The organism is Croceicoccus ponticola (genome assembly GCF_004004515.1).
GTDB classification, from domain to species: Bacteria; Pseudomonadota; Alphaproteobacteria; order Sphingomonadales; family Sphingomonadaceae; genus Croceicoccus; species Croceicoccus ponticola.
On the sequence record NZ_RXOL01000009.1, the window covers coordinates 1 to 57,671 of the forward strand.

At 61.3% G+C, this 57,671-nt stretch carries 48 protein-coding genes and 8 pseudogenes (1 of these 56 running past the window's edge); 21 read left to right on the forward strand and 35 right to left on the reverse strand.

The window, feature by feature from the left end; genetic code table 11:
* Window positions 1-21: 21 nt before the first annotated feature.
* The 3 genes and pseudogenes from EKN06_RS13980 to EKN06_RS16105 form a co-directional block, all read right to left on the reverse strand.
* Complete coding sequence (locus EKN06_RS13980; protein WP_127613541.1) at window positions 22-783, reverse strand: 3-hydroxyacyl-CoA dehydrogenase; 762 nt, start codon at window positions 781-783, stop codon at window positions 22-24.
* A gap of 106 nt (window positions 784-889) precedes the next feature.
* Window positions 890-1,390: pseudogene (locus EKN06_RS13985) on the reverse strand (acyl-CoA dehydrogenase family protein); the annotation flags it as partial.
* 166 nt (window positions 1,391-1,556) lie between these two features.
* A complete protein-coding gene (locus EKN06_RS16105) occupies window positions 1,557-1,655 on the reverse strand; it encodes an acyl-CoA dehydrogenase family protein (protein ID WP_276317290.1) in 99 nt (32 codons plus the stop codon).
* Between the two features lie 139 nt (window positions 1,656-1,794).
* Between EKN06_RS16105 and EKN06_RS15740 the strand changes: the two genes are divergently transcribed.
* The gene (locus tag EKN06_RS15740; RefSeq protein WP_164844085.1) at window positions 1,795-2,712 is read left to right on the forward strand and encodes a hypothetical protein; all 918 of its coding nucleotides are present in this window, start codon (window positions 1,795-1,797) and stop codon (window positions 2,710-2,712) included.
* A 364-nt stretch (window positions 2,713-3,076) separates the two neighbouring features.
* On the forward strand, window positions 3,077-4,657 hold the full coding sequence (locus EKN06_RS14005; protein WP_164844086.1) for a winged helix-turn-helix domain-containing protein: 1,581 nt from the start codon (window positions 3,077-3,079) through the stop codon (window positions 4,655-4,657).
* Window positions 4,658-4,664: 7 nt separating this feature from the next.
* Here the strand turns inward: EKN06_RS14005 and EKN06_RS14010 are convergent, their stop codons facing one another.
* From EKN06_RS14010 to EKN06_RS14035, 6 genes are all read right to left on the reverse strand, one after another.
* On the reverse strand, window positions 4,665-6,659 hold the full coding sequence (locus EKN06_RS14010; protein WP_164844087.1) for a TonB-dependent receptor: 1,995 nt from the start codon (window positions 6,657-6,659) through the stop codon (window positions 4,665-4,667).
* Between the two features lie 438 nt (window positions 6,660-7,097).
* A complete protein-coding gene (locus tag EKN06_RS14015) occupies window positions 7,098-9,428 on the reverse strand; it encodes a TonB-dependent receptor (RefSeq protein ID WP_240654994.1) in 2,331 nt (776 codons plus the stop codon).
* Window positions 9,429-9,610: 182 nt separating this feature from the next.
* On the reverse strand, window positions 9,611-11,128 hold the full coding sequence (locus tag EKN06_RS14020) for a tetratricopeptide repeat-containing sulfotransferase family protein (RefSeq protein ID WP_420810799.1): 1,518 nt from the start codon (window positions 11,126-11,128) through the stop codon (window positions 9,611-9,613).
* A gap of 279 nt (window positions 11,129-11,407) precedes the next feature.
* Entirely contained in the window at window positions 11,408-12,958 is a 1,551-nt protein-coding gene (locus EKN06_RS14025) for a hypothetical protein (RefSeq protein ID WP_127613548.1), read from the reverse strand.
* Window positions 12,959-13,227: 269 nt separating this feature from the next.
* Window positions 13,228-13,962 carry an anti-sigma factor gene (locus tag EKN06_RS14030; protein WP_127613549.1) on the reverse strand — a complete coding sequence of 245 codons (735 nt, stop codon included), beginning with the start codon at window positions 13,960-13,962 and terminating at the stop codon, window positions 13,228-13,230.
* Window positions 13,955-14,527, reverse strand: coding sequence for a sigma-70 family RNA polymerase sigma factor (locus EKN06_RS14035; protein ID WP_127613550.1), 573 nt, complete (start codon window positions 14,525-14,527; stop codon window positions 13,955-13,957). The genes EKN06_RS14030 and EKN06_RS14035 overlap by 8 nt, the downstream gene beginning before the upstream one ends.
* Before the next feature lie 142 nt (window positions 14,528-14,669).
* Here EKN06_RS14035 and EKN06_RS14040 point away from each other — a divergent pair, with 142 nt between their 5' ends.
* The 4 genes from EKN06_RS14040 to EKN06_RS14055 all read left to right on the forward strand — a co-directional run bounded on the left by EKN06_RS14040 (window position 14,670) and on the right by EKN06_RS14055 (window position 18,637).
* Complete coding sequence (locus EKN06_RS14040; protein ID WP_127613551.1) at window positions 14,670-15,431, forward strand: DUF4331 family protein; 762 nt, start codon at window positions 14,670-14,672, stop codon at window positions 15,429-15,431.
* Window positions 15,431-16,156 (forward strand): DUF4331 family protein, encoded by a 726-nt coding sequence (locus tag EKN06_RS14045; protein ID WP_240654995.1) that lies wholly within the window; start codon window positions 15,431-15,433, stop codon window positions 16,154-16,156. The genes EKN06_RS14040 and EKN06_RS14045 overlap by 1 nt, the downstream gene beginning before the upstream one ends.
* A 116-nt stretch (window positions 16,157-16,272) precedes the next feature.
* A complete protein-coding gene (locus EKN06_RS14050; protein WP_164844088.1) occupies window positions 16,273-17,595 on the forward strand; it encodes a tetratricopeptide repeat protein in 1,323 nt (440 codons plus the stop codon).
* The gene (locus EKN06_RS14055) at window positions 17,588-18,637 is read left to right on the forward strand and encodes a HupE/UreJ family protein (protein ID WP_164844089.1); all 1,050 of its coding nucleotides are present in this window, start codon (window positions 17,588-17,590) and stop codon (window positions 18,635-18,637) included. The genes EKN06_RS14050 and EKN06_RS14055 overlap by 8 nt, the downstream gene beginning before the upstream one ends.
* A gap of 99 nt (window positions 18,638-18,736) precedes the next feature.
* Here the strand turns inward: EKN06_RS14055 and EKN06_RS14060 are convergent, their stop codons facing one another.
* The 8 genes and pseudogenes from EKN06_RS14060 to EKN06_RS14095 all read right to left on the reverse strand — a co-directional run bounded on the left by EKN06_RS14060 (window position 18,737) and on the right by EKN06_RS14095 (window position 29,495).
* A complete protein-coding gene (locus EKN06_RS14060) occupies window positions 18,737-19,201 on the reverse strand; it encodes a hypothetical protein (protein WP_127613554.1) in 465 nt (154 codons plus the stop codon).
* Between the two features lie 41 nt (window positions 19,202-19,242).
* The gene (locus EKN06_RS14065; RefSeq protein ID WP_205693909.1) at window positions 19,243-20,664 is read right to left on the reverse strand and encodes an alkaline phosphatase PhoX; all 1,422 of its coding nucleotides are present in this window, start codon (window positions 20,662-20,664) and stop codon (window positions 19,243-19,245) included.
* Between the two features lie 253 nt (window positions 20,665-20,917).
* Window positions 20,918-21,480 (reverse strand): annotated as a pseudogene (locus EKN06_RS16195) (IS6 family transposase); the annotation flags it as partial.
* Between the two features lie 66 nt (window positions 21,481-21,546).
* Entirely contained in the window at window positions 21,547-23,343 is a 1,797-nt protein-coding gene (gene atzF, locus EKN06_RS14075) for an allophanate hydrolase (RefSeq protein ID WP_127613556.1), read from the reverse strand.
* Window positions 23,344-23,346: 3 nt separating this feature from the next.
* Window positions 23,347-24,963: a hypothetical protein gene (locus EKN06_RS14080; protein WP_205693910.1), complete on the reverse strand. Its 1,617-nt coding sequence runs from the start codon at window positions 24,961-24,963 to the stop codon at window positions 23,347-23,349.
* A gap of 41 nt (window positions 24,964-25,004) precedes the next feature.
* Window positions 25,005-26,405: an AtzE family amidohydrolase gene (locus EKN06_RS14085; RefSeq protein WP_127613557.1), complete on the reverse strand. Its 1,401-nt coding sequence runs from the start codon at window positions 26,403-26,405 to the stop codon at window positions 25,005-25,007.
* Window positions 26,402-26,998, reverse strand: a complete 597-nt coding sequence (locus tag EKN06_RS14090) for an AtzH-like domain-containing protein (RefSeq protein WP_127613558.1) — start codon at window positions 26,996-26,998, stop codon at window positions 26,402-26,404. The genes EKN06_RS14085 and EKN06_RS14090 overlap by 4 nt, the downstream gene beginning before the upstream one ends.
* Before the next feature lie 34 nt (window positions 26,999-27,032).
* A complete protein-coding gene (locus EKN06_RS14095; protein ID WP_127613559.1) occupies window positions 27,033-29,495 on the reverse strand; it encodes a TonB-dependent siderophore receptor in 2,463 nt (820 codons plus the stop codon).
* A gap of 205 nt (window positions 29,496-29,700) precedes the next feature.
* On the opposite strand from EKN06_RS14095, the gene EKN06_RS14100 reads away from it, so the two are divergent.
* Window positions 29,701-30,339, forward strand: coding sequence for a GntR family transcriptional regulator (locus tag EKN06_RS14100; RefSeq protein ID WP_205693911.1), 639 nt, complete (start codon window positions 29,701-29,703; stop codon window positions 30,337-30,339).
* Window positions 30,340-30,537: 198 nt separating this feature from the next.
* Here the strand turns inward: EKN06_RS14100 and EKN06_RS16010 are convergent, their stop codons facing one another.
* The 5 genes from EKN06_RS16010 to EKN06_RS14120 all read right to left on the reverse strand — a co-directional run bounded on the left by EKN06_RS16010 (window position 30,538) and on the right by EKN06_RS14120 (window position 35,185).
* On the reverse strand, window positions 30,538-30,738 hold the full coding sequence (locus tag EKN06_RS16010; RefSeq protein ID WP_240654998.1) for a transposase: 201 nt from the start codon (window positions 30,736-30,738) through the stop codon (window positions 30,538-30,540).
* 393 nt (window positions 30,739-31,131) lie between these two features.
* Window positions 31,132-31,287 carry a hypothetical protein gene (locus tag EKN06_RS15745; protein ID WP_164844090.1) on the reverse strand — a complete coding sequence of 52 codons (156 nt, stop codon included), beginning with the start codon at window positions 31,285-31,287 and terminating at the stop codon, window positions 31,132-31,134.
* Between the two features lie 468 nt (window positions 31,288-31,755).
* Window positions 31,756-33,099, reverse strand: coding sequence for a surface lipoprotein assembly modifier (locus tag EKN06_RS14110; RefSeq protein WP_127613560.1), 1,344 nt, complete (start codon window positions 33,097-33,099; stop codon window positions 31,756-31,758).
* Complete coding sequence (locus tag EKN06_RS14115) at window positions 33,100-34,218, reverse strand: HupA family protein (protein WP_127613561.1); 1,119 nt, start codon at window positions 34,216-34,218, stop codon at window positions 33,100-33,102.
* 112 nt (window positions 34,219-34,330) lie between these two features.
* The gene (locus EKN06_RS14120) at window positions 34,331-35,185 is read right to left on the reverse strand and encodes a hypothetical protein (protein WP_127613562.1); all 855 of its coding nucleotides are present in this window, start codon (window positions 35,183-35,185) and stop codon (window positions 34,331-34,333) included.
* Between the two features lie 296 nt (window positions 35,186-35,481).
* Here EKN06_RS14120 and EKN06_RS16015 point away from each other — a divergent pair.
* Window positions 35,482-36,075, forward strand: a pseudogene (locus EKN06_RS16015) (IS6 family transposase); the annotation flags it as partial.
* Between the two features lie 234 nt (window positions 36,076-36,309).
* Here EKN06_RS16015 and EKN06_RS16020 read toward each other — a convergent pair.
* A pseudogene (locus tag EKN06_RS16020) lies at window positions 36,310-36,525 on the reverse strand (IS110 family transposase); the annotation flags it as partial.
* Window positions 36,526-36,556: 31 nt separating this feature from the next.
* On the opposite strand from EKN06_RS16020, the gene EKN06_RS14135 reads away from it, so the two are divergent.
* From EKN06_RS14135 to EKN06_RS16025, 9 genes and pseudogenes are all read left to right on the forward strand, one after another.
* On the forward strand, window positions 36,557-36,778 hold the full coding sequence (locus EKN06_RS14135; RefSeq protein ID WP_240655001.1) for an SDR family oxidoreductase: 222 nt from the start codon (window positions 36,557-36,559) through the stop codon (window positions 36,776-36,778).
* 10 nt (window positions 36,779-36,788) lie between these two features.
* Complete coding sequence (locus tag EKN06_RS14140) at window positions 36,789-37,811, forward strand: MDR family NADP-dependent oxidoreductase (protein WP_240655003.1); 1,023 nt, start codon at window positions 36,789-36,791, stop codon at window positions 37,809-37,811.
* 115 nt (window positions 37,812-37,926) lie between these two features.
* The gene (locus EKN06_RS14145; RefSeq protein WP_240655006.1) at window positions 37,927-38,607 is read left to right on the forward strand and encodes an aromatic ring-hydroxylating oxygenase subunit alpha; all 681 of its coding nucleotides are present in this window, start codon (window positions 37,927-37,929) and stop codon (window positions 38,605-38,607) included.
* Between the two features lie 243 nt (window positions 38,608-38,850).
* Window positions 38,851-39,198, forward strand: coding sequence for a transposase (locus EKN06_RS14150; protein WP_276317291.1), 348 nt, complete (start codon window positions 38,851-38,853; stop codon window positions 39,196-39,198).
* Window positions 39,171-39,995: an IS3 family transposase gene (locus EKN06_RS14155; RefSeq protein ID WP_240655019.1), complete on the forward strand. Its 825-nt coding sequence runs from the start codon at window positions 39,171-39,173 to the stop codon at window positions 39,993-39,995. Before EKN06_RS14150 ends, EKN06_RS14155 begins: the two co-directional genes overlap by 28 nt.
* Before the next feature lie 61 nt (window positions 39,996-40,056).
* Window positions 40,057-40,901 (forward strand): annotated as a pseudogene (locus tag EKN06_RS14160) (IS110 family RNA-guided transposase); the annotation flags it as partial.
* Window positions 40,902-41,378: 477 nt separating this feature from the next.
* Window positions 41,379-41,867, forward strand: a complete 489-nt coding sequence (locus EKN06_RS14165; RefSeq protein WP_127613565.1) for a VOC family protein — start codon at window positions 41,379-41,381, stop codon at window positions 41,865-41,867.
* Entirely contained in the window at window positions 41,864-42,697 is an 834-nt protein-coding gene (locus EKN06_RS14170; RefSeq protein WP_127613566.1) for a sugar phosphate isomerase/epimerase family protein, read from the forward strand. Before EKN06_RS14165 ends, EKN06_RS14170 begins: the two co-directional genes overlap by 4 nt.
* 469 nt (window positions 42,698-43,166) lie before the next feature.
* Window positions 43,167-43,801: pseudogene (locus EKN06_RS16025) on the forward strand (transposase); the annotation flags it as partial.
* Here the strand turns inward: EKN06_RS16025 and EKN06_RS14180 are convergent.
* Window positions 43,787-44,272: pseudogene (locus EKN06_RS14180) on the reverse strand (IS630 family transposase); the annotation flags it as partial. The pseudogenes EKN06_RS16025 and EKN06_RS14180 sit on opposite strands and share 15 nt — an antisense overlap.
* 282 nt (window positions 44,273-44,554) lie before the next feature.
* Between EKN06_RS14180 and EKN06_RS14185 the strand changes: the two are divergent.
* Window positions 44,555-44,728, forward strand: a pseudogene (locus tag EKN06_RS14185) (transposase); the annotation flags it as partial.
* 65 nt (window positions 44,729-44,793) lie between these two features.
* Here the strand turns inward: EKN06_RS14185 and EKN06_RS14190 are convergent.
* From EKN06_RS14190 to EKN06_RS14225, 8 genes are all read right to left on the reverse strand, one after another.
* Entirely contained in the window at window positions 44,794-46,752 is a 1,959-nt protein-coding gene (locus tag EKN06_RS14190) for an oxidoreductase (RefSeq protein ID WP_127613567.1), read from the reverse strand.
* Window positions 46,753-46,821: 69 nt separating this feature from the next.
* The gene (locus EKN06_RS14195; protein WP_127613568.1) at window positions 46,822-47,382 is read right to left on the reverse strand and encodes a VOC family protein; all 561 of its coding nucleotides are present in this window, start codon (window positions 47,380-47,382) and stop codon (window positions 46,822-46,824) included.
* A 165-nt stretch (window positions 47,383-47,547) separates the two neighbouring features.
* Window positions 47,548-48,147, reverse strand: coding sequence for a TetR/AcrR family transcriptional regulator (locus EKN06_RS14200; RefSeq protein ID WP_127613569.1), 600 nt, complete (start codon window positions 48,145-48,147; stop codon window positions 47,548-47,550).
* A 97-nt stretch (window positions 48,148-48,244) separates the two neighbouring features.
* Window positions 48,245-48,940 carry an SDR family oxidoreductase gene (locus EKN06_RS14205; RefSeq protein ID WP_127613570.1) on the reverse strand — a complete coding sequence of 232 codons (696 nt, stop codon included), beginning with the start codon at window positions 48,938-48,940 and terminating at the stop codon, window positions 48,245-48,247.
* A 2-nt stretch (window positions 48,941-48,942) separates the two neighbouring features.
* Window positions 48,943-50,346, reverse strand: a complete 1,404-nt coding sequence (locus tag EKN06_RS14210; protein ID WP_127613571.1) for an aromatic ring-hydroxylating oxygenase subunit alpha — start codon at window positions 50,344-50,346, stop codon at window positions 48,943-48,945.
* 52 nt (window positions 50,347-50,398) lie between these two features.
* A complete protein-coding gene (locus tag EKN06_RS14215) occupies window positions 50,399-50,740 on the reverse strand; it encodes a hypothetical protein (protein WP_127613572.1) in 342 nt (113 codons plus the stop codon).
* 20 nt (window positions 50,741-50,760) lie between these two features.
* A complete protein-coding gene (locus EKN06_RS14220) occupies window positions 50,761-51,522 on the reverse strand; it encodes an SDR family NAD(P)-dependent oxidoreductase (RefSeq protein WP_164844091.1) in 762 nt (253 codons plus the stop codon).
* A 90-nt stretch (window positions 51,523-51,612) separates the two neighbouring features.
* A complete protein-coding gene (locus EKN06_RS14225) occupies window positions 51,613-52,437 on the reverse strand; it encodes an SDR family NAD(P)-dependent oxidoreductase (RefSeq protein ID WP_338068109.1) in 825 nt (274 codons plus the stop codon).
* 54 nt (window positions 52,438-52,491) lie between these two features.
* On the opposite strand from EKN06_RS14225, the gene EKN06_RS14230 reads away from it, so the two are divergent.
* A complete protein-coding gene (locus EKN06_RS14230; RefSeq protein ID WP_127613575.1) occupies window positions 52,492-53,694 on the forward strand; it encodes an alpha-hydroxy acid oxidase in 1,203 nt (400 codons plus the stop codon).
* 18 nt (window positions 53,695-53,712) lie between these two features.
* Here the strand turns inward: EKN06_RS14230 and EKN06_RS14235 are convergent, their stop codons facing one another.
* Window positions 53,713-54,522: an SDR family NAD(P)-dependent oxidoreductase gene (locus EKN06_RS14235; RefSeq protein ID WP_127613576.1), complete on the reverse strand. Its 810-nt coding sequence runs from the start codon at window positions 54,520-54,522 to the stop codon at window positions 53,713-53,715.
* Between the two features lie 96 nt (window positions 54,523-54,618).
* Between EKN06_RS14235 and EKN06_RS14240 the strand changes: the two genes are divergently transcribed.
* Both EKN06_RS14240 and EKN06_RS14245 read left to right on the forward strand, forming a co-directional pair.
* Window positions 54,619-56,007 (forward strand): aromatic ring-hydroxylating oxygenase subunit alpha, encoded by a 1,389-nt coding sequence (locus EKN06_RS14240; protein WP_127613577.1) that lies wholly within the window; start codon window positions 54,619-54,621, stop codon window positions 56,005-56,007.
* Entirely contained in the window at window positions 56,000-56,908 is a 909-nt protein-coding gene (locus EKN06_RS14245; RefSeq protein ID WP_205693917.1) for an MBL fold metallo-hydrolase, read from the forward strand. Before EKN06_RS14240 ends, EKN06_RS14245 begins: the two co-directional genes overlap by 8 nt.
* 3 nt (window positions 56,909-56,911) lie before the next feature.
* Here EKN06_RS14245 and EKN06_RS14250 read toward each other — a convergent pair whose 3' ends face one another.
* Window positions 56,912-57,256: a putative quinol monooxygenase gene (locus EKN06_RS14250; RefSeq protein WP_127613578.1), complete on the reverse strand. Its 345-nt coding sequence runs from the start codon at window positions 57,254-57,256 to the stop codon at window positions 56,912-56,914.
* Window positions 57,250-57,671 carry the final stretch of an amidohydrolase family protein gene (locus EKN06_RS14255; protein WP_164844092.1) on the reverse strand. 478 nt of this gene lie beyond the right edge of the window, so the window shows 422 of its 900 coding nt (coding positions 479-900); its start codon lies beyond the right edge, outside the window — the gene reads right to left on this strand; its stop codon occupies window positions 57,250-57,252. The genes EKN06_RS14250 and EKN06_RS14255 overlap by 7 nt, the downstream gene beginning before the upstream one ends.

The window sequence follows — 57,671 nt, forward strand, 5'->3', positions numbered from 1 at the left end:
GTTCCGATATCTCGGGGAAATTCATTTCGGGGCCATCCTGATTGCTCCATCCAGACGGATCGTCTCGCCATTCAGCATCGGATTGGAAACTATCATTTCAACCATCTGAGCATATTCGTCAGGGTGGCCGAGCCGGCTGGGGAACGGAACCTGCTGGCCCAGCGAATCCTGCGCCTCTTGCGGCAGCGACGCCAGAAGCGGGGTCAGGAACAGGCCCGGCGCGATGGTCATGACGCGAATGCCGTGGCGCGCGAATTCCCGCGCGACGGGCAGCGTCATGCCGACGATCCCGCCTTTCGACGCGGCATAGGCGGCCTGCCCGATCTGCCCTTCGAATGCCGCCACGCTGGCGGTGTTGACGATGACGCCGCGTTCCTCACCGATGCGCTCGGCATCGATCAGGCGGGCGGCGAACTTCGACAGGACATTGAAGCTGCCGATAAGGTTGATGGTCACGATCTTGCTGAAATCGGCCAGCGGGATCGGGTTGCCGTCGCGATCGATCACCTTGGCCGGAGGACCGATGCCCGCGCAGTTGACGAGTATGCGGGCCTTGCCGTTCAGCGCCTCCGCCTGCTCCAGCGCGTCTGCGACCTGTGCCTCGTCGGTCACGTCCACCTTGAAGAAGCTGCCGCCGATGGCAGCGGCATGTTCGTTGCCGAGCGTTTCGTTGAGATCGAAGATCGCGACTTTCGCCCCCGCCTTCGCCAGCCGAGCAGCAGTCGCCCCGCCAAGACCCGAAGCCCCGCCGGTCACGATCGCCGGCAATCCGTTAATGTTCATCCTTGGACCTTTCGCATCTTGGCTATTCATCAATCCGGTTTCACAGAGCGCGGGCAATCACCATGCGCTAAATGTCGGAGGTTCCTTCGTAGATCTGGCAAGCCAGCACATCGCGGTAAATCTTCGCGATGCCGATGGCTTGCGCCGCGATACCGACGAGCCCGACCTCAAGATTCGATAGCGCAAGACCGTAACCTGCTCCCTCTGCTCCCAAACGCAAGTCATCGGGTACGAACAGGTCTTCGAACCGGATGGCGTAAGTGTCGGACGCGCCTTGCCCCAGCTTGTGCTCGACCTTGTCGACCGAATAGCCCTTGCTGTCGGTGGGCACGATGAAACTATTCTGGATCGAAATGATGGTCGAAAGCGCGCCGTCGGCTGCCGCGATCTCGATCAGTGCCAGCGCATAGGAAACGAAATCCGCCTCCGCTCCGCCGAATTGCGACGGAGCCGTCATTCCCATGAGACCAAGTTCGGCCAGTTCTTCGAAAAGACCGCACCGATAACCGCCAGCCCCTTCGGACGCGGCGGAGTTGGGCCGGATGCGATCCTGTGCAAAGGCGCGCACCGCGTCCTGTATCGCAACCTGCGTCCCATCGAGAATCATCTGGCACAAACCTTTGTATACTGATGAGTAGGTATTGTTCTTATAAGTACGGCGTCAAGCAGAAATCGTCGTGCAATCCTCTGCACCGTCCAACCTATGCCCCGGAGAAGAGGTCGGTGCGCGAGGCACAGTCCGATCATTTTCACGAAGATTCGGAGGTGCCACCTCACCATAGTTCCGCTGTCTGCGCGTCGCGCCACAGCCGGGCGATCGCGTACCGGTTCATGTAAGCCGCTCTGCCATGCAGCTGCAGGCAACCTGCCAACGTGAATGAAAGGCCGGAGATGATTTTTCCGAAGACTTTCCGTGGGGGGGGGGGGGGGTCAAATCATCGGCAAATCATCGCCTGATCATCATGGCCAAAGACGCGGGCCTGGGTTCTGATCGCGCAGGAGGCAGACGCCATGACCCAAGCGATCCCAAACGCAAGTATCCTGATACTCACGCTCGCCCTCGCAGCTTGTGGTGGCGGTTCTTCGGGCAGTTCGGAACCGCCGGTGCAAGTGCCAACCCCGACGCCCACGCCGTCGCCCACAGCCACGCCAACGCCAATAGCGACGGACCCGATCATCTATAACGCGACGACGAGCACCAATTTTGCTTCAGAAGGCAGGTATTATTCCGATGGCGGCCTGAATTTCCACTACAATGCAAACACCAAGGGCTATTATGCCACCACGCCTGACAATTCGACTTTCGAACCCCTGCAACGCGACCCGAACTACACTCCGCTTCCCGGGGCTCCATGGTTGAACTTTTTCCTCCCCGGCAGCCGCACCTACGTCCTGATGCGCGCATCGGGCGAGGCGATCGACCCCGATTATCGCTACTTCTATTCCAATCTCGCAGCCTGGGGTTACAACGATTCCATCCTGAGGGGAGCGACTGCCTTCGGCATCCCAGCACCGTTCGGAAGCGGCCCGACCGGGACGGTGGTGAGATATATCGGCCTGTTCGAGGGCAGGACCGACGAACAATACGACTTCGAAGACGAGCGCCCTTATGGTTCCGTCAGCTTTGCCATCACCATGACATTCGACCCGGCTACCGGCTCGGCTCGGTTCCAGGGCAGGCCCATCGTTTCGCTTCTCGAAACGCATCTGCTGGAACCACTGCTGCTGGACGACATCGAATGGACGGCGGGATATCATGCTTTCTATCGCCCGGTGCCTGGCGAGCCTGACAACAAGAACTATCCACTCAGCGGTCAATTTGCCGGTCCCGCCGCCGACGAATTGATCGGGGGGCTGCGCTTTTCATACGTCTCGCCTCTCGACGGTACCACCCAGGAAGCAAGAGGCGCGTTCATCGCCAAGCGATGACGGCACATGCTTATACCCGCAGTCTAGGTTGCAGTGCCTTGCCCACGCGGGAAAAGCGACACCGACCTGCGGACCCGACCCGTGGCCATCTTATCGATCGTTTTGGCATGACCGGCCGAAATTGGCAGGTCGAGCGCCAGAGCATCCGAACCATTGCACATAGAAGGAAGGACAGAACCAGCAGAATACCGGTTGCTGTCGGTGCCCGGCGCATGCGCCAGCGTCGGAGCAAGTTGCCAACCGAAGGCGACCACCGCATTTGCTGCAATAACCGCCTCGCACCCATGTCTTGCCCTCCATCATTCATTTAGGCTCGAAAGACTGCTACGCTCGCGGGGCCAAGCGAATGATGGAGCGCTTATCTTTGGCCGATGAATCGCCAAGCAGGATAGAAGGATCGGCGGATCATCGGCCGGATGTGCATTTGCTCGCCCATCGCGCCGATTTTCGGCTTGGCGAGGCGAAGATCCGTCCATCGGTCCGCATGGTCGAAGGGCCGGACGGCAAAGTTGCTGTCGAACCGCGCGTCATGCAGGTCCTTTTGGCGCTGGCCGACGCGCAAGGGGCTGTGCTGACACGTGATGACTTGCTCGAAATATGCTGGCAGGGCCGGATCGTCGGCGACGATGCGGTAAACCGCACCATTTCCGCCGTGCGACGGATCGCGACGGAAACGGCCGCCGGCTTCGAGGTCGAGACGATCCCACGCATCGGCTATCGTCTGTCCATCGATACCATCGAAACCGGCCAGTCGCCTCGCAAACTCACTCGCCATCACCTTTCGCGCCGGGCGGTCATAGCCTCGACCGGAGCTCTGGCGTTCGTGGGCGCAAGCGGTGGCTGGCTGTGGACACGGTCGAACCAAGGCCGAGAATATGCGGCCCGCATCAAAGAAGCGCGCCGCACCCTGTCTGGCAGCGACGGGCACCGAGCCGCCGTGCCAATGCTCGAAAAGCTGGTCGCCCACGATCCTACCCGTGCCGAAGGCTGGGGCCTGCTTGCACATGCACGCTACCGCGAAGGGGAACTGGCCCCCAAAGAGTTCACGGCAAGCTCTATCGACCGCAGCGAGGCCGCCGCCCGCAAGGCGCTGGCCATCGACCCGCAGCAGACTGACGCGCTCTTTGCGCAGGCGTTGCTTCGCTCTGGGCTCGACGACTGGTTCGTTACGGAACGGCGCTTGCACCACGTCCTCGAGCTAGCCCCGCGCCATGTCGGTGCGCTGGGGGTGTTAACCATCATGCTGCAGTCGGTAGGGCGCTGCACGGAGTCGCGCGCGATGCTAGAGAGAGCTGCTGCCATCGAACCCGCCAATCCTTCGCTGCAGTTCAAGCGTGCATTGAAATTCTGGATCTTTGGCGAGATCGATCGGGCTGACCGCACGATTGATCGGGCGCGCCAGCTCTGGCCCCGCGACGAATGGGTCTGGAGCGCGCGCCTGATGATCTATGCCTTTACTGGACGACCCAAGGCCGCGCTGGCCATGATCGATACCGTCGCGGGTTGGCCCGCCACGCTTCAGGCGACGACCGCGACGGTCTGGCGCAAAGGCCTTCTGGCGCTTGATAGTCGCAATCCGGACGACATCGCCGGCGCACGCATTGCGGTTCTGGATTCGGCACCGAAAGGCCCTTCCAATGCGGGGAACGGAGTGATGCTGTTGTCCGCACTTGGCCAACTGGATGCAGCCTTCGCCGTCACGGACAGCCTGCTCCTGCGGCGCGGTAAGTATATTGACGATCCGCGTGTCAGCAACGACGGTCGGCTCATCAACAGCGAAGGTTGGCGGAGAACGCAATGGCTGTTCATCCCGGCGACCGAAGCGCTGCGAGGCGATCCACGTTTCGTGACCCTGTGCCGCGATCTCGGCCTGATCGATTACTGGCGCAAAAGCGGTCAGCAGCCTGATGCGTTCATACGCGGCGCCTTGCCCGCGAAGTTCTGATCCCGCATCAGAATCGCCCCTCGATCCCGATGCCCAGCTCGCGCGGGTCCTCTGCCGTGGCAAGACGCGAAAATTCGGAATAGCGATGGGTCAGGTTGAACGCATTGAACATATTGCGGGCATATGCGGTCAGGCGCGCCGGACCGATATCGAAGGCGACATTCGCATCTACCGTCAGCGCTCCGGGAACGCGCATGGCAGCGGTCTCGGCATCGTCGCTGAAATAGGGGCTATGGCCACGCATCTGCAAGTTCAGCAACAGGCTCTCGCTTGGATTCCAGCGAGCCGAAAACGAACTCGTCAGGTGCGGAGAGCGCTGGAACTGCTTGCCAAGGATCGGGTCGGATGGCGACAGCGTGCGGGTGATCCGCGTATCGAGCAGCCCGAGCGCTGCGTCGAGCGCCAACCGCGCCGTCATCGACCATGCGATCGACACTTCCGCTCCCCGCGACCAAGCCCGCGGCGCATTATCCGTCTCGGCGATCACCGCCGTCGTGCCATCGGGACCGACGAAGTCGCGCAGCAACCGGCGCTGGGCGTTGCGGATATCATAGCGAAACACGTTCGCACTGATCTTCACACCGCCGTCAGCCAGTTGCGCCCGTGCAAAGACCTCATAGTCCCACAGCGTTTCCGCTGCGAACGCATCGGGAGTGCCAGAGGGAAGCGCGATGGTTGTGCCGCCGGGATTATACGCTTTTTGCGCGAGGGCTCCCAACCGCACTCCGTCATGCACGTCCCATGCGACCGAAACCTTGGGAAGAAATGCGGAAAACGTACGATCATAGTCGAGAGTGATCAGGCCTGAGGCAAGCGTCCCGGCGCGGTCCTGCCGGTCTTCCTGCCAGCGCAGACCCGCCCCCAGTTCCAAACCGTTCGCCAGTGTCTGAGTTACTTCGGCGAAAAGGCCAAGGCTCCGTTGCCTGTCGTCGAAGCGGCCAAGGCCCGCCCCTGCGGAGGACACGTCAATCGACTGGTGCGTGTCGGTCATCACTCCGCTGATGCCGGCAAGCACGCGCAGACCCCTTGCCGGTCGCCAGCGGACCACGATTTCGCCTGATCGATCCGTCGCGTTCGTGTCGGCCTCACCCCAGCCCTTGCGCGCGTGGCGCACAATATGTGCGTCGCCAATGCTTGCGCTGGCGTCGATCGAAAAGTTCGACCCAGCTTCCGTCGAGATGCGAGCGGTCAGCGCATCGACCCGGACGTCAAAATAACCGTAATTGCCGACTTTGTCCTGCCGATCCCGGAATGGCGTCGAGACAGCCACGATCTGAGGCATTTGCGAACGGACATGCTGGAACGACAGCCGCAGTTCCGGTCCCGCCGCACCACCGGGGCGGGCGATCAGCTTGATCCTCGCCAGATCGGACCGATCGTCGTTATAGTCGATCTGCGGCACTCGGTTTTCGATTTGGCTCGAAGTTCGACTGCGGCGCATATCGCCCGAAAATCGCACCGAAAGTGCATCGTCAACGACTGGAACAGATAGCGATCCGGAAAGCTGGCGGGTATGCGCATCGCCCAGAATGAACCGCGCGCGACCATCCCAGGCAAATGCAGGATCGCGGGTCTCGACAAAGATTGCGCCCCCTATGGCATTGCGCCCTTGGGTCGTGGTCTGCGGGCTGCGAAAGACTTCGACCTGATGCACGTCCCAGATCGAGGTAAGGCCAAAGGCCAATTCATTGTAGCTGATCGCCCGCCCGTCGATCTGCACGGTTAGTCTCGGCCTGTTACCGCCGAGAAAGGCCGACAAGTCGCGCAAGGCGCCGGTCGCATCCATGCCCCTGACTGTGGGCCCATCGCCACCCGATCCGAACGTGACATTGGGGACCTGCGCCAACAGATCCTCGATCCGGTCAGGCGCGGGCATGTCCTCGATCTGGTCATGGCCGATCACGGTGACGCTCGTATCGGTTTCGAATAGGGACAGTCCAGACCGCTCTCCCGTAACGATGATTACTTCTTTGTCGCGAACCCCAGTTGCAGAACCTTCCATCGCTGCGGCCGTAAGAAGAAGAAATGCAACTGACATCAACTCTCCCCACAGGAGCGATTCAGGCGAAATCACGCTCGGGCAGAATGACGCAATTATCGTTACCGGTCTAACGCTAAAACAAAGCCAGAAAACGCTGCTGGATGACGAGACTATTTCTGGCTGCGGTCGTTCGTTGCGCGGTTAATTTCGTTTTCAGAAGCCAACCCGAGGAAAGCATCATCCAAAGATATCGAGCATGGGTTCGCCCCGAATAATGACTTCGCAGTCCACATCGGCGAACTTAGCGACGAGGTTGATCATGCCATGCAGGGTCAGGTCCTCGCGCGGGGCCTGATGATATTTGGTTATGCGTTTAGGTCGCGTAACGAGCCGGGAGGCTTGCGAAGACGCGGCATGGCCCTGACGACCGATGCGTCCACGCAAGCCTCGCCCGCTGCCCTAGTCGAACGTCGCGCCCACCTTGATGCCGAACATACGCGGCTTGATCGGATAGCTGCGGGCATAGGCGCCGCAGATCGACGGCACGCAGACCGTGTTCAGGCTCAAAATGCCGCGCTCGTCAAAGGCGTTCTCGACGAACATCGACCATTTCCAGCTTCCCATGTCAGCGCCCAACGAGAAGTCGAAGCTCGTGAATCCCGCCGTCGGCGGCAGCAATATTCCGCCCGTGAAGGGATCCACCGTGAGATAGGAGCGGGCACCCGACTGGTGGTTGACCGTGCCTTGCACGAACGACCGCGTCGAACCGACGTCAAAGCCGTAGCGCGCGGTCATCTGGCCCTTGAACTTTGGCTGGGTGGGCAGCCGCGTTCCTGCCGGTGTCGGGATATAGTCCTCGATCGTGCAATCGGGATTGCCGGTGCCCGGATCGATCGCACAGAAGTCCGAGGTAAGCTTGGCGTCGATGTAGCTGGCGCTGCCCGACAGCGTGAACCTGTCGAGGCGCAGGTTGAAGTCGCCCTCAACGCCATAGATCCGCGCATTGCCCGCGTTGTAGGTGCTGATGACGCCAAGCGAATTGGCCGAGGACAGACCGAACTGGAGGTCGTTCCATTCCTCGTAGAAGCCGGTGACATTCAGCGTCAGCATGCGATCGAACAGCATCGTCTTTGCGCCGACCTCGTAATTGTCGAGCGTGTCCGACTTATAGGGATTGACCCCCACGCGCCGGTTAATGCCGCCGGGGCGGAAGCCAGTCGAATAGGTCGCATAGACCATCGCGTCCGGATTGATCTTGTAGGTGACGTTGACCTTGTGTGTCTCGCCATCCTCCTTCACCGTCCGGTCGAAAAGCAGGCAGGGCAGGCGCGGATCGCTCGACGGCGTACAGGCTTCGGTATTGCCGACCGTTCCCGCCGTGCCGGAAAATCCGCTCAGAGAATTGTTCGTCTTGAAGTAGCGAATGCCGCCGTTAACGCTGAGCGCCGGGGTGATGTCGACGGTCAGGTCCACAAACCCGGCGTAGTCGCGGTCGATGCGGTCGACACGGGTGCAGAAAATGTCGTCCCCGCAGCCCGGCACCGCGTACCCATATGGCGACGCGGCCAGGCCGGGGATTATGTAGTCGGCATCGATCGCATCGGTTTGCCGTTCGTAGAACGCGCCGACGATCAGGTGCCAGGCATTGCCCTCTGGCGACGAGAAACGCAGTTCGTGCGTCTGCTTCGTATACTTGTCGAACCCGCGGTAGGTCTGGGTCGGGTCGATGATTTCGTCATTGGCATCAAGGAAGCTGACGTAGGACGGATAGACCGCGTCATAGGCGACGGTATAGGCCGAATAGTCTTGCACCACTTCGGCTTCACGCTCGAAATAGCCGCCGGCATAAGTCACGTCCCAGTCGCTGATCTTGCCCTTGATCGTAAGCGCGGCCTGGTACCATTCGTCGCTGCCGTACTCTGGCGTGTAGTCCTGCACCTCGAGGTCGCCGACTGCCGCATCGAACAGGAAAGCCCCGTGCGACTTCTGCTTCTGGTAAATGATGCTCGGCAGCACGGTCCAGTTGTCGTCGAGATCAATGCCCAGCGCGGCACGGCCGCCCCACGTCTCGACATTGTTGAAGTTCTTTTCGACATACTGGTCGTTGTCGACCGTGAACGGGACTAGGTCGCCCTCGGCGTCATAGATCTCGTAAGTCCTGCTACCGGGCACGTTGTCGATATAGCCACCGACCCGTTCGTAGAATGCCGAAACGCGCAGGGCCATCGTTTCGTTGAGCGGCGCGTTGACGAACCCTTCGAGCGAGCCGCCGGACGAATTGTCGCCCTTGCCGAAGGTCGTGACGCTCGCGTCCACGCCGCCTTCGAACTTGCCGGGATTGGGCTTGTTGGTGATGAGGCGCAGGGTGCCCGACAGCGAGCTTGCACCATAAAGCGTGCCCTGCGGGCCGGAAAGGGCTTCGACCCGTTCCATGTCGTAGATGTGCAGGTCGGGCGCGCCGCCGATCGTCGTCAGCGGGACTTCGTCGACATAGATCGCGCTGGTCGGCTGCGGTCCGGAGTGGCTGCCGTTGGCGTTGGCGCCGCTGGATACGCCGCGGAAATAGATTTGCGATTGGCCCGGGCCGAACGACTGGAAGCTGACGCTGGGCAGCATCTTGGCATAGTCGTCGAAACTCGCGACCTGGTGTTGATCCAGTGTGGCGCCGGTAAAGGCCTGGATCGAGATGGGAACTTCCTGCAGGCTTTCGCTGCGCTTCTGCGCGGTGACGATGATGACATTGTCATCGTTATTGCCTGAACTGTCCTGCGCGTATGCGGGAAACGCCACGCTCGCAGTGGATACCATAAGGAGCGAAATCGCCGACCGACGTAAACCCTGACGCATTGAAACCCCCCTTCTCGATCCATGTCGAGATGAACGGAACGTCCTGCGATGCGGCTATTTCGTCAAGTTACTCCTGAAACCAGCTTCTACTTGGCCAGCCGCTCGTGACAATTTTGCCACGGGGGTCAGCCGCGCCAATCGTGCAAGGCCGGGCCAAGTGCTTCGACAAGCGGACCCAGATGGTGCTCGAACGGCCTCCACGCGTCGGTTCCGTCGCGGTAGATCGGCTGACGCACCTGTTCCGAACTGGCCGTGCGCACCGCCCGCTCGGTTTCGTGGAAGGACAGGCAGGCAGGCTCGAACGAAAGCCCGCAATAGTCGAGCAGGCGGCGCACCTGCGCTTCGGTATCGTCCACCATATCCTCGTAGATCACCCGGTGCACCCGGCCCGGCAGCACCGCGTCGACATGCGCCATGAATCGGACATAATCGCGATAGTATCCACCCATGTCGGCAAGGTCGTAGCTGAACCCCTGCCCCCGCGCGAAGTGCTGCTTGAAATTGGAAAAGCAGCAACCGAGCGGGTGCCGCCGCGCGTCGATGATTTTCGCATTCGGCAAGGCGAGATGGATCAGCGCGACGTGCGCCCAGTTGTTGGGCAGCTTGTCGATGAACAGCCGTCGCGCGGTACGACGCTGGATTCGAGTGCGGGACAAGTAGGCCTCGCCGATCTCGCGCAGGCGTTCGGGCGCGATGTCCGCCAGTGCCGCCGGATATTCGCCCAGTTCGCGGGCGAGGGCAGGTATGTCGTGAAGTTCGCTGGTGCCCTCCACCATCGAATGGCTCGACAGGATCTGCTCCACCAGCGTCGATCCGGCACGCGGCATGCCGAGAATGAAGATCGGGTCCGGCGACAGGCAGCCGCTGCCTGCGTGGCGCTCGAACAAGTCGGGGGTGGCAAGCGCGATAGCCTCGTCAACAAAGGCCATCGTCTCCGCGGCCCGGTAAGGAAGCGATTTGCGGCGCAAGGCGTTTCCCGAAGCGTATCGCGCGAATGCAAGATTCGCATCGCCGCGATCATCCCGCGCCTTGCCCAGCGCAAAATCGAAGTGGAACCTGTCCTCGTCGGAAAGGTCGCCGCGCGCCGCTTGCGCCTCCATCGCGGCGATGTCCGCATCGTCGAAGCGCAGGGTCTTGAGATTGGCAAGGCTCCACCACACCTCGCCCAGGTGCGGCCTCAGATCGATGGCCCGGCGATAGGCGGCGATCGCTTCTTCCGGCTTGCCCACCGTCTTGAGCATGTGGCCGAAGCTCATCCACACCTTCGGCTGGTCGGGCATGCTAGCCAGCACCCGGCGATAGATCTCCAGCGCCTCTTCGTATTCGCCCACCCGACCCAGCGCCGCGGCGCGCAAGTTGGAATAGCTGAGATCGTCGGAATCCTCGATCGCCACCCGGTCGAGCTGTTCGATCGCATCTGCCGGACGGTTGGTGCGATAGAGCACGAGCGCGAGGTTCGAACGCGCAGCGGTGAAATCGGGCGCAAGTTCGAGCGCACGGCGCAGCAGCGTCTCGGCATCACGATAGCGCCCGATCCGCCCCGCGAGTTCCGCCATCATGCGGATCGCGAAAGGATCGAAAGGGTCGGTCTTCAGGTGCTCGCGCAGGATCGGCTCGGCCCGCGCAAGGTCGTTAGCGTTCATCGCAGACGCCGCTGCAATCAGGCGGGGGTGATACCGGTCGGGAACGAGCGGCGCTGACGAAGCCATGCGCGGTGCATAACGCGGGCAGCCGCGTCGGGCTATCGCAATCTGGGAAATGGCGACTTTGCGATACTTGCCAGCAAGGAATATTGGTCGTGTTCAGCCAATTGGCTATCCGCATCGCCCCTCACCGGCCACCTGTTTGACAGTTCCCTTTGGCGGCACGGAAACGGCCGGGGCAAAAATGCCCCGGCCGTCCTTCCTCGTCCCTAGGAAGCCTTACCAAGCCATCTGGAATCCAGCCCGCGCACCGACTTCGCCGCTGTCGAAACCGACGCCCATCCCGGCCGAAACCGCCGTATTGGCGCCAACGCGCGCCGCGACCGATGCCGAACCGGCGACCCGGTTCTGGAAATAACCAAGCCCGCCTGACACACCGAAGCTGGTGCCGGGGAACAGGACCGGTGATTCCATGGCGAGCGCCATCGCCACGCCTTCGTTCGCCTTGCGGATTTCGCGGCTGTTGTACTCGACAAGATCGAACAGCTGCGAAGTTTGCCCCTGAAGATCCGAGATCGCCATCCTGTTCTGACCGATCATCGCCGAATTGGTGTTGATCGCGGCAGAGTTGGCAGCAACGTCGTTGTAGCTGGCCAGACCCGTGAGCCCGGGCGTGACACTAAGCCCCAGCGTGCCGTTGCTGTCGGCGGTGACGACCGAAATCGGGCCGGTCTGCGATGCGGTGCTGGTGCCGAGCGAGGCGACGACGACTTGTCCGTCATTCGCTGCGGTCGCGCCATTGCCGATGGCGACCGCATTGACGCCGGACGCTGTCGCAAGATTGCCGATGGCAACGGATGTGGCGCCCGATGCCGTCGCCGCTTCACCGACCGCGACAGAACGAACGCCCGATGCTTCGGCCAGATGGCCAAGCGCCGTGGCCCGCTCCGCGCTCGCATCGGAACGCCAGCCATAGGCCGTGGCCCCTGCGCCGATGGCTTGCGCCTGTCCGCCCACGACCGTGGTCGAAGGCCCGCTGGCAATCGTCTGCATGCCCATTGCGCCATCTCGGTTGCCGCCTATCGCGATGGCATCGCCGCCTTCTGCCAATGTGGTGTTGCCGATGGCGATGGCATTGGTGCCCGACGCGATGGAATCTTCGCCCCCGGCAAAGCTCTGGTCACCGGATGCGGTGGACTGGTGTCCGACGGCCGTGGCCATCGCGCCGGTTGCCTGCGCCTGCCAGCCGAAAGCCGACGAACCGGGGTTCATCGCCACGCTTTCGCCGCCGATGGCCGTGGTGGAATTCCCCATCGCCATCGCGCTGTCGCCGACAGCGAGCGCGTCGATGCCATTGGCGATGGATTCGTTGCCGATGGCGGTTGCGAATTCAGTTTGCGCATCGGCATTTTCGCCGACGGCCAATGAACGTTCGCCCTGCGCGGTAGCAAGATGGCCCAGCGCCGTGGCCCGCGTTCCGGTGGCCTGCGATTGCCAGCCGATTGCGGTGGCGCCGGGCATCGTCGCATCGCTTTCGCCGCCGACCGCCACGGTCGACGCAGCAGAGGCGGTCGCGGGATTAAGTCCGGCGTCGTCGCCGCCAATCGCAACGGCATCGGTGCCGGTCGCGGTCGCGCCATTGCCCACCGCCGTTGCGCCCGCCGCGGTGCCGGTATCGGCGTCGGTGCCGCATTCGGTCGAATTTGTCAGGGGATCGCCGTTCTGATCGTTGCACTGCGGCGTGTCGTCGGCGCGGGCGGTTGCTGCAAGGCCCAGGGTCGTCGTCGATGCCAAGAGCGCGAGGGCGAGACGTGTCGTCGAAGTCTTCATGTCGATTTCCTTTTCGTTCGGGACGAGAAACCGCAGACGAATGACGACGCGAGCAGCGCGGGAACGGAGCGCATGGCAGGATTGCAGATGTTCATGTCCTTCCCCCGATGACTTCGCGAGGCACGCTCGCTGCAGGATGCCCTAAGCGGGCAACATGGGCAGCTACCGAGCGGGGGGACGATCGGATGCACGGCGCTTGAAATAGAATCTTTCCAAGCGCGCGGTGATTTATGAAATCGCCATGTTTCCGGCGATTGTGGAAGGTCGGATCAGACTTCGCCAAGCCCGCCGGCGACGACGATGGGCAAGGTCGGGGCCGCATGGGGCGCACCGTCAGCCGTTTCGTACGTCACCGCGAATGTCGCGCCCGCCCGCATCAGGCCGGCTTCTTCGACGGTCAGCTCGCGGGTCAGCTTGCCGTCGCCCGGAATAAGGCCGAGCGATACGGGTGCGCCGCCTTCGGGAATGACCCAAAGTTCCGAGGCCTGCCCCTGTTCAGGGCGAAGCCCCGATGCGCTGAGCGAAAGTCGGCGCGAAGCAGGATCGACGATCGTGGCCAGACGAATGGCCGCGTCCTCGCTTGCCAGCTGGGCAACAAGCTGCCCTTCGGCACTTGCGACCTGTGTCGGTCCCGGCACCGGCACGCGGATCGTGGTCGGGGTGGTGACGAACAGCGCGATTGCCGCAGCCGCCGCGCCCAGACCGCCAAGCGCGAAAGCGATGCTCCAGCCCGCCGGACCGCGCCGCATCGGCACGACGGCGGATGCCGTGTCGCTTTCCAACCGCGCGAGAATGGCGGGCCAGACGGCGGCGCCCGGCTCGATCGTCGCCGACTGCTCGCACAAGGTACCGAAACGATCTTCCCACCAGTTCACTTGCGCGACAAAGCCCGGGTCGGCCAGCATCCGCCGGCGCGCTTCGGCCAGTTCGCTGCCTTCGAGCACGCGCAGCACATATTCACCGGCCATCACGTCGGGGCCATCGTATGCCTCGGGCTCAGCCACCAAGACATCCCTTCAGGCTGGCAAGCCCGCGCCTGATCCAGCTTTTCATCGTGCCGAGCGGCACGCCGACCCGTTCGGCCAGTTCGGTATGGCTCAGCCCGTCGAAGAAGGCGAGGCGGATCGAACGGCGTTGTTCGTGCTGCAACCCTTCGAGGCAGCGCTTCACCCGTTCGGCGTCTTCCATGTCGCAGAGCATTTCGTCTGCCGGAGCGGCATCGTCTTCGATTTCCGGCAGCAATCCATCGGGCATCGTGGTTTCGCGGCTGCCGCCTCGACAAGAATCGATGGCGGCGTTGCGGGCAATCGCACAAAGCCAGGTTATCGGACTGCCCCGGCTTGCATCGAAGCGACCGGCGCGGCGCCACACCTTTAGAAAAACGTCCTGCAATACGTCTTCGGCGGTGTCGCGATCGCGTTCGATCCGCACGATCACGCCAAACAGTTTCGCCGATGTCATGGTGTAGACGATTTCGAGCGCCGCCCTGTCGCCGCGGCCCACGCCTTGCAGTGCCGTTGCCAGCTCTTGCCGTCTTAGTTGCGGCTCGGCGGTGGTCGAAGCCCTCATCAAGGGTACGACGATATGGCAAAATTCCGCAAGATGCGAGCGCAAGTCTTTGCCGACCCCCGAAAATAAATTGGCAAAAAAATATCTTTGCCGCGGTGCATCCGTTTTCGGTCACGCTCCGTAGCTGTTCCTGCGCCCGCAAATGACGGTGCGCCGCAAGGGGCCGGGCAAGGAAATCACCATTCCGCGACCGGTAATCCAAGCGTTCTCGTCAATCGAGACATGGGAGCATGCCGTGCAGCACTGGAAAAAATTGACCATAGCGGGAGGAGGAGGACTGGCCCTTGCGGCCGGTACGGCGATGCTCGTCCCCGGACTTGCCGGCTTTGCAGCCGACCACCTCGACCCTCCGGTAAGGACCGATCCTTCGGTCGATTCGACGCCTGATCGCGCGGCGGACATTGCCGACCTCTATGCATGGCATACCGACAGTTCGGTGATCCTTGCCCTGACATTCGCAGGACCGCAGGCGACAGACCGACCGGCGACCTACGATCGCGACGTGCTGTACACGATCAACCTGTCGAACGCTGCGCCGCGCACCACCCCCGATATTCCGATCCGCGTCCGTTTTGCCCCCGGCAATGTAGAAGGCAGCTATGGCGTGCAGATCGAAGGGCTGCCCGGCGTTTCGGGCGCGCTGACCGGTGCAGTGGAAACCGACATCCTCAAGGACGGGGTAAAGGCGCACGCAGGGCTGTTCGACGATCCGTTCTTCTTCGACCTTCAAGGGTTCAAGGACACCGCCGCGACCGGAACGCTCAGCTTCAAATCGACCCGCGATTTCTTTGCCGGGCAGAACCTGACCGGGGTGGTCATCGAAATACCCCGCAACCGCATCGCCAACGGCGACAACCCCGTCGACGTCTGGGCGACGACGGCCCGTTTCGGAGGACAGCTGTGATGACCTGTTTCAACCATCGCGCCATGGTTCGTGCCGCGCGGATCGCGCCGGTCACGATGGCCGCAATCCTGTTGACCGCATGCGGCGGGGACGGGGACGGCGGCGACAGCCCGACCATGATGCCCAGCCCCACGCCAACCGCGACGCCGACCGCATCGCCGACGCCGGCGGGCTTCGACGTGTCCGCCTGCCTTACGCAGGAAGTGGCGCCGGGCGTATCTGTGGCCAGCCTTGTCGTGCCCGATACGCTGACGCTTGATCTTGCCGCCGCTTCGGGCTTTCCCAACGGTCGGCGACTGCCCGATCAGGTTATCGACGTGACATTGGCGGTGATCTTCCTCGATCTTGGCGTTCACAGCGCCACGACGCTGGCCGGCGTACCGGTCAATCCGCCGGGCAACGACGTGCAGTATCGGCCTGTCTTCCCCTATCTCGCGGCAGCGCAGGGCAGTCCTCCACTAGCAACGGGCGGAGCGTCGACATTCGATTTTCGCTCCGATGCGTCTTCGGCCTATGTTCGCGTGGACCGGATGGGCATGCCCGCCGTGGCGACGGCACTGATCGGGTCAGACCAGAAAACCGCATACAACGATGCCGATCCGGCTGACGATGCGAACGGCGATTTCGTGCCGGAACTGACGGAACAGCTTACGGGTCTGACCAACGCTCTGGCTGACGATCTGGTCGGTCTTGGCCTCACGCCCTGCGCGAAGCCAGCCGGATGATACCCCCGGGCGCGGCCCCGTACTCCGTCGGGAATGCGCCGCTTGCGGCAGGGGACTGGCCGCAAGCGGGGGGCGGGCAGCGGATGAGGTTGCGGCTCCCCCGCACAGCCTTATCAATGTTGCTCGCCCCCTTCCTTTGTGTGCTGTTGGTCGCAGCGACAGAACACGTGCTGGAGCCGGAAGAGACCGGCTCCAGCCAAGCTTTGCCGCAACCGGACGACCTTGCGATCCGGGCTTTCGGGCCCGCCGATTATGGCTCTGCGACGAAAGCCTACGCCGACGAGATCGCGCTGGGTCGCGAACGGGTGAATAAGGCGCCGGGCGAATGGCTGCGCGAGGAAACTCTCGCCGCCGCGCTACTGTCCGATTTTTCGTTGAGCGGAAACTACGCGACCCTGTCCGAAGCAGGGTCGTGGCTTCGCAATGCGCGGAACCTTGCGCCAGAAGGTTCGGGGCCCTGGCTGCGCGAAGCGGCTTTCGCCATGGTCAATCACGATCTTGCAGGGGCCGAAGCTGCGCTGGCTGGGGCGGAACGGGTTGCCGTGCCCAACCCCGCTTCCGACCAAGCGGAGATCGCCGCAATGCGCGGCGACATCGCGCTTTATCGCGGCGACATGGATGCGGCGGAGCGGTTCTATGCGATCGCCGAAGGGACATCGGCATCGTCGACTGCCTTTCGCCGTGCCGCGCTCGCCCGCTCGCAGGGGCGTTTCGATGCGGCGATGGCCCTGTTCGCAAAGGCAGCGCGCGACGGCGGCGGCACGCCGCTGTCGCAAGCGCGCATCGCCCTCCAACTAGGCATCACCGAAAGCGCGCGCGGGCGATACGATGCAGCGCGCAACTGGTACGATAGCGCGCTACGCCTCTTTCCCGATTACCCGCTTGCCCGGCTTTACCGCGCCGAAACGTTCGCGCTTGCGGGCGACACCAAAACCGCGATCGCCGAAATGGAAGCGGTGGCGCGGCGCGAGCAATGGCCCGACGCGATGGACGCTCTCGCCATGCTTTACAGAACGCAGGGCGACAGAGTGCGCAGTCGCCAATGGTCGGCACGCGCGGGCGCGCTTTGGCAACAAAGGCTGCAGCTGGCGCCCAGTGCCGCTCGGGCGCATGCGGCGGAACACGAACTAGTTTTTGGCGATCCCCAGAGAGCGCTTGCGCTGGCGCGACAGGATGTGGCTATGCGCCCTCATGGCGCGTCTCGCATCCTGCTTGCCAACGCACTGCTGGCGACGGGCGCAACCGACGAAGCGCTTACACAACTGCGGAAAGCCGAAGCAAGCGGTTGGCGCAGCGCGCCGCTCTATGCCTCGATAGCCGAGGCCGCATTGCTTTTGGGCGATGTCGCGACAGCCGAACAAGCCACGCTCCACGCAGAAGCACTCAACCCCGAGATCTTTCAACCCAGCCGGACTGTCGTGTGGTTCGGTCATGGTTAGGGCGATGCGGCTGTTCGTCGCGTTTGCAACGCTGCTTTTCGCGCAGGTCGCCCATGCGCATCTCACGCCCAATAGCGAAGTGACGCTGTCTTTCGAAGAGAACCGCGTAGACGCTTCCATAGTCATACCGGCCGCGGAATACGCTTACGCAAGCGGCAATCGGACCGACAACTCACCAGCCTCGCTGGAACGAGCGAGGCGTTACCTACGCGACCGGACCCGGATAACCGGACCCACGGGCGAAACATGGCCGCTGCGGATCGATACGATCCGTTTCGCGCAAGTCGCCGGGCCGTCCGACCTGCTGGCGGATGCTCGGTTCGTGGCACCCGCCGGAGCACGTCCGGGTCCTGTCGTGTTGCGGTGGTCGGCTGTCGTCGACGAAGTGCCCGATCACTTCGTAATGGTCCAGCTTCGCCAAGGCAGCGACGCCCGCGTCATCGGCGCGTTGCGCTCAAGCCGGCAGTCGATGACGATTGATCGACAGGCACCGATTTTGCGCATGGTTGTCGATGCCGCCTGGCTTGGCGCGCTCCATATCGGGACGGGATACGATCACCTGTTGTTTCTGCTGTTTCTGCTGTGGGCCGCTCCACGGACCGCCTTTGGCGGACGCTGGGTCGGCTGGCGCAATCGCCGCGAAACTCTGGTCGGACTGGGCAAGGTGGTGACAGGCTTCACACTGGGCCACTCCGCCACCTTGATCGCTGCCGGTCTGGGCAACTGGCATCTCCCGACCGCGCCGGTCGAGCTTGCTATCGCCGCCTCGGTCGTGGTGACGGCGATCCACGCCTTCCGGCCGATCTTTCCGGGGCGCGAAGCGCTCGTCGCCTGTGGCTTCGGCTTTGTCCACGGCCTCGCCTTTGCGACCCTGCTTGCACAAGGCGTACCGCAACTGTCGCGAAATTTGCCGACCCTCGCCGGGTTCAATCTGGGAATTGAAGCTATGCAGCTTTTCGTCTTGGCCGTCATGCTGCCGCCCTATCTGATGATTATCGGTCGGAAGCGGAGGCTGCGAAATGTCGATCCAACCGTAGTTTGATGGTGACATGACGAGGCGAGCCGCCTGTCCGCCGCTTCCCGCTGTCCTCTTGCCGCAACAGCACCCCAAACCTTTCGCGATCAGAAGGAACCGCGGCGTCTATTCATTGAAAGTCAGTAGACGTTTACGAACCTGATGGTCGCGGACAAATGTGATCTCCACATCGTCAAGCATCCCCAATTCGCCGCCAAGCGCACCGATGCGGTCGGCATCGAGGGGGCGGCCGTCCATGTCCAGAATGATGTCGCCAGTGCGAAGCTTGTGACGGACGAGCATGTCGGGATCGCTTTTCGCGCTGATCCAGAAGCCCTTTCCCGCTTTGCTGGCCGCGTCGGGAAGCAGGACCAGACTCTCGGCAAATTCCTTTCCCAAAGTCGGACTGGCCAGCATGCCCGGTGCGGCTGTCGTGTGAATCGGGTCAGGCACGCCCTCCTCGCCGGATCCGGGCAGCAGGACATATTCGTCGATGTCGGATCGAAGGGGGTTCGCTCCGTTGCCTTTCAGCAGGAAACCCGCAGCCAAGACCGTCATGACGAGAAAAAGCGCCAGCCCGGCCAGACGCAAGCGATCTGACCGGGCCAACTTCGTTGCAGAGCGATGTTCGTTCAAAGGTTACCTGATGCCCACGGGCCGCGGATCGCAAAGGTGATACCCGGCGACTGCACGTTCACGAATAGGGTCTGACCGGCGGGATCGAAGCAAGCGCCGCAGAATTCCGCACCGCGATAGTCGTCGGCGGGAAACTGACCTGTCCTGCCCATTTTCGCAATGTCCCCATCGCTGATCACGACGTTGCTCTTGGCCAGAATGTATGCCTCGCCATGTGCGGAATAGCCCATGATGCGCTGTCCCTCGCCAAAATCGTCCAAGACCTCGTCACCGTCATCGCAGGTCACCAACCCGCCACGCGGCGAGATCGTGAGGTTGTCAGGATTGTTGCCGGCAACACGCGCCGCCGCGGCATAAAGCAGCGTCAGCGTTCCGCGTTCCGGGTTGGACGTGCTGGGCGTGTATATCCACACAGCGCCCAGGCCGCGACCGTCAGCACCGGCGCTGTTCCTGCCAAAACTGGTATCGACGATCGCAATGCTGTCGCCGTGGTGCCAGATGCCTTCGCCACGGCTCATGGTCAGGCACCCTTTGGATAGCGCCTCGGCATAAGGGCCGGAGGCTCCTCCGGTCGGTGCGGCATCGGGTTCGTCGAGATTGACCCATTCCACCTGCAGGACATCACCCACAGCGGCCACCGCGTTGTTTCCGCCCAGCGCCAGCAGCTTTGCGGCAGGTGTGCCGACGATGCGCGCGGCCTGCAACTGACCGCCTTGGGCAAGCGCGCCATATGTGCGCGCGGTGTTGGTAGGCTTGTAGCGGTAAAGACCCGAGACGTTGCGGGCATCTTCGGTTTCATAGACATAGCCGGTGACGGGATCGACCGCGACCGCCTCATGCGAAAAGCGCCCCATGCCCACGATCGGTTCGCCGGTCGTTTCGCTCGGATCGATCGAACATTCGAACACGTAACCGTGCTTCTTGCCCCCCGCACTGGTACCGTCGTACGTCGTTTCCTCGCAGGTCAACCATGTGCCCCACGGCGTGACGCCGCCGGCGCAGTTGACCGTGGTGCCGCCAAGCGTGCCGCGATGGTCGATCAACTTGCCGTTGCGAATGCGCAGGACGTCGCATCCGCCGCCTAGCCTTCCGCCCGACTGAACCGCGGTATCATACTGGCCCGGCGCGGCGATCAGGTTGCCCGAGCCGCGTACTTCGTGGTTGCGGATCAGGAAAGTGTCTTGTCCGCCATTGCCGCCGACCGAGACCACGCCCATGCCGTCGTGCGCCGGGCTGACGCGTTGGCCGTTCGACATCAGGTCTCCCTGCCAACTGAAGCTGCGATAGGTAAAGCCGCGCGGCAATTTCAGCAGTTCAAGCCCGGTTTCCTGATCGGCAATCGGAAACACCGGTCCATACGGGCTGATTGCAGGACTGATCTGTCCGGACGTGTGCGCCGCGAGAGACTGGCGCGACATGAGTCCGCCCAATACCCCGCCAAGTGCGGTTATCGCACCTATCTGAGCGCCGCCTCTCAGGATCGCACGCCTGTCTACTCCACCAACATTCATAACTTTTGCTCCATCTGCATGGCGAGACTGGCACCGCCGAGTGATGGCTTCGAAGCTAGCGACTGGGTGTGACGTTGTTCGGTCGGATGTCTTACCCTGAAATGACTGTGGCAAGGCAAAACGATAACTGCAATCGGGATCGCGCATGGGGCTGAACGTGATCGCGGCGCTGAGTTCGAACGATGCTTCGGCTCTCAGCGGCGTAGCGCCATGCGCCTACCACTCGACGGTCCTGGTTGCCGAGTTCCTTCATCGCCGCCGAGTAAGATGTCAGGCCATCGGTGACGATCGCCTCGACCTTGCCATGCCGTTTCAGCGCCTTCTTCATGAAGGCCAAAGCCGCGGATTTGTCCCGTTTCCTCGTGACATAGCTTTTCAGGACTTCGCCCTCGTGATCGACGGCGCGCCACAGATACACCATCTCGCCGTTCATGTTCGCTGCGCGGCCCTTCGGGTCAAGTACATCTCGTCGAGGTGCCACCGCCAATGGCGGTGGCCCTTCATTCGGCTGACGCGCCGTCGTCGGATGTCCGCTGCAAACATCGGACCGAAACGATTCCACCAGAGCCGAACGGTCTCGTGGCAAATGTCGTAACCGCGTTCGAAAAGCAGGTCTTCAACGTTCCGCAGCGACAGCGGATAGCGCACGTATGGCATCACCACCATGCGGATGATATCTGGTGACGAATGGAAGTATCGGAATGGATTCTCGGCCTTGCTCATCCGCTCCGGCTAACAAAGTGTCCCCTGCCCGGCCATTCCTTTGACACTGCCTCGCAAGGCCACCTTTCAATCAGTTGCATTTGTTGTGACAGCACCCCCTTTTGACAGGTCTTGGATATACGCTCGCCAGCTTCCGAAAGAGGAAACATTTTTGCCATCGATCGTGGCTCTGGCTTCCGCGACAAAACCCTTAACTTGCGTTCCGTCGTCAAGATCGAGCGTCCCGATCGCAAGCGGCGGCGGCACCTCGGCAACGAAACTCCCGAATTGTTCTAGCGAGAGGCTGTACACTTCGACCTCGATCGCGGTCCCACCCGCACCAACGTGCACGAGCGCCGGTTTGGGCGGCGTGGCATCCGCCATGGCGTAAAGCTGGTATGCGGATGTGGTTTGCGTCTTGCGTTGCAATTGCGCGCCCCGCGTGTCGAGTTGCCAGTGCAGCGGCATACCGTGCAGATGCGCGCCAACCACGGCCAGCAAAACCCGCTCACCCCCAGCCATATCGAGTTCCGGCGCATCGCCGCCGACGCCATCGGCGAACCTTTCGGCGAGATCGAACAGCGCTTCGTCGGCAAAAGCAGGGCCGATCAGGCTGATGCCGAAACCGGTCCGGTCGGCGCGAAACCCGACCGGCAAGGCAATCGCCGACATGTCGAGCAGGTTGATCGCCGAAGTGTAATGACCAAGCCGTGCGTTACGGCCAAACGGTTCGGCAAGCATGTCGACAATGCTGTAACATGTTGGCGTCGTGGGAAGAACCAGAGCATCGATCTGCGCCCATATGCCGTCGGCCTTTCGCATCAGATCCTGCATAACATACGCAGCCGCGAAAGTGTCGGCAGCGTCATAGCGCAAGCCGCTCTTGACGATCGAGGCCACGACCGGATGCGTGGCATCGGGGTTGCCCTCGATAAAGGCTCCCACCGACGCATAACGTTCGGCGACGTAGGGGCCGCCATACAGCATCTTGCCGGCATCGAGCAGCGGTCCGATGTCGATCTCGACGATTTCGCCGCCAAGCTGCCTGCAACGCTCGATCGCTCGATCGAACAAGTCCTCAGCCTCGCGATCCCCAAAGAACTCCCGCTGGTCTGCCAGCGGGATGCCAAAAACGGGGCGCGGGCCCGATCGCGGCTGATCCGACATGCAGCGGGAATAGGGATCGTCTTCGTCGAACCCCGCAACAATGCCATCGATCAGGGCGGCATCGCTGACGCTGCACGTAAATACCGATATGCAATCGATGGACCGGCATGCAGGCAAAAGCCCTGTCGTGCTCCACCTCCCCTTGCTCGGCTTGAACCCCACGCAGCCGTTGATCGCGGCGGGAACGCGGCCCGAACCGGCCGTGTCGGTGCCCAGTGCAAAGGGCACCAGCCCCGCGGCCACCACCACGCCGGAGCCTGAACTGGACCCGCCGCTGACCATGTCGCGATTATAGACGCATGTCGGAATGCCGTAGGGGCTGCGCGTGCCGTTCAACCCGGTGGCAAACTGGTCGAGATTAGTCTTGCCGACACAGATCGCACCCGCCGCTTCAAGCTTTGCGACAACTGTTGCCGACTGTTCCGGACGATAGGCGAAGTCGGGGCAGGCCGCCGTCGTGGCAAGCCCTGCCACATCGATGTTGTCCTTGACCGCAAAGGGCACACCGGCAAGCTGCAGGCGTTCCCCGGTGGCCACGCGCCTGTCGACCGCCTCTGCCATGGCGATCAGCGCGGCGTTGCCGGGCCGCGAGATCCAGGCCTGTGGCTGAACCGCGTCATAGGCTTCGATCCGCGCAATGGCGTCTTCCATCACCGATCGGGCGCTGGTTTGCCCAGCGTTGACGGCTTGTGCGATATTCCTGATGGCATCCCCCATGATCTAGATCGCCGCTTCGACCGAACTGCCCACCGGGTGCGGTTCGGGATCAACGCGGGCATTGATGTCTTCCTGGTGCCGGTCAGCGAGTTTCGCGGCCAACAGCATCGTGCCTGCCATCAGAAGGTAGGCGACGACGATGGACGGCGATTGGCCGAAACCGACGGCGGAATTGTGCATGAACCCGAAATTCGTCAGCACCGCCCCGACCAAAAGGCTGGCAGCCGCGCTTTTCAAGCGACGTTCGATCACGAAGACGGCGGCGGCGGCCAGCACGATGCTCGACAGGACCGCCCCACCGCCCAGTACTTCCAGTCCGTGGAGCAATATGCTCTGGGACTTGAGCGCTTCTTCGACGCCCGGCGCGGTCGGATCGATATTGACCGCCGTCAATGTGCCGAGAACGAGCGAATGCGCCCAATGCGCAAGATGCGGCAATATGCCCAGCACGACGGCCGGCGCATGTCGCGCGGGCGTGTCGCGGAACGCCTGCGACCCGATGATCATCGCGATGAACAGCAGGATCGGATAGACCGCCACGATCGGCACCAGCGAAAGCACCAGTGGCACGACACCCATCAAACAGGCGAGCAGCACGAACACGCCGCTGGCGGCGCAATACCCGATGCGCCCGCCCATGGCCTTCCACCCCGGATGACCAATGTAAACGACCAGCATGAACGGATTGCCGAGCAGGGCGCCGATGCTGCTGATGACGCCATCGGCCACCAGCACCCGTTGCGTGGGGTAATTGTCGCCCGCGCCAGCCGCGCTTTCGACGTTATCGATGCCTTCGACGATGTCGTAGACACCGAACGGCAGGGCGGTGACGATGATCATCCCCAGGAATTCGAACCCAGCGAAAGTATGCCCGACCGCCGGGATCGGCAGCCGAAACCCGAATTCGACCACCGACCGCGCCACGCCTTCTGTCGTCAATCCGCCGAGGTTGAGGCCCACGATATTCGAGCCCCAGGCAATCGCCGCGCCCAGCCCGATGATGACGAGCCCGGCAGGGACTTTGCCGATCAGCCGGAAGCCGCCGAACCAGTCGAGCAGGATGACGGCAAAGCAGACCAGCCCGATCACCGGCGTCAGGTAGATTTCGGTCAGCGGGCGCACCGCGATATAGGTGATGGCAATGCCCGCCAGCGCGGCGAGCAGCGCGGCGCGGGGCGTGATCTTGCGGATCCATTCGCCCGCAAAACCGCCCGCGATGATGACGATGCTTTGCAGGAAGACCCACGCCATCCCCGCTTCCCACGCCTTCACATAGTCGCCCGTCAATGTCTTGACCGGCAACATGATGACCAGCGCGACGATGAAGATATGCCCGATCCCCGGGCCCGACGGCAGCGCGCAGACGTCGTCGCGTCCCGTCTCCCTGGCCAGTCGCCAGCCCAGCCAGCTGTAATAGAACGCCGAAAGGCACAGCATCACGCCCAGGGCGGGGAGCACGCGGGTATAGATGAATGCGGGCGGAAACCCGACGACGTAGCGCAGCACGCCGGTCAGCATCAGCACGTTGACCAGCAGGTTGCTGCCATATCCGAAAAAGGCGTTCCAATCGCCGTCGGTCCACAGCTTCGGCTTGAACCCGGCTACCGTCGCATCGCGCATCGCTGCCCCCTCATCCCTCATCCCTTAGCCTTCACCCCACCCTAGACCGTGCCCGCGACCGGCGCGGCGCAAGTGCCGCTCGCCTCGAGGAAGCGCGCAACCCTGAGCAAATCGGGCTCGCTGCCCGGCTTGCCGATGATCTGCACCGCCAGCGGCAGTTGGCCGGGAATGTGGACCGGTGCCGCCACGACCGGCAACCCGATCAGCGTGATGGGCTGGGTCCACAGGCCGATATTGGGCCGCAGCGGATATGCCACGCCGTCAAGTTCGAAATTGGTCTGATCCAGAAGCGGCGCGGCAAGCGGCGTCGCTGGCGCGATCAGGATGTCGGCGTTGGCGAAGACGTCCTGCATCTGGTGATGCCACCATGTCCGGAACCGCTGCGCCTGAAGATACCATTCGGCGGGCACCAGCGACCCTGCCAGGAACCGGTCGCGATCGGCCGGATCATAGTCGGCGGCACGCTGGCGCAGGCGATGACGATGGAATTCCCCGCCCTCTGTCGCGGTAATGGCATATGCGGCGGACCGCGCCAGTTCAGGCTTGGGCAGTTCGATATCGCTCGCCAGGTCCAGCGCGTCGCCGACCGCCTGCATGATCGCGGCGATATCGTCGGTCCACCCCTTGCGGAAATATCCGCCGAGCCTGGATATGCGCAGGCCCGAAAGCCCCGCGTCGAGGCTCGGCATCGCCGGTTCGGGCGCGCCGGTCCGACAGACGGGATCGCGCGCATCGTGCCCAGCCATCGCGTCGAATGACGATGCAAGATCCGCCACATCGCGCCCCAGCACGCCGATGGTGTCGAGGCTGCCCGAAAACAGGAACCCGCCCGCCCGCGAAAGCTGGCCGTAACCGGGCTTCAGCCCCCAGATCCCGCAAAAGGACGATGGCACACGGATCGATCCATTGGTGTCGGTGCCAAGCGAGATCGCGCCCAGCCCGCCTGCCACCGCCGCGCCCGAACCGCCGGACGAACCGCCGGCGGAACGAGTCAGGTCGTGCGGATTGCGGGTTGCGCCATAGTGCGCGTTCACCGTCACGAAGTCATAGGCATATTCGCCCATATTCGTCGCGCCGAGACAGATCGCACCGGCCGCGCAGAGCCGTTCCACGCTCGTCGCGTCGCGCGCCGCTGGCGGATCGTCGACGTTGATCTTCGATCCCGCCAGCGTCACTTCGCCCGCGAGATCGAACAGGTTCTTGACCGAAAATGTCACACCCGCAAGCGGCCCCGGATCGTCGCCCGTCGCGAAAGCCTTGTCCACCGCGTCAGCCTCTGCCAGCGCGCGGTCTGCGGTGACGAGGGTATAGGCGTTGATGTCGGGATTGAGCGTTTCGATCCGATCGAGCGAAGCCTTGGCCACGTCCGATGCCGTAACCTTGCCGGAACGGATTGCGCTGGCGGCCTCGCGCCCGCTCATGATGGCGAGATCGGCGCTCATGCGGTGAACTTCGGCGCAGGCTCGATTTCGCTGAGATCGAGCGCCATGAGCGGGGCGATGATCTTTGACATCGTGGCGATGTCGTTGACCACGTTGGGCATGAAATCAGGGTCGATTGGCATGTCGAGAAAGTCCGATGCTGCCGCGACATAGGCCGCGGCCTTGCTTTGGCCGAAAGCACCTGCGTTGGCGGGGCTGACGCGGTGCGAGACGTGGGCCGATACGATCCGCCAGCCGATATCGGCAAACCGGACCCAGACCTGGCTTTGCCGCCCGTGGCGGGGTGACCCGGCGATTGTCGCGGTGAATTCGACTGCCGCGATCGCCATGCTGTCGCCGAAAGTGACTAGCGTTTCGTTCACCGTCTTACGGTCGGAATAATCCACGACCCGCGCCTTGCGAAAGGCAGATATGTCGTCCGCGCCGTACAGTTCCTCGGTCACCCCGAACCGGCGGGCGAGCGCGTCGTTCCAGAAAAAGTCGACCAAGGCGTCGACGTCGTTGGCGATCAGCGCCCTGTCGTAGGCGGAGCATAGCTCGCGCAGCTCCACCACGATTTCAGGCCGGTTCACATCGGCTGACAGCATCGGCATTCCAACCCTTTCGCAAGGCCGCAGGCGTGGCGGCTCAGAACTTGGCGGTGAGCGTCAATTCGACGGTGCGCCCCACGCTCGGACTGATGAACGTATCCCAGAACAGGAATTGCGGAGTGTAGTATTTGCTGTTCGTCAGGTTGTTGACGTTCACCCGCGCTTCGTACCCTTCGAAGCGAAAGAATGCCGCCGCCCGATAGGCTTCGTACGAAGGCAGCTTGATCGCCTTGGCATAGCCCGAATACATCGACGAAACATGCGTCCCGCCGAACGAAAGGCCCCAGCCGTCGGGATGGGTATAGGTCGCATCCATCGAATAGACCTGTTCCGGCGTCGGCGACAGAAGCGGGCCGTCGAAGCCGAGCATGCTGCCCACGCCGACAAACCGGCCGCCGTAGACAAGCGCGGGATCGAGCCCCAGCACTTCGGGCGGAAGGCCGAGGAAGAACGGCGCGTCGCGGATCTCAGTTTCCTGGATCGTGCCCGACCCGGTCAGGCTGAGCCGCGAGGTCACGGCATAGCGCATTTCCAGTTCGATGCCCTTCGACTTGTAGTAATTGGTCGTGCCGCCCTGTGAATCGAACGATGTCTTTTCTTGCTTGTAGCCCAGCAGGTTGAAGTAAAGCCGTCCGTAGTTGAGGTAACCCTTGATCCCCGCCTCGGTCATCTTGCTGGGCTGCACCCAGCTTCCCCCCGTGACGTTCAGCACGTCGATCACGCCGCCCTGCCCCAGTTCGACATACTGGGACTTCGCATGGGTGGTATAGAGGTTGATATCGTTGCTGATCTTGTAGCTGGCGCTGGCGTTGTACGACCACGCCGTGTCGCTGTCCGAAGCGTCGAGGAACTGCGCCGCAAGGTTCGTGCCGTGGACCGAGACCTTGTAACGATCCATGCGGCCGGCAAGGATCAGGCTGACCCGTTCGCCGATCGTGCTGTCGATCAGCCCGAACAGGCCAAGGTTGGAATGGTGCCCGTCCTGATCCCAGTTGTACGGCACGTTGCCGGTTCCCGTCCATGCACCCTCAAACCGGGTGTTGGGCGTCGCGCCGACCGAAAGGTCGCGGCGATCGAGTACCTGAAATCCGCGACCGCGCGATTCCTGTTCGTGGCCTTCGGAATAGCGATAGGACAGGCCGAACACCATTTCGGTTTTCAGGCCGTCGGTCGGCTCGAACGCGACGTTGGCGGTCGTCTTGTTTTCGATGACGCGGTTCACGTATTTCGCGGTGAAGCCGTAGCTCGAATACTTGAGGTGATCGATGTCGTCGAAGAAGGTCTGGTTCTTGATCGTGAAATCGGCGGTCGGCGAAAACACCAGGTCGAAATAGGCGGTCCACACCTTCGATTTGGAAAAGTCGCTTTTTTCGACCTGTACGGTCCGATGGTCGAGCGGAACGTAGCCGACCGTCGCCGGGTCGAGCAAGAAGGCGGCCTTCTGCTCGGCGCTCAGCGCGTCGTAGGGAAAGGGATTGGCAAAGGCGAACTGCTCAAGCCCATAGGCCGCAACTTCGGAAGGAGAGAGCCACTGATCGCCATTGGTGTTCAGGTCGAGCAATGGGCTGCCGCCCAGATAGAGTTTGCCTTCGCTGTCGATCAGTTCCTGCGTCACGCGGTTCCAGCCGAGGCTCTGGTTCAGGTCGGAATTCTGGTACATCGCGCCGTATTCGAGCCGCACCGCATCCGACACTTCGGTGTTGAACGCAGCCTGGATCAGCCGGTTCTTGTTGTAGATGTCGTGGTAATAATGCTTCGAATCCTCGATCTGCCCGGAAATATAGACGCTGGAAGCCATGCCCGCCAAATCGAACGGTCCGCCGATCTCGCCATTGGCGACGCGTTTGTCGTACGAACCTGCCGTCAGCGAAACTTCGCCGGTCCAGTAGTCCGGCAGTCTGCCGTTCTTCGATTTCCCTGATTTTGGAACGAAGTTGAGAATGCCACCGACCTTGCCGCCGCCATAGATCACCGGCGGCGGGCCCTTGATCACTTCGACATAGTCCGACGCTGTCACCGCGGTCGGAAAGTTGCCCCGGTTTTCGATGCGACGAAAACCGCGAAAGAAATTGTCGGCCCGTTCGCCACGCACGTCGAGCGATCCTGCCACTCCGAAATAGTTGCCGGTGAACGTGCCCGAAGTGACGTTGACGAAATCATTGACCGAGCGCACCCCGTAGAGGTCGATCAGCGAGGATTCGATCAACGTCACCGATCGCGGCGTATCGGCCAGCGAGCGCGAGGTCCCGAAAACGCTGGCGGTCGGCCGGTCGGGCAGGACGTCGTAGGTGTCGATTTTTTCGCCCGTGACGATGATTACGCCGCCTTCGGCGCCCACTTCGGCTTCGGCAAATTCGACCGCGTCATCGGCAGCGAATGCCGCACCCGGAAGGTTGAGCGCAACGGCCATCGCGGCAAGGCTGGCAGTGAAGGAAAAGCCATCGCGGCGCGAGCGGGCGAGGCAAGAGAAGGACGCAGATTCCCGAGAGATAGACGACATGAAACCCCCTGTGGTGTCCGGAATCCTCTCCTCTTTTTGTCTCGTTGAGGCGATAGTTATCGTATAATATTACACCCGTCAATCACGCTTTGTATACAAGATGGCAAACCCTGATGATCCGCCATACTTTCGCTAATCCATCCCGCGGGTTGTGTGCATCTCCAACTGTCGATATGCCTTGATCAAGGGCTGCTGGAAGACATGCGTGAAGCTTGCCGAGAAGATCGAAGACATAATTCTGACGGGTGAATTGCCGGCTGGCTCCAAGCTGGATGAAATGGTGCTCGCACGCCGTTTCAACGTCTCTCGCACACCCATCCGCGAAGCATTGCGCCATCTGGCCAGCACGGGAATGGTCGACCTGATCCCGAACCGCGGCGCTTTCATAGCGACGCTGACGCCCGAACAATTGCACGAAATGTTCGTCGCCATGGCCGAGATGGAGGCAACTTGCGCAAGGCTTGCCGCGATCAGCATGACGCCGCCTGAACGCCAAAACCTGCAAAGGCTGCACGACCGCATGGCGCAGGCCATCGAACCCAACGATTTCTTCGAGTTCGGCGAAATGAACAACGCCTTCCACCTGATGATTTATCGGGGAGCGCACAATCATTACCTTGAGCAGGCGACGACAAAGCTGCGCCAGCGACTGTCGCTCTACCGCAGATCCCAGTTCCGCACCAAATCCCGCCTCGCCAACTCTTTCGCCGAACATGACGCAGTGACGAAGGCCATCCTGTCAGGCGACCCGGTCAATGCACACGCAGCGATGCTGCGGCACGTCGATAACGTGGAGATTTCTGTAAAGACTTTACTTGGCCAAAGCGACGAGGCCCCAAGCTGAGTCATTTGAATGGCGCTGTCAGTCGGATGACAACTCGTCTCCACTTCGCGCACTCAGGCCTAAGTTCTCACATTCTTATGCCGCAAGATTCTGCCACTCAGCCAGAGCGGCCGAGCGACGAGCTTTGAATGTTTCCCTGTCGACGAGGTGACGTTCCGAGTTGAAGTGGTTGTGAAAGGAAGCGTGGACGGATGCGAACTATTGCGGTGAGTTCATCCAACGCGCCGGGTAGGATTTGAGGCCGTCGGGGACGATCGTTTCGGCTTTCCCATAGCGCTTCTGCGCCCTCTTGATGAACGGCAATGCCGCACATTTGTCCCGCTTCTTCGTGACAAAGCTCTCCAGGACTTCGCCTTCGTGATCGACGGCGCGCCACAGATAAACCATCTCCCCGTTCATGTTCGCTGCACGGCCCTTCGGGTCACCTACATTTCGTCAAGATGAGCATCACCACAATGCGGATGATGTCCGGCGAAGAATGGAAATAACGGAACGGCGACGCGGGTTTGCCGGGACACGGGATGGCCCCGACCTACCCTATGCCGCTCACGGTGCAATCATTCTGACAACACCGTCCTGACGACTGGCCACCACGGGCCCAGTGCAGCGAACTGCGGATAATCGAGCCCTCGCGGGCATGGCCCGTTCGCACCATCCAAGCCAGATCGATGCGCAGCGACATGTCTGCCGTTGGCCTGCCACTGTATCGCCCTGAACCATAAGCCTCGGGTCTTATCGCAGCTTCGTCTGAACGCTCCAATCCGACTGAAATTGGGAGCCGGTGGCCGAATATCAGCGTGGCGAGCGAAGTGACATAATGTAAGCTGTGGCTATCTCAGCCTCGTCCTCTTCGAGTAAAATCGTCATCGCAAACGGATCATCGTGTCCATCGCGAAAGAACTCGCGCAGCGTTTGCTGGTTGAACCCCATGTCGTTCGCGACCGCCACAAAGCTGGGCGCCTGTGGATTGGGCGGCTCAGTTCCCGGTCGAACTGCATGGCAACCGCTACATTGCGCTTCTACGAACGAGAGCCCCCGAGCAACCTGCGTTTGCTCGACGCTTGTGACGGCGACATCTGAATTTGCGGCAGGGGGTACCTCAACGGCATGTCCGCACGCGCACAACAGCGCTGTGGACAATACAGCGAACGATCGGGAAAGTGGCATGGCGAACCTTTCTGGGGGCGGGGCAGCGAAACAAGGGTAATCCACATCCTTTATTTTTGCCAACATGCGCGACGCGGTGTGCAAATCCTTGTTGCCCGTTCTGTCCGATATCCATCCCATTTCAGACCGTTGGTGCTAATGGCCTTCGCCCGATTAGCGGACTGGCGGCTTTGCGACATTCCTGGCCAAGAGAGGCTTGTCGGCTAACGACCGCCTAGCAGAAATACCGCCGGACCAACTGGGGGAATGTCAAAAGGCTGTCGTCAGACCAACTTCGATCCTGTGTCGATCATAATCATAGAGGTTGATGCTGCTGTTCATGTGGGTGAAGGTGTACGCGATACGCGGGGTAAAGCGTGACAGGACAATTCGGCGGTTCAGGACGGCGGCTGTCGCTGAGACAATCTTATCCGAGCGAACCTCCGGAAACGCCGGCAGTGCTGCATCGTACTTGGCGAACGCGTAAGACGGTTCGATATAGACGGAGAAGCCTTCAGGTAATTCGCGAAAGTAGCCTGCGCCTATGATGCCAGACCAGTTCCGGTAAGCTGCGGCATCCGCATCCTGCCGGTTTACACCTAACTTGAGCGAGGCCGCGCTGGTCTGGTCCAGTTGGCGCATCAAGCCAAGACCGGCGTTGTAGACCCAGCCGTCGCGTTCGTTCTGCTGATCGTAGTCGAGGTGCAAGGCACCTAGCGAGCCGGAGATTACCGTGCTTGAACCGGCATAGTGGATGGCCTCCATCCTGCCGCCCGCGGCCTTGGCGTAGCCATTGCCACCATACCAGCGGCGGAACCCCGTTCCCAACAGGCTTACGTCCCATCGGGGAAAGACGAACCTTGGTCCGATCTGTGCCGATAGGGTCATGTCGTCGAATGTCGATCCGCCATACTCCCGTCGCTGGAAACCGGTCCCGATCCGAAGACGGCCATTCGGAGCGATCCTCGGCGCCCATTCGACGTTGGCATCGACGGCAGCTCCGATCCCGCTCTTCTTGCGTGCATCGTCCGACAACTTGAACGGCAGGCCATAGATCGCCACTTCGCGCGACGTCGATGCCGCGTTCAGGTTCGTGTCAGGGGCCAGTGCAACCGACAAACCATACGACCAATTTTTCGACTGCCTTATCTGAAACAGGAAGGCGTCTACATTCGCCTTTACGGTGGGTGGAAGGTCGCCAGCGCGGACTGCGCGGAATTGACGATCCGCGTTCTGGTAGTCCCGGTCGAGGAAGAAGGCACGCGCGAGTTCGAGTCTTACGCGGACTGCTTCGGGATGATCGATCAGGATCGCCCTGAAAATTGCGATAGCCTTGCGATAGTCGCCTTGACTGGTGGCGACCAGGCCACGCAGGAAGTGTGCCTGCTGATCGTCAGGCGTCGCAGCGATAATCGCGTCCAGCAGGACGGCAGCATCATCCGCCTTACCCTGTCTGACCAGTGCGTCGACAATGTCGTCGATTGACCGAGAGGATGTCTGTTCCGCACTCGCATCCTGTGCACGTGATGGTTCCGGGAAGGTGGCGCTGCCGCACGCAAGCGCCATGGCGAGCATGCGGCAGGCCACACCGGAACGGATGTCCCGGCGTTGCATTTACTGTCTCCCGACAAGGATGCCGGTGGCAGCGCCCACACCGTCGGACAGGTTCCACACCGCGCCCAGCTCATCGGCTGCGGGACCGTGGAAGAAGCCCGCGAAGTAGCCATCGGCCGTGGCGGCGAGGGCATAATCGGTATCCGGTGCCGAACCGACCGTTGTGGTGCCGGCAAACCCGTTGAGGCCGGTCGTAAATGTGCCGTCGAAAGTGAGGCTGTTCCATTCCTGAGGCGCGCCGGGCGTTACCGGCCCGTTGTTCGGAAGTGTCCCGATAGGAATTGCCAGAATTTCGGGCGCGCTGCCGGTGATCGTCCCGCTGGTGAAATCGGCCACCACGGTAGCATCGCCCTGCAACGAGGCGGTCGTAACCTTCAGGCCGTCGGGCTGGACCACGCACCCGCTGACGAAACCGTTGAACGTAGCGGTGCCCGTCGTCGGCATGTTGGCATCGGGCGTTTCGGCGCCGGTCACAAACTGCGAACCAATGCGATGGGAACCGTCGGTCGTGCTAACGTTCCACGCGCCATATGCGGTCCAGTTCAGGTCGTCGCCGGTACCAGTGCTGCTGCGATCGGTTGCATCGAGTGCGACCTGCAGCACCCTGCCATTGGGCAACGTGGCTTCGAACGCCGGGCTGGTCTCGCTGGGTTCGAGAACCACGTTGTCGATGCCCAGCCCGGAGTTGTCGATATTGAAGCTGACCACCACGTCAGCATCGGGATCGGTCGGCGTGTCGATGGTGAGCGTTGCCCCGGCGTCGTTCAACATCGTGGCGTTGGCGATCACCGCAGGCTCCGAGAGGTTCATGTCCCGTGGTGCCTGAACCAACCGGAACTTCTGTGGACCAGTTACCTCTTCGTCATCGAGCGCCTGCGACCAGACGACCCTGTCAGTATTGGCGCCTACCCCCGGAGCCTCCACATCGAGGATCACTGCTGTGTCGGCCGGGGGATCATCGGGCGGCGGGGGCGGGCATGTCGTGCAACTCAATTCGTCGAGTGAAAAATCACTCAACGCTGGCGCACAGGCTCCAACGCCAAGCGCCAACGCCGCTGTCGATCCGACCAGTGCTATCCGCCCTATTCGGCGGCCCACGATCATTTTGGAACAAGTCATTTTCATTCTCCCCTGTCATGCGACCCAAGGGAGAATTGCGCTCGTCATCGTCGGGCGGTCAGTTGCAGCGGCGCATGCAACGGTTGCAACGTAATGGCTTTCGACCGGCGTTTCAGTCTTCCAGCTGCCCGGGTGGCGTAGTCCCGCGCGAGAGCATGTTTGCTACGGACACAGTCAGGAACATTTCTCCGCCCCGCGCGGCTGCCTCCGGCCCGACATCACGAAAGAGGTGCGCCCTCAATTCGTCGGAAATCTGGGCTTCGTCCTCAAACGGATAGTTGTTGCTCATATCCGAACAGCGGCGATCGTCGTCGGCCCTGTTTCCACTGAGGTCGCCCACGCGTTCGAGCAGGATCGGCATTGCGGCTGGCGTGCGTGCACCGTCGAGAGCGGCCAGCAGCACGATGCCGTCGAGGTGCGTTACTTTAGGAAGTGTCACGCCCCGAAACACCAGGAACAGAGGCGTAAATCCGACTGAACCGTCCAGCATGACGAACAGGTTGCCTTCAAGCGGCAATGCCCAGCCGTTGAATGCCAGACCGGCACCGCCCATCGTGACTTCGAGCAGACCCGTATCGCCCCGGCGGATCATTCCGTAATCATGAAAGACGCGACCGCACATCAGCACCGATGGCCGCGTCGTGCGCCAGAAACCTTCATAAGCGGCTCCGCGCTTCTCCGTCTCGGTCCGCGCCTCCGTCACGCAGTTGAGCGTACCCCCGCCGACCGCGGTAGGCGGCTGGACAGACCTTTGCGCGAGATTGGGATCGACGCCCAGCAATTCGGAAAACGACCGGGCATCGCGTTGCCAATCCTGCATAGAGAAATGCGGAATTGTGTATTTGATGAGCGACGAAATGCGCGACAGGCTTTGTTCGGTCGGTCGGACGGCACCCGATGCCCAGCGACCCACGAGAGACTTGTCCACTTGCAACAAGGACGCAGCGCGCGCCTTGCTGATGCCCAAAGCGAGTAGGGCAATCCGAAACAGAGTTGAAAAAGCTGGCCCGTCTCCCACGACAACGAATATCGTCCAAATTCCCGAGATCGGCAATCTGGTATTTCTTGATCGACAACCGACGTCGAAGCACGTTGCTAATATTCGATTAGGAGACTGAACACAGCCGAATTTCGGCTTTCCACCCCATTCCCCCGCCGCTCGGAACAGGCTGATTGCAACCTGAACGAGGTCAGCCGAAGGAGCTGTCAGTCAAACGCTAAACCGTCTCCATCTGCGGCACCGAGCCGCGTAGTGAGAGCGGCATGAAAACTATTTCCTTCAAACGACACCGCTTCCCGCCAGACGTCATCCGGCTCGGGGTTTGGTTCTACTATCGTTTTACCCTGAGCTTGCGCCACGTCGAAGATCTGCTCGCCGAAAGGGGGATCGACCTTTGCTACGAGACGGTCCGCTGCTGGGCGAACAAGTTCGGCCCTGCCATCGCGGCCAACATTCGCCGGAAGCGCGGACGTGCCGATTGCGTGTGGCATCTCGACGAGATGATCGTCCGGATCAACGGCCAGCGCATGTACATGTGGCGCGCCGTCGACAAGGAAGGCGAAGTTCTGGATGTCCTTGTCCAGAAGCGCCGGAACAAAGCCTCTGCACTGAAATTGCTGCGAAAACTGCTCAAGAACCAAGGTGCCGTCCCCGAAGCCATTGTTACCGATGGGCTGCGATCCTACCCTGCGGCCTTACGTGAGTTGGGCGCCCTCACCCGACATCAGCCTGGCCGATTGCGCGACAATAATCGGGCCGAAAATTCACACCTTCCCGTCCGACGACGCGAGCGAAAGATGCAGCGATTCAAATCCCAAGGTCACGCCCAGCGGTTCGTTTCCACCCACTCGGCAATCATCCCCGCGATTACCCTATGTCATCTGTCCGGCCTGTTTGCGCGGCGCATGATGACCGCTGGCCCTGATGGTGTCCGCTGGCCGGGCCCCTCTCAGTCTAGCGAGCACGAAGCTCCGACAGCTCCTCGGGTTGTCCCGGCCCATGCGGCCGCGTTCAGATCGTCACCATCACTTCAATGCAGCACCCTTACAGTTCGGCGCCGACTACGCTTGTGCGCGGCGATTGGTTCAGTCTCAAGCCGCAGTTGGCGACCGATAGGTTTCTCCGCGTGCCATTACCGCCCATACGATCCGGGCGGTCTTGTTGGCCATGGCGACAGTGACAAGCCGGGCGGGTTTGCGCGCGAGCAGGCTGCGGATCCAGTGACCTGTCGCGATATCGCCGGTCTTCGCGCGCCGCACCACCGAGGTCGCTCCGACCACGAGCAGTTTCCTGAGATAACGATCGCCATCTTCGATATGGGGGCAGCACGGGATCACCGTGAACATCATCAATCCTGCGCTTGAAACCCGGGCTTTCGATGAGTGGAAGGCTGCTCGCCCCGAATTCGTCGAGGCGCTGAAGGAAAAGATTCCGATGCGCAGGCTGGGCAAGCCGGACCGCGACGCAGGACCCCTGGCCATCGTCATCGCCAGCGACGACGCAAGCTACATGTCGGGCCAGAAGTTCATGCTAGAAGGCGGATTGCACACTCTGGCTTGAGGACAAGCTTATGACAGATACAAATCGCGCCTGGCGCGTGGGACAGCCTAATGACGACACGGCCGGCGGAATGGCGCTGGTCAGGGGGCATTTCGAACGATCCGAAACGAAAATGCCTTCTCCCGGGCCCGGCGAAGTGGTGGTGAAGGCGGAATACTTCTCTCCCGACGCCATGAATCACGCATGGGTTCGCGGCATGCCCGGCAAATTCGATCCGCTGGCGCCGGGCACCGTGATGCGCGGTGGCGTGGCCGGAGCGATCGTGAAAAGTGCGAACCCGCAATGGCCCGAAGGGACGCGGATCACCGGCTTTCTCGACTGGGCCGACTATTCGCTGTCGGACGGGACAGACTATATGGGTGTGCCGCTGCAGATCATTCCAGAAGGCATCGACACGCACAGCGGGCTAGTCACGCTGGGTATGAGCGGGGTTTGCGCCTGGCTCGGCCTGTTCCATTTCTGCCACGCCCGCCCGGGCGACGATATTCTGATATCGGGTGCTTCGGGTGCGATCGGTTCGATCGCGGGGCAGCTGGCTCCTCTCGCCGGTTGCCGTCCCGTAGGCATAGCGGGTGGACCGGAGAAGTGCAGTGCCGCGCTGGATGCGGGCTTCGACGCCATGGTGGACTACAAGGCGCCCGACCTTGGTGACCAGATCGCTGCGGCCTGCCCTGATGGAGTGAACATCTTTTTCGACAATGTCGGTGGGGCGCTGCTGGACGCCGCGCTCGTAAGCATGGCGCATAATGGACAAGTGCTGATCTGTGGGGGCACGGCCCACTACGGAGCAGTGCCGACGCCGATCTACAATCACATCCATATGGCGATGCGATCACTGACGATGCGCGGGTTCTTCTATTTCGACCACGTCGACATGTGGGGCGAAGCGCGTGAGCGGCTCACACAATCCCTGAAGGAAGGTGCCATCCGTGAATGGTTGGACATTGCGGAAGGTTTCGACGCGACGCCCGATGCGGCGTTGGCAGGTTTCAGTGGCGGGGTGAACGGGCGCAAGCTGGTCTGGCTGGACTGAGCGCACTGTGTGAACCCAAGACCCCGCGCAATAAAGGACCCACGAGTATAGACACAAACAAGATCGCCAGGGCGGATGGCTCCACACGGAGTGAAGGGCTCGACTGGAACAGCTGATGGCGCTCGATTCCCGTCCGCTGCCAAAATTCCTAACCGAGGAAAGCTATACCTATCGCGCCTCTGACCCCATCGCCGCTTCTCGTTATACTTCGGAGGATTTCGCAAAGCTGGAACGGGAAAAGATGTGGCCACGGGTCTGGCAATTCGCGGTGCGGGACGAGGATCTTCCCGAAGCCGGAGACTTCGTTGTCTATGAAAACGGCGGGCGCAGTTTCATCGTTTGCCGGCGGGACGACGGATCCATCCGTGCCTTCCACAACGTCTGCGTGTATCGCAGTCGCAAACTGCGCACTGAAGATGGACATGCGGACAAATTCGTGTGTCCCTTTCACGGTTTTGCCTGGAAAAAGGACGCCAGTTTCGATGCCATGCCATGCAGCTGGGATTTCCCGCATCTTGACCCGGAAGTTATGGGGCTGCCGCAGGCCGAAGTCGGGTGCTGGCAAGGCTATAATTTCCTCCGCGAGGAAAAGGGCGGGCCGAGCCTAGAGGAATTCCTTGCCCCGCTTCCCACGCATCTCAAGCGTTGGCGCCACGAAGAATGCACGACGGTCGTGCGCGTTGCAAAACAGGTTCCTTCCAACTGGAAGGTGGTAATGGAAGCCTGGCACACCATCGTCACCAATCCGCAGCTCCTGCCCTTTACCGGGGACTGCAATGCCGGATATCGAACCTGAGGCGATAACGTGAATGTGAACCTCGTCCCGTTCGGCATCATGAGCACCATATCAACGAAAGTCGGAGCGAGCAGTGGATCGTCGACGACGTCGAAGCCGATCCAATGGCAATTACCGTCCCGGAAGGAATGACCGCGCTGTGAATCGGCCTGCAATATTGACCCCAGTTTGGAGTTGGCCCTTGGAGCCGGACGGGTAGGACCATTATGATTGACCGTGGGTTTGGCTTTTGGAGAAGAGCCAATGAGACATCGATCCCACAGCTTGGAGTTCAAGCGCCAGGTCGTTCAGGAGTACCTGGGCGGCGATACGTTGCACGGGCTTGCCAAGCGTCACGATATTTCCCGTCAGCTCATCCGCGTCTGGATCGAGAAGTATAATGCAGGCGCATTCGATGATGATGCCCAAGCCGCAGATCTCATCCAGCAATACGAGGCGCGCATCGCGGCGCTGGAACGCCTGGTCGGGAAGCAGGCTCTCGAGCTGGAGTTTCTAAAGGGGGCTCTGCAAAACGCAACGCGACCGAGAAGCGGGACTACATCCGTCATCACCGGCCCAGCGGCATTTCTGTCTCCCAGGGATGCAGGCTGATGGGTGTCGCGCGTTCGACCTATTATCATGAGCGGGCGCAGCGGCTTGGGGAAGCCGAGCTGCTGGCCGCGATCATCACGGTTTGCGATGAGTTCGAGGCCTATGGCTGGCGTCGCGTGCAGGCCGCCCTGCGGCATCAGGGCATCGTCGCAAACCACAAGCGGATCAAGCGGTTGATGCGTGAACATGGACGTCAGCCGCGCCGCCGGAGACGCTACGTCGCAACCACGGACAGTGCGCATGATCTGCCGATATTTCCAGATCTGGCGAAGGCGCTCGTCCTTACCGGGCCGGATCAACTCTGGGTTGCGGACCTGACCTATGTCCCGATCCCGAGCGGCTTCGCTTACGTGGCGATAATCCTTGATGCCTGGTCGCGGCGGGTGGTTGGCTATGCCATCAGCCGGTCGATCGATGCTCGCCTCGCCATTGCCGCGCTTGAAACGGCCATCACGAGCCGGCAGCCAGCACCGGGCCTCATTCATCATTCGGACCGCGGATCGCAATACGCCGCCGGTTCTTACGGGGCAATCCTGGCAGCCAACGGTATCATCGGGTCGATGAGCCGGCGCGGAAATCCGTACGACAACGCCAAGGCCGAAAGCTTCATGAAAACGCTCAAGGTCGAAGCTGTTTATCCGATGGCATTCGAAACGTTCGCGGACGTCGCCGCCCACCTTCCGTCATTCATCGACCACGTCTATAATCAACGTCGACTACATTCGGCATTGGGCTATCTGAGCCCGATACAGTTCGAGGAGCTACACGCCGGATCCATGGTCAAAACAGCGGCCTGATACCCGTCCGGCTCCAAGGGCCCACTCCAATAGGGGGTCAATATCCAGTGCCGATTGACAGGCTCGACTGCTACATTCGTTTGGTCATGAGGTTAGGCTGATCGCTACTCAACTGGTGAAACCGTACGTGAAGCGCGGCAAGAATGATGCAGCAGATGCCGAAGCGCTTTGCGAGGCGATGAGCCGACCATCCATGCGTTTCGTGCCGGTGAAGACTACGGAGCAGCAGGCCGCCTTGATGCTGCTGGGTGTTCGCGAGCGTTTGATCCGTAACCGCACGCAGGTCGTCAATGCGGTTCGGGGATATGCGGCGAAGTTCGGTATAACAGCACCTACTGGGCTCCCCCAATTTGTTCGCTTGCTTGAAGATATCCAAACCGATGACCGCGTGCCCGCTTTGGCGCGGGACTTATTCATCGTTCAGGCAGTCGAGTTTGCGCAGTTGCAGGAGCGTATTGGTAAGATCGATGAAAAGCTGAGAGCGTGGCATCAAGCCGATGAGCGTAGCCGCCGTTTGTCCCGGATCCCTGGCGTGGGGCCTATTGGCGCGGTGATGTTGGCGTTGAAAACCCCAGCACCGGAGCTGTTCCGCTCGAGTCGCCATTTTGCGGCTTGGCTCGGGCTGACACCGAAAGACCAGTCGACGGGTGGCAAGACGAGGCTTGGCACGATCACTCGAGCAGGAGACGAGGCTTTGCGAAGTGTGCTGGTGGCTGGTGCAACGTCGGTGATCAGCCATTACCGCGGCAAAGAGGGACACGGAGCAATCGTATCGTGGATCAATCATCTGCTTAAGCGCAAGCCCCCCAAACTTGCGCTGTGGCCCTTGCCAACAAAATCGCCCGAATCGCATGGAAGCTCATGATAAGTGGCGAAACTTACGGAAAGCGGGAGCATGCTGCATAACGTCGGTGACTGAAGCTTGGCTCGGTACCGAGAGCACTGCGTGAAAGTGCCGGGCTGTTGCCAGACCTTGCAAGGTGAAGCGTAGATGGTGTGATCGATCGATCCTCGATGCGAGATATCCCGCACTCGGCCATGGACTTTGAAGGCCGTCGCCCTGATAGGAACTCCCATCGCGGAAACCATCTTGGCCAGCGTTCAATATGAGCGCACTACAAAGGCCGGACATATGGACGCAAGCGATCTGATCAAAAGCCAGAAAGCACCTTGTGAGGCGGGGGCCGTGCACATATAACCGAGTAGCACGCTGCGTCCACAGTCGCGCCGGGAGATTTCAGGCTCGGGTACTCGCTCGTCCGGCAGCCGATAACCTGACAAGCCCTCCAGACATGACAATCGAGGTAGGACTGGTCTTTTGACTGGTGTCGCCCGCTCGTTGCCTGACCTAGCCTGCGACATACCCTAATCGAGAGAACCTGCATGATCACCGGCATACACCACGTCGCACTTCATACCGCGCAGTTCGACCGGATGAAAGATTTCTACGAACGCGCCTTCGGCTTCGTGCCCATCACCGAGCCGAGCGGCTGGTCCAATTCGCCGGAGATAGACCGCGCCATCGGCGTACCGGGATCGGCGGCGCGCACGATGATGATGCGGGCCGGGCGAGTTTGCATGGAAATCTTCGAATATGCCAGCCCGCCCGCGCGTGAGGGGCACCCACTGCGACCTAACGACCACGGATACACCCACTTCGCAGTCGACGTGACAGATCTGACCGCAGTCTACGACGATCTGATCGCAGCGGGCATGCGGTTTGGCGAAAACCAGCCCATCGGCGAAGGCGGCATTCGTGCGATCTATGGATACGACCCGGACGGCAACGTGATCGAGGTGCAGCAACTGGCGCCCGACCATCCCTACCACCTCGACAATATCGCCAAGGCCGGCCGGAGCGACGCGGCATGAGCGAGAAACTTCACGCCGCCAATTGGACCCATGCGGGCGATATCCGGCCCGAACCGGGACGCTTGGCAAGCCCCCTGCCCCTACGTGACCGGATCGAGGCGGGCGCGCGGGCGGGATTCATAGGCATGGGCTTCATCTTTGACGATATCACCTCCGCCCTCCACCAACATTCGGCGACAGAGCTGCGCGCGATGCTGGCCGACAACGGTATTGAACAGGTCGAGCTGGAAGCATTGGCCGATTGGTTCGTCGTAGGTGCCGACCCATGCACCGATGCCCTGCGCCTTGCCGAGGCGGTCGGCGCGACGCGGGTGAAGGCCATCGGCGCGTTCGAGGGCGATGTTCAACCTGAGGACATGATCGACGGTTTCGCGCGAGCCTGCGACCGCTTCGCCGGGATCGGGGCGAACGTCGTGATCGAGTTGATGAAAGCGTCAAACCTAAATACGCTTGAAAAAGGCCTCGCCGTCGTCACCGGCGCGGGGCGGGCCAACGGCGGACTGCTGATCGACAGCATGCATGTCGTACGCTGCGGCATTTCACTGGATGCGATCGCCGCGATGCCGTCAGGAGCCCTGCTCGCGATAGAGCTGGACGGCGTGCCCGAGGGGCCTCCTGATCCCGACATCTGGGCCGACATGGTCGATCACCGGCTGCAACCCGACGAGGGCTCGTTCGACAATGCCGCGCTGGTCCGCGCCGCTCGGGCGGCGGGCTTCAACGGGCCGTGGGGAGTGGAGATCGTAGCTAGGGCACACCGCGCCTTGCCGCTGGACGAAGCGGTAAGGCGCAGTGCAGCAGCGATGCGGGCGGTTTTGGCCAGGACTTGAGCACAGTCATTGTCGGAAACGACTTTTCGGAAGATATTGCTGCGGCGACTGAGGCGAACGACCGCGGTGTGCCTCACACAACCGACACACTAGCCCCCGAACGAAGCCAGGCGGTCGATTGGGCAGAATGTGGCATCACCGATGGCCGTCGATTTCAATCGGTGCACTCAGGCGATCACCGTCTGGGCAACCATGCCAGCCCTGCATGCGAAGCTCGACTGAGCGCATCCCCAACATCCGATGCGGCCCGCGGTCCGGGCCTTCGAAATGGTGCGCACCCGCTCTTGCGCAAATATCGCCACACCGTGCGGCCAACCCGCCTGCTTGCCCAGCCAAGCTCATTCAGCCGGACCAATGCAACCACCTCCTAGCACTACTTTGGCAGATTTTTGTTGATGGGTTCGCTTTTGGAATTCCTCAGCAAGGATTCCGATGATTCATAGGGAGCCAGCTTTTTGGGAGGCTGGCGATGGATACGGATTGGCGTGGCGAACTGGATGAATGGCTGGCACCGTTTGTTGCGGCGTTGAAGCACAAGACGCGCTCACGGATGTGTCCGGCACATATCGCGGGACTGATCGGCCCAGGAGATCGCAAAAGCATACAGCCGATGGCTGCGCGCGACAGCGATGTCAACTACGACCGGTTGCATCATTTTATCGCGCGCGGCGTGTTGGGCGAAGAGCCGCTTGAGGCGGCGCTGCTGGCGGAAGCCGACAGGCAGGTGTCCGCTTTGGCTGTGTCTTGGCCGACGCAGGCTATGGCATGTCCGCGCCATTCCGGCAGGGTCTGAGCGAATGCGGTCTTACCTGGGCCGTTGGCATACCGTTCAGGCAGAAGGTCTACGCACACGGGTCGATATCCGCCAAGGCGATGCTGGCGACGGCAACGTGGCGCAAGGTCAGTTGGAGGCGCGGCACGAAGGGGCCGCTTGTCGCCCGCTTTGCCGCCGTTCGCGTGCGTGTCGCCGATGGTCCGCCCCAGCGCATCGGTGACATGGGGGCACAGCACCCGCCCGGCGAGGAGGTCTGGCTGGTCGGCGAACACCGTTCTACCGGCGAGCGCAAATGCTATCTCTCCAACCTGCCTGCCGATACTCCGATGAACCTTGTCGACGAACAGCGGATCGGTGGATAGCTTGAATGTCTGTGACCGGTGCGGTTGCAGACCAAATGCCGCCCAGATCCGGCGGATGGTGGTGTGCGACAGCCCTGCCTCGGTCGCCATGGAGCGGATCGACCAATGGGTGGCATCCGTCGGAGTGGTGTTCAGCGTGCGCTCGATCACCTGAACCACCTGCGCATCGGATACTGTTCGCGGTCGGCCCGCACGATATTCGTCGGTCAGCCCCTCGATGCCATCCTGCACGAACCGCCGACGCCATTTGCCGACCGTATGTTCATGCACACCGAGGCGTTCGGCAACTTCCTTGCTCTGCAATCCTTCTGCACAGAGCAGAACCATCCGGCACCGATCCGACAGCGAACGCGGCGCTTTGTGCCGGCGGACCTGAGCTTCGAGAAAAGTCCGATCCTCACCGCTCAACACGACCAAATCCGCCTGCCTACCCACCATCATGAACGCTCCTGCCTTTCTGACAAGAGCATATACAATGATACTTACTTCAGTTTCAGATGACTAGGGTTGAAGCATATCTTCCACGTGTAAGGTCGTCGACAATGCGGGAATGACTGGTAAGCGGACTTTTGCGTCGGCTCTTCCATCTCGACGATACTGCCCGAAGCACCCAGCCTTTGCACCAGCTTCTCGAATGGCTGGCTAGGCGGTAAACTCGTAAACGACCTTGAGGTTAGCGAGGCTCCGTGATTCAGGCTTTCCGTGACGATGGAGAGAGGGATGGTGCGGCTGCGATATGAACTGATGGATGGGGAATGGTCGATTATTGCGCCGCTTCTGCCGAACAAGCCGCGCGGCGTTCCTCGGGTCGATGATAGTCGAGTGCTGAACGGCATACTCTGGCGCTTCCGCACCGGTTCTCCATGGGCGGAAGTTCCCGAGCGCCATGGCCCATCGAAGAGGTGGTAGGCCAATCAACCCCGTAAAGCCGGACCCTGAACGCTTCGATCGGCGAAACGTCAGAGCGTACGTCCGATCCTGTCACCTTCGCGGATCGCTTCTAGGGCCGAACGGGGCACATAGGCGTCGCCCACCAACTTGGTGGGCGCATGGCGTTCGCACGCTTCCACTAGGTCGGTCACGGGCTGGGCGGGTACTCCGGCGACAATGAAGTCGCAGGGCAGCGCCACCTCCTTCCCGGTTGTCCCGTCAAATACCAGCAGGGTTCCGTCGTGGATCGACCGCGCCTGGCTCTGCGCCATCACCTTGACGCCCCATTCGGGAAGCAGCCGCAAGTAATCGGCAAGGTGGGTGAAGCCCAAGTTCGCCCCGAAATGAAGAAATGGCGTGACCACAGTTACCGATGCACCCCGTCGGACGAGCGCTTCGACGCATAGCCCGGTCTCATATGTCCCCCGTCGGTCGACGATGACGGCATTGGTGCCCCGCATCTCGAAGGTCTGCCCTTCAATTTCGCCCTGCACCGCCGCGTCGATTTCGAGCACCGGCACGGAATCGTCGGTTGCGAATTCCAGATGCGACTTGGCCCTTGCACCGCTTGCCAAGACGATCGCATCGGGCTTCAATTCTTCGATCAACGCCTCATCGACAGTGGTCTGCAGTATGACCCGCACCTGTAAAAGCTCGAGTTCCTGTTCGAGCCATGAGGTCATGGCGAGAAGGTTCGAGGCGCTACCAAGAGTTTCGACCAAATTGAGCCGTCCGCCAAGCCGATGACCGGATTCCGCCAGCGTCACCTGATGCCCGCGCCTTGCCGCAACCTCGGCCGCCTTCATTCCCGCTGGGCCGCCGCCGATGACGAGCACCCGCTTGGGTTTCACCGGTTCGGCGTCCAGCTTCCGGAAGCGGTTTTCCTCGCCCACTTCCGGGTTCTGGATGCAGGTGATTGGATACATGCTCACCCGATCTATGCAGCCCTGGTTCGCTCCGGTACAAGTGCGGATACGCGGCGCCTCGCCGTGTTCCAGCTTGTAGACAAGGTCGGGGTCGGCGATCTGCGCGCGGGTCATGCCGACAAGATCACAATCGCCATCGACAAGCGCCTGTTCAGCGAGGTCGACCGTCGGAATCTTGTTGACCCCGATGACGGGGATACGCGCCCCTATACGTTGGCGCAGCGCATGGACCGCGGGCAGCGTCTTGCCGAACTTGTGCCGATAGTTCGTTATGACCTGGGCATAGTCGAAATTGCCGCTGCCTTCCGACGTGTTCACGTAGTCGAAGCGGCCCGTCGCGGTCAGTTCGTCAACGATGTCGCAGATGTCGTCGAATTCGAGCCCACCCCGTTCACGGCCGCGAAAATCGTCGAGCGAAATGCGAATGCCCATCACCTTTTCGGGTCCGATCGCCTCGCGGACCCGGCGTGAAAGCTCATGCGCAAAATAGGTTCGCTGGCCCCATTTGTCGGTGCGATAGTTGGAAAACGGCGTCCACGATTGCTGCAGAAGATAACCGTGCGTTCCGTGCAGTTCGATCCCGTCCATGCCGTTCTCGACCGCACAGACCGACGCGGCGACGAAGGCATCGAGCACTTCCTCGATCTCGGCGTCAGTCATTACGTGACAGGCTTCGCCGTCGGCGCTCTCCAGCGGCGAAAATCCCCAGATCGGCTTGAAATCCTCGTGAGTCTCGGCCTTGCCCATGACTCCGAAGTGGAAAACCTGCGCCAGAATCCTGCCGCCGTGGCGATGCACGCGGTCGCTCAGCTGGCGAAACTTGGGAGCCATCGTCGCGGCATCGAAGACCCAGTGATTGAGCATCTGGCTAGCTTCGTGAACGTGCATGGCAGTGGTCATCATCAGGCCGGCGCCGCCTCTCGCGCGCCGTTCCAGATAGGCCATGTATCGTTCGCCATCGCAATCCGGCCGGAAGAAGTCGGTATAGGCCGCATGCGCGGTAATGACGACGCGGTTCTTCAGCTCGATCGGGCCAAGTCGCAACGGTTCGAGCAGCTTCATGCAAATCCTCTCCCTAGGATGCGTGCCGGTTTCCGGTCACGCGCTTGTTCCTATTCGGTCATGCGATAGTCACTTGGGCAGCAGCGCGGCCCGGCTATAGTCGGTGATGCCTTCGGCCTCGATCTTCCATGGATCGCCCGGCTTCCACGCTTCGTGCGCCCGCTTCCAAAGGCCGAACATGCCCATGATGTGCATTGGATCGCCATGGATCTCGGTGAAGCCTCCGTTGAGGCTTCGCGTATCGAAATAGGCCGCATTCACTTCGTCGGCGTAAAGCTCCGTCGCGAGATCGTAGCCCATGTCGAGCCAGTGCCGGCGTTCGGCATCGAAGTCGGAGACGAGATAGGCGATGTGATGATAGCCTTCTTCGCCCGGCGCATACATTTCGCGATAGATCGAATTCTTGTCGTCATGCTGCTCGATGAACTGGATCATCATGTCGCCCAGGTAACCGAAGGCGTAGGAAACGTCGGCTTCCTCGTCGGTGCCGCGATAAGTGAATTCATCGCATTCATGGTGGCGGATCATGAAGAACGGGCCGGCACCGAATGCCTGGGACCACTTGCGCGCCGCGTCGTCGATACTGGAGACAAAGTAGGCGCATTGAAAAAGCTGTCTGCTGGTCGTCATTCTGGTCTCATCCCCCAGGCCCTGCGATGATCCGCAGGTCGCGATGATCAGACGAAGCCGCTGCTGCGGCGACGTGCAAATCCGCGTGTTCACTTGCTAATGCGAGGACAGGCTAGCTATGATTCAGCAGTTGCACAATATAAAATCAGCGCCGTTCACCGGTCTTCACGCGGCGCCGTTGCCTTGCAGCTTCATGGCGCGGATATGGTTTCGCAGGTAGCGCTGCTGCTCGACTTTCGGCCAGGCTTCGGGCTGGGTGGTCACCATCGCCGATATGCCGTTCAGGAAGATCTGGATGGCATTGGCGTGAAACGCCTTGTCGATGTCCTTCGGCAATTCGCCGCGTTCGATTGCATAGCCAAGGATCATCATAAGCGTCTTGTTGGTTTCTTCGATGCCGATCAACCGCTCTTCGGCAAGAGCCGGGTCATGCGTCACTTTCCCCCAAAATCCGAACCAAGCCTGCCAGTCGCGAAGGTTAGATTCCGTAATGGGAAGCAGCGCCGTAATACATTCGAGCAGGTCGCCGCCCGCTTCCATCACGGTCTGGACCCGAACCGGTGTTTCGCTCAGCACCGAGCCAAAGGCCGACAAGAGCAAGTGCTGCTTGTCGCGAAAGTAGTGCGAGAGGATGGTCGAACTGTATCCCGCCTTGCGTGCGACCGCGCGCACGGTCACCGAATCGATGCCCGTTTCAGCGATCATTTCCTTGACGATATCGGCGATGATCGCGCGCCGTTTATCATGATCGACAATCAAAGGCATCGTTCGAACCCACTCGTCCCCGTTAATGCGACTCAGGCCCCTTAGTCAGGATTGCTGCAGAACAGAAGGTCAATTGACCAACCGCTTCAATCGGCTGTCACCAGGGATGGATTCCACCATCCCATTTCCGGAACTTGCCACTGTCTTCCTTGGTCAGGTTGCGGATCGCGACAATGTTGTCGCGCGCGGCATCGGCCGGCTCCAGATCGGCCACGTCGCCCGCCATGTCGGTCTTGATCCAGCCGGGATGCAGCAAGGTGAAGATCAGGTCCTCGTCCTGCATTTCCTGCGCCAGCGCGGTCATCGCCCGGTTGAGCCCGGCCTTGGCGGTGGCATAGGAATAACCGATCAGGTGATCATAGGCATGGGCTGCGGTCTGGCTGGTGATCGACACGATCTTCTTGTCGTGGCCCCGCCGGACATGGGGCAAGAAATTCTGCATCACCCTGAACGGCCCCATCAGCATGATATTCAACTCGCGCGCCCAGTTGTCATAATCCATGTTCTGGAACGTCTGCGTATCAAGCCCGCCCCATACACCTGCATTGTTGATCAGGATGTCGATGTCGACGTCCTTCAACTCCTCGGCGCAGGCTTTGACCGATGCCATGTCGCCCACGTCCATGCGGTGCACCGTCAGGCGGCCTTCGCTGGCCTCTGCGACATTGCGCAGCGCCTCGGCAGCCTGCGGGTTGCGACAAGTTGCATAGACGCGCTCGCCTTGCTCGGCGAACTGCCGGGCCAGCTCAAAGCCCAGTCCGCGCGCGGCGCCAGTAATTAGAATGTTCGTCATCGTCAGTTCCTGGTGGCTGGCTTGTCGAGATATTTCATGAGCGTCCGGTGCATGTGGCGGATCCGGATTTCCTGGTAATTGGCAAGCGTCACGCCGTCGCGGCCCAGCGTTGCACAGCCAAGCTGCGCCGCTTCCATGTTGCCGGTATCCTGGTCGTAGACGTTGCCGATGTAAGGATCGATGCCCGGAACGGTGGTATAGGATTCCTCGGATTTCAGGCGATAGGGCTCGGCCGTTTCCCACTTGCTGCCGTCCGTCGGCCTTTGCTTGAGAATGACGAGGTCGAAAATTGACTTGTCCTTGCTCATCCCGAGCGGACGGAAGCGATAAACGATCGGGAATGCCACGCCGGTAAAGAATTGTTGATTGGGAAAGGCGAAATAGGCGATCGAATCGACAATCTCGGAGTCCGAGATTTGGTCGAGATTGCGCATGCCTTTCTGCCGGGACATGTCGCGGAAGAACTGGGCCATGACCTTGCGCGCCGAGCTCCCGTTGGGGACGGTCAGCTTCTCGCCGACATCGCCGCTGTCGCCCATCAGGAAACTGTCAAGGATCTCCTGTTCGGTCAGCTCCTCCTTGAGGAAGGCGCTGGGCGACCCGGCCACGTTGATCAGGCGGTTGATGTTGTCGCCATAGAAATCGTACTGGGTGTTCGCGTCGCCATTGGTCCGCATCAGTTGCGGGTGGGTTTCCATGACATGATAGGCCTCGAGAAAGGCTTCTGACGCGATCTTCCAGTTGCAGTTGAGCTCTTTCTGCACGTGCATCGCAACATAACGGTTGGTGAACACGTCGCTCGAAACATGCTCCGGCAGCGGGGAGAGATAATCCAGCAACGGTTCCGCATTTTCGTCGAGATTAACGAACACGAACCCGCCCCAGACTTCGCACCGCACCGGCTTCAGGGCGTAGGCCGCCTTGTCGACGTGGGGGAAGTCCCATTGGCAGGGCAGCGTTTCAAGCTGGCCGTCAAGGTTCCACTGCCAGCCATGATACGGGCAACGGATGATATCAGCACTGCCTTCGCTAGCGGGAGGCTTGAGCATCGTGCCACGGTGCATGCAGGCGTTGCGATAGGCCTTGATCCCGCCATCCCCTGTTCGCACGATCAGCACGGAATAGGGGCCGACATCGTAAACGATGTAGTCGCCGTCTTCGGGGATATGTTCCTCGCGGCAGGCCCATTGCCAAACCCGCGGCCACATGTCGCGGATTTCACGCTCGAAGAATTCCTGCGAGATGTAACGCTCGACCGGAATGTCCTCGTCGCCAAGGAATTCGTAGCTCTGCTCGGTAAGAAAGTCGGGAACGGAACGGCTGTCGTCGGCAAGAATGTCCTGGACGCTGATGCCGGGGCAACGTGCCTCGCCCGGTTTCGCGTCTGTTTTCACGTCGTCGGTCATCTTGCTCTCCGTTCCGCGGCGCCAACCATTTTTCCGCCGCCGTTCGCCACGATCAAACGCGCGTCTTTCGCGCCCCTTCGATCTCCTCGTACAGACCCGCCCAGATCGGCGGAGCAAGACAATCGGAAACACCGATCTTGCCCGCTTCCACGGCCGCGCCCATTTTGGCCATTACCGCCATCGGATCGTCCGTCTCGACTTCCATCGTGACAAGGTAGCCATAAGCCTCCCCTTCACCCGTGGTGCCGGGCACCAGCTTCATCCGTTCCGAAAAGGCGAACCCCGCGTGCTCCAGCACTTCCTTCATATGCGTGCTGGTGTGCCACTCGTTGAATTCTTCGTCCCTGCCCGGTGCGGCATTGACGAGTGCGACGAACCTGTATCGCTTGGCCATTCCTCTATCCTTCTTAATGCTTAATGTGCGGTCCAGCCGCCGTCGATTGCGATCGATGCCCCGTGCATATAGGGCGACGCGTCAGAGGCCATGAAGACGACCGTTCCGGCGATCTCGCCGGGCGTAGCGACGCGGCCAGCCGGCATGCGCGACATGAGGACGGCATTTTCCGGCGCTTCGGGATCGAAGCCCGCCATCATCGGCGTCAGCGTGATGCCGGGCGAGATCGCGTTCACGCGAATGGCATCCTTCGCATAATCGACGGCTGCGGCGCGGGTGTATCCGAGGATGGCGTGCTTTGCCGCAGTGTAGTGGGCCGAATAGCCGAGAGCGAGATGGCTCTGCGCCGATGCGTTGTTGATGATCGAGCCGCCCTTGCCTTGCTTGAGCATCTGCTGGATCTCGTACTTCAGGCACAGGAAGGTCGAGCGCACGTTGGTATCGAAGCTCTGGACGCAATCCTCCTCGGTCAGGTCCGCAAGCAGGCCCATTCCATAAAAGACGCCTGCGTTGTTGAACGCGACATCGAGGCCACCGAACTGCTTGACGGTTTCGGCCACCAGAGCCTCGACCTGATCGGCTTTTGACACGTCGCACTGGAAGAAGCGGCATGTGCCGCCTTCCGCTTCGACCTGCCTGAGTGTCTCGTCACCCGAATCCTCGCGGCGGCCGCAGATCATTACTTTTGCGCCTTCTTTGGCGAATGCGATCGCAACGGCCTGACCGATGCCGCTTCCCCCGCCCGTTACAAGCGCAGATTTACCGTCCAGCTGTCCCATCATCATCTCCTGAATATTTGTCTTGGCGAGGCGAAGCACGCCGCTTCAAGGTTCCGCAAAAGTGCCCCGTGCCTGCGGTGCGCCACGGATCTCTCACGGGAAGGTGTGCATGCCCCCCTCGAGCATGAAAGTCTGTCCGGTGATGTAGCTTGCGCCGTCGCTGGCAATGAACACGGCCAGAGGGCCGGCATCGCGCTCGGGATCGCCCAGGCGGCGAACGGGAATCTTCTGCTTGAGCTCTTCCACAAATTCAGGCCGCGCCGTCTTCCACGCATCGAATGCGCGCGTCTCCAGTGCCGGGTTAATGATGTTTACCGTAATCCCGTACTGGCCCCATTCCCGAGCTGCCGTCCGCGAAAGGCCCCTGATCGCTTCCTTAGTCGCGTTGTAGCAGGTGTTGCCTTCAAACCCGACCTGGCCTGACGAGGATGCGAAGTTGATCACCCGGCCGTAGCCCGCGTTCTTCATATGTTGAAAGGCCGCCTTCATGAACCAAAGCGATGCGGTCGCGCCTGTGCGGAAAGTGTATTCCCACTCGTCCTCGTTGGTATCCTCGCACGGACTGAATACGGTAGAGGGTTGCGGGCTGGCCTCGGTCCCGAAACCTTGCGCGTTGTTCACGACGATGTGTAGCGCGCCGAATGCTTCGACGGTCTTGTCCACCGCGGCAAAGACCTGATCGCGCTGCCCCACGTCGCAGGCCACACCGATCGCCTCGCCACCAGCGTCGCGGATTTCCTTGGCCACCGCCTCGACCGTCGTCGGCGTGCGCGAGACTACCGCAACCTTGGCGCCCTCCGCGCCATAGGCCAAGGCCATCGCACGACCGATTCCCCGACCCGCACCAGTAACAAGGGCAACTCTGCCTTCCAGTATCTTCGAAGCCATAACATCCTGTCCCGAACTTTTATTGTGCATCGGTTGTATAAAAATTAACTTGCCCCCGCAAGACCCGCAAACCTATAAATTTGCATGATCGGAACGAAACTGGTCTGGCAGCGTAAGAGGATGAAACACCGCATGGCCAATCTACGCACCGTGGCCAATGTCGAAAACCTGCGATCTCTGGCGCAGAAGTCATTGCCGCGACACCTTTTCGATTTTGTAGATGGGGCAGCCTTTCGCGAAATCACTCGGAACGAAAATCTGGCGCAACTGGCGAAGATCCGGTTCCGGCAGCGCACCTTGCGCGACGTCAGCAATGTCTCGATCGGTACAACCTTGTTGGGCCAGGACTGCGCCATGCCCCTGGCCATCGCACCCACCGGCATTAGCGGCATTCTGGCAGGTGGTGCACGCGGCGAGATATTGGCGGCGAAGGCCGCGGTCGATGCGGGCATACCCTATACGCTCGGGATGATGGCGCTCAGCTCGATTGAGGACGTTTGCGCTGTCGCCCCGCCCCCGTTCTTCCAGATGTGCATGATGCGCGACCGGAATCTGGTCGCCGCCATGGCAAGGCGTGCGCACGATGCCGGTTGCCCCGCGCTTGTGCTCACCACGACATGGCCGTATTATTCCCAACACGACCGGCTGACGAACAACCCGGCTTGGTCGATGCCGCCGCGCATCCTGTCGCGGGCGCTGATCGAATATGCATCGCGACCTCGCTGGGCCATCGCGACGCTGTTCGGGCGTCCGATTCGGTTCCGGAATTTCGATGCTCATCGGCAAAGGCCATGGGACATCGTCGAGATCGTCGGACAGCTTGACGCCTCCACAAGCTGGGACGACGTCGCATGGCTTCGCGACCTTTGGCCCGGCAAGCTGGTCCTGAAGGGCATCAACGAGCCAGAAGATGCCGAGCGCGCGGTCGGCCTCGGCGCCGATGCCGTCGTCGTTTCGAACCACGGCGGCAACCAACTCGACGAATGCAGCGCCACGATCGAAATGCTTCCCGCGGTCGCCGCGGCCGTCGGGGGCCGGAGCGAGGTGCTTATGGACGGCGGCATCCGGTCGGGTCAGGACGTGCTGAAAGCCATGGCGCTCGGAGCGCGTGGTTGCCTGATCGGACGCGCGCACCTCTATGGCCTGGGCGCGGCGGGGCAGGCGGGCGTGTCCAAGGCGCTGGAGGTAATCCGCACGCAATTGCACATCACCACCGGCCTCGTCGGCCTCACGGACGTCAACGAGGCTTCGCCCGCCATTCTCTATGATCCGCCGCCGGCACATTGACCGGCCGCGCTGCCGGCATCAGCCGTTTTCGTATTCGCGCTGGTAGCGTTCGAGGTCCTGCATCAGCGGATTGCGGCGCAGTGTCAGGCCGCCATTGAGCTGGAGCACCTGTCCGGTCATGAAGCAATTGTCCTGGCCCAGCCAGACGCATCCTTCTGCGATATCGTCACTGGTGCCGTAGCGGCCCAGCGGATAGCAGTCGGCGAAGCAGGCTTTCATCCAGTCGGGGATGTCGCTGCCCCCGAAATTCTCGTGATGCATCGGGGTATCGGTGTGACCGGCCGCAATCGAATTGACCCGGATACCCAGCTTGCCGAACTGGTTGGCGACGGCACGCACGACTTGGTCGATTCCGGCCTTGGTGCCCATATAGGCCTCGTAGCCGCCATCAACCGTGGTTCCTGGCTGCGCAACCGCGGATGAGATCTGGATTATGGACCCGCCGCTGGCCTGCATGGCCTTGACCATCGCCTGCAGAAAAAAGAACGATCCTTTGAACTGAAGGTCAATCAGCTTGTCGAGATCGGCCTCTGCGAAATCGACGAAAGGCCCGCCCACCGCAACCCCGGTCGAATTGATCGCGATATCGATGCCACCCATCCGCGAAGAAGCCTCCTCAGCCAGCGCGAACACGCTGTCGCGGTCGGTCAGGTCGCAAGCGACGGCATGTCCACCCAGTTCCCGCGCGAATTCCTGCAGCAGTTCGATGCGGCGGCTGGACACGGTCACGTCGCATCCCTCCGACTTCAACCGGCGCGCGATCGCCTGTCCCATGTTGCCAGTTTCGGCCGCGCCGATCACCAGAGCCCTTTTGCCTTCCAGTCGCATCGCTCGATCCTTCCTTTTATTTTGCGCTTGTTGTATAAACCTCAAACAAGGACTGTCAAACAAACAGCTGATGAAGCATGATCGATGGAGAGATGAATGCCCCGGAACTTGACGGACAAGGCTTTTCGCAAACCCGACAATCCGACGACGCAGGACATTCTTCATCGCGACGGCGGCCCGGTTCCCCCAGTTTTCGAACTGGAAGCGCCGCGCTTTCTGGGTGATAAGGACATCGATTTCGACCGCTACACCAGCCGCGAATTCATGGATCGCGAATTCAGGGATCTATGGCCGAGGGTATGGCAATGGGCGTGCCGTGAGGAACAGATTCGTGAGCCAGGAGACTATTACGTCTACGAAATCGGCCGCAAGTCGTACATCGTCCTGCGCGATAACGAAGGTAACGTGCGCGCCTACGTCAATTCGTGCCTTCACCGCGGGACCAAGCTGCGCAGCGGCCACCGCGACGGGTCGGCCAACGAACTGTCCTGCCCGTTCCACGGCTGGACCTGGAGCCTTGAGGGGGAACTCGTCCGGGTGCCATGCGCGTGGGATGCGCCGCACATCAGGGACCGGGACTTCCATCTGCCGGAGGCCCGCGTCGGTTTGTGGGGCGGTTTCGTCTTCATCAACCCCGACGGCAAGGCGCCGCCGTTAGAGGAATATATTGATCCGCTGCCCGAACATTTCGCGAATTTCGCGATGGAACGCCGCTTCATAGAACTCCATATCGAAAAGGAGCTTTTCTGCAACTGGAAGGCCGCGAAAGAAGCCTTCATCGAGAATTATCATACTCAGACCACGCACCCAGAACTGCTCGCCGCCGCATATGACGAGCCAACCCAGTACGACATTCTGGGCAAACACGTTTCCCGCTTTCTCAATGCCTTCGGCGTATCGAGCCCGCATCTCGACAAGCCCCTGAGCGAACGCGAATTGCTGGAATCCATGCTCGTCGGCGACCGCGACAAGCTGATCGGGCAAAGCGAAACCGGCCAAGACGAGACGGCCCGGATCGTGATGGCGCGAACGCTGCGCAGCGCCCTTGGCGAAGCCTACAAGACGGACCTGTCCCGCTTTACCGACACCGAGGTGATCGACGTCGCGCAGTACGGCCTGTTTCCCAACATGATCCTTTACCCCCAGCTGACCCTGCCGGTTGCCTACCGCTTCCGCCCCATCGGCAACGATCCCGACAGGACGCTGTTCGAACTGGTCATGCTGCGGCAGATACCCGACGAAGGCCCTCGCCCCGAACCGGCCGAGCCCTTCCGTCTCCGCGAGGAGGACAGCTTCGCGATGGTTCCCGGCTTCGACAAGACCCTTGCTCACGTGTTCGATCAGGACACCGACAACGTACGCGCGCAGCAGGAAGGGTTCTACGCCAGCGAGAAAGGCGCACAGACGCTGCTCAACTACCAGGAAGTGCGGGTGCGCTACCTCGAACAGACAGTCGACGCCTACTTGGACGATCGCCATGACTGAGGTACTCGATCACGGCACTGACGATAAGTTGCTGCAATGGCATATCGGCCATATCGTCATCACCCGGATCGTCGAATCGACGTTCGATGGCGGGCTGGACGCTTTCCTGCCCTTCGCGACCCCGGACGCCCTGCGTGCGATCGAATGGCTCGGCCACGAATACGTAACGCCCGAAGGCGTGCTAAAATTCAGCATACACGCGCTGGTGATCGAAGCGCACGGCAAACGGATCATCGTCGACACATGCGTCGGTAACGACAAGGACCGCAGCGCCTTTCCCATCTGGCACCAGCAGAGCTACCGCTTCCTGGACCAGTTGAATGCGGCGGGCTTTCCCCCGGAAAGCTTCGATTTCGTGCTCTGCACCCACCTCCACCTCGATCATGTCGGCTGGAACACGGTGCTGCGCGATGGCAGGTGGATACCGACCTTCCCCAATGCTCGTTACCTGATTGCGGAGCAAGAATACGCCGTCATGCAGGAACTGGTCCGCGATACCGGCGGAGACGTGATGCGCGACGTGGACCGGGCGGTCGTCGCTGATTCGGTGTTGCCAGTGATCGCGGCCGGGCTGGTCGATTTCGTGCCGTGCGATTACGTCGTGTGCGAAGGTGTCCGACTGGTGCCCACGCCCGGCCACACGGCGGGTCACGTCAGTGTGGAGGTCACGTCCAATGGCCAAGCCGCCCTGATCACCGGTGACTTCATCCATCACCCCTGCCAACTCGCCCATCCCGAATGGTCGATCACGTCCGATTACGATCCGGCCCTGTCGGCCCTGACTCGTGAAGAACGCTTTTCCGCCATCGCTGGCACCGACGCGATCATGATCGGCACTCACTGGCCGACGCCCAGCGCCGGCTGCATCGACCGGGACGGAAATGCCTATCGGCTGCGCTAGGATTTAGGGCCGGCTTTCGCGGATCAGCCGTTCGTGCGCGGGGTCGCGCCATTCGCCGACCATGCGCTCGTTCGCTGCATCGTAAAGCCGGGTATGAACGACGAACCGGTCCTGCCACTTGCCGACGATCGCGCCCAGTTCGGGCCGCGCAAGGTGCGCCGCGAGCGCCGCTTCGTCACGCCAGATCTGCAGGGTCAGGATGTGACCGAGGTCACGATCCTCCATGCCGAACGAGTAGAACCGGCATCCGTCTTCGCGCAGACTGTCCTCGATCCCGGCCCGCAATTCGGTGAAAAGCTCATCCACCAGCTCGCGCGCTGTCTCGATCCGCCCGGCGACGATCAACATGCCGCCACCTCCGAACCCGCAGGCCAATCGAGCGCGGTGCGAACCGTCTTGCCAAGCAACCAGGCTTTCTCGTCATCAGTGAATTCGGCGCAATCGCGCAGGCAGTGCAACAATTCGCCCCAGGTCTCGCCAGTCTGGTTGCCGCCGATATCGCTGGCCCACATGATGCGATCGGCACCAAATGCATCGATGGCCCTTCGCAAATGAGGCCAAAGCGCGGGGAACGGATAATCGCGGACCCCGAACATGCCTTGCGCATGGCTCCACTTGAGCCTCGCATTGGGCCATTCCGCAAGATCCAGCACAGCCTGAAATGCCCGTAGGTCGGCGCCATCGGACGGCGTGTCGGCATCGGGCGTTTCGGCATCGAGAAAGCTCACGCCGCTTTCCATCGGCATGCCGCAGTGATCGACGA

What these genes read in the sequence shown, in the direction of transcription:
- EKN06_RS14010 (WP_164844087.1), bottom strand. Translation starts at nt 6,659, where the DNA reads ATGGAAGGTTCTGCAACTGGGGTTCGCGACAAAGAAGTAATCATCGTT.
- EKN06_RS14190 (WP_127613567.1), bottom strand. Translation starts at nt 46,752, where the DNA reads ATGAAGCTGCTCGAACCGTTGCGACTTGGCCCGATCGAGCTGAAGAAC.
- EKN06_RS14035 (WP_127613550.1), bottom strand. Translation starts at nt 14,527, where the DNA reads ATGAGGGCTTCGACCACCGCCGAGCCGCAACTAAGACGGCAAGAGCTG.
- EKN06_RS14110 (WP_127613560.1), bottom strand. Translation starts at nt 33,099, where the DNA reads ATGCAACGCCGGGACATCCGTTCCGGTGTGGCCTGCCGCATGCTCGCC.
- EKN06_RS14065 (WP_205693909.1), bottom strand. Translation starts at nt 20,664, where the DNA reads ATGTCGCGCCAGTCTCTCGCGGCGCACACGTCCGGACAGATCAGTCCT.
- EKN06_RS14085 (WP_127613557.1), bottom strand. Translation starts at nt 26,405, where the DNA reads ATGAGCGCCGATCTCGCCATCATGAGCGGGCGCGAGGCCGCCAGCGCA.
- EKN06_RS14080 (WP_205693910.1), bottom strand. Translation starts at nt 24,963, where the DNA reads ATGCGCGATGCGACGGTAGCCGGGTTCAAGCCGAAGCTGTGGACCGAC.
- EKN06_RS14040 (WP_127613551.1), top strand. Translation starts at nt 14,670, where the DNA reads ATGACGGTGCGCCGCAAGGGGCCGGGCAAGGAAATCACCATTCCGCGA.
- EKN06_RS14090 (WP_127613558.1), bottom strand. Translation starts at nt 26,998, where the DNA reads ATGCCGATGCTGTCAGCCGATGTGAACCGGCCTGAAATCGTGGTGGAG.
- EKN06_RS14225 (WP_338068109.1), bottom strand. Translation starts at nt 52,437, where the DNA reads ATGCACAATAAAAGTTCGGGACAGGATGTTATGGCTTCGAAGATACTG.
- EKN06_RS14245 (WP_205693917.1), top strand. Translation starts at nt 56,000, where the DNA reads ATGACTGAGGTACTCGATCACGGCACTGACGATAAGTTGCTGCAATGG.
- EKN06_RS14235 (WP_127613576.1), bottom strand. Translation starts at nt 54,522, where the DNA reads ATGCGACTGGAAGGCAAAAGGGCTCTGGTGATCGGCGCGGCCGAAACT.
- EKN06_RS14095 (WP_127613559.1), bottom strand. Translation starts at nt 29,495, where the DNA reads ATGTCGTCTATCTCTCGGGAATCTGCGTCCTTCTCTTGCCTCGCCCGC.
- EKN06_RS14150 (WP_276317291.1), top strand. Translation starts at nt 38,851, where the DNA reads ATGAGACATCGATCCCACAGCTTGGAGTTCAAGCGCCAGGTCGTTCAG.
- EKN06_RS16010 (WP_240654998.1), bottom strand. Translation starts at nt 30,738, where the DNA reads ATGAACGGGGAGATGGTTTATCTGTGGCGCGCCGTCGATCACGAAGGC.
- EKN06_RS15740 (WP_164844085.1), top strand. Translation starts at nt 1,795, where the DNA reads ATGACCCAAGCGATCCCAAACGCAAGTATCCTGATACTCACGCTCGCC.
- EKN06_RS14250 (WP_127613578.1), bottom strand. Translation starts at nt 57,256, where the DNA reads ATGTTGATCGTCGCCGGGCGGATCGAGACAGCGCGCGAGCTGGTGGAT.
- EKN06_RS14050 (WP_164844088.1), top strand. Translation starts at nt 16,273, where the DNA reads ATGTTGCTCGCCCCCTTCCTTTGTGTGCTGTTGGTCGCAGCGACAGAA.
- EKN06_RS14145 (WP_240655006.1), top strand. Translation starts at nt 37,927, where the DNA reads ATGGCGCTCGATTCCCGTCCGCTGCCAAAATTCCTAACCGAGGAAAGC.
- EKN06_RS14200 (WP_127613569.1), bottom strand. Translation starts at nt 48,147, where the DNA reads ATGCCTTTGATTGTCGATCATGATAAACGGCGCGCGATCATCGCCGAT.
- EKN06_RS14230 (WP_127613575.1), top strand. Translation starts at nt 52,492, where the DNA reads ATGATCGGAACGAAACTGGTCTGGCAGCGTAAGAGGATGAAACACCGC.
- EKN06_RS14195 (WP_127613568.1), bottom strand. Translation starts at nt 47,382, where the DNA reads ATGACGACCAGCAGACAGCTTTTTCAATGCGCCTACTTTGTCTCCAGT.
- EKN06_RS14020 (WP_420810799.1), bottom strand. Translation starts at nt 11,128, where the DNA reads ATGAACGCTAACGACCTTGCGCGGGCCGAGCCGATCCTGCGCGAGCAC.
- EKN06_RS14140 (WP_240655003.1), top strand. Translation starts at nt 36,789, where the DNA reads ATGACAGATACAAATCGCGCCTGGCGCGTGGGACAGCCTAATGACGAC.
- EKN06_RS14240 (WP_127613577.1), top strand. Translation starts at nt 54,619, where the DNA reads ATGCCCCGGAACTTGACGGACAAGGCTTTTCGCAAACCCGACAATCCG.
- EKN06_RS14165 (WP_127613565.1), top strand. Translation starts at nt 41,379, where the DNA reads ATGATCACCGGCATACACCACGTCGCACTTCATACCGCGCAGTTCGAC.
- atzF (WP_127613556.1), bottom strand. Translation starts at nt 23,343, where the DNA reads ATGGGGGATGCCATCAGGAATATCGCACAAGCCGTCAACGCTGGGCAA.
- EKN06_RS13980 (WP_127613541.1), bottom strand. Translation starts at nt 783, where the DNA reads ATGAACATTAACGGATTGCCGGCGATCGTGACCGGCGGGGCTTCGGGT.
- EKN06_RS14210 (WP_127613571.1), bottom strand. Translation starts at nt 50,346, where the DNA reads ATGACCGACGACGTGAAAACAGACGCGAAACCGGGCGAGGCACGTTGC.
- EKN06_RS14045 (WP_240654995.1), top strand. Translation starts at nt 15,431, where the DNA reads ATGACCTGTTTCAACCATCGCGCCATGGTTCGTGCCGCGCGGATCGCG.
- EKN06_RS14215 (WP_127613572.1), bottom strand. Translation starts at nt 50,740, where the DNA reads ATGGCCAAGCGATACAGGTTCGTCGCACTCGTCAATGCCGCACCGGGC.
- EKN06_RS14170 (WP_127613566.1), top strand. Translation starts at nt 41,864, where the DNA reads ATGAGCGAGAAACTTCACGCCGCCAATTGGACCCATGCGGGCGATATC.
- EKN06_RS14205 (WP_127613570.1), bottom strand. Translation starts at nt 48,940, where the DNA reads ATGACGAACATTCTAATTACTGGCGCCGCGCGCGGACTGGGCTTTGAG.
- EKN06_RS14055 (WP_164844089.1), top strand. Translation starts at nt 17,588, where the DNA reads ATGGTTAGGGCGATGCGGCTGTTCGTCGCGTTTGCAACGCTGCTTTTC.
- EKN06_RS14115 (WP_127613561.1), bottom strand. Translation starts at nt 34,218, where the DNA reads ATGACTTGTTCCAAAATGATCGTGGGCCGCCGAATAGGGCGGATAGCA.
- EKN06_RS14220 (WP_164844091.1), bottom strand. Translation starts at nt 51,522, where the DNA reads ATGATGGGACAGCTGGACGGTAAATCTGCGCTTGTAACGGGCGGGGGA.
- EKN06_RS14025 (WP_127613548.1), bottom strand. Translation starts at nt 12,958, where the DNA reads ATGAAGACTTCGACGACACGTCTCGCCCTCGCGCTCTTGGCATCGACG.